This is a genomic window from Pseudonocardia lacus (genome assembly GCF_018531445.1).
In the GTDB taxonomy this organism is placed as follows: Bacteria; Actinomycetota; Actinomycetes; order Mycobacteriales; family Pseudonocardiaceae; genus Pseudonocardia; species Pseudonocardia lacus.
The window spans coordinates 1-42,346 of the sequence record NZ_JAHDTH010000044.1 but is presented as its reverse complement, the minus strand read 5'-3'; the positions used below and the strand labels follow the sequence as shown (position 1 = coordinate 42,346).

The following is a 42,346-nucleotide window of genomic DNA, read 5'->3' as shown; positions in this document are numbered from 1 at the left end:
CGCCGCCGGTCGGGCCGCGCGAGTGGCCGCGCCCGAGCGCCACGGCGTCCTCCAGCGCCGTGCCCGACCCGCGCGCCGGCCCGGGCGCCGCGGTGGACGCCGACCCCGCCACCGTGTGGACGGCCGACCCCGCCGACCCCGACCCGGTGCTCACCCTGAGCTGGGGCCGGCCGCTGACCGTCGACCACCTGCGGATCGCCCTGCCGCCGGGTACGGCCGCCGCGACCCCGACGGCCGTCACGGTCAGCGGCGGGGGCCAGCAGTGGACCGTCGGGCTGGAGCCCGACGGCACCGCCCGGTTCGCCCCGATCACCACCGACCGGCTCAGCCTGCGCTTCCCCCTCGCCGCCCCGCTGTCGTCGTTCGACCCCTACACCCGCGGCCTGGACGCGCTCGGCGTCGGCGTCGCCGAGGTGGAGGTCCCCGGTCTCGGCGCGCCCGACCCCACCGCCGCGGTCGAGGTGCCCTGCGGCAGCGGACCGACCGTGCGGATCGACGGGCGCGCCGTCCCGACCTCGGTGCGCACCACCGTGGGCGACCTGCGCGCGCTGCGCCCGGTGGCGGTGTCGCCGTGCGGCCCGAGCACGACCGGGCCGCTGGCGGCCGGCGAGCACACGTTCACCGCGACGGGCCCGCTGACCGGCGCCGCGGCGTTCACGGCGGTCTCGGCCACCCTCACCGACACGCGGGCGGCCCCGGTGGCCGCCGGCGCGCAGCATCCGGCCACACCCGTCTGGGACGTCGAGCACCGCGAGGTCGAGGTGCCCGCCCGCGAGGTCGCGACGCTGCTGACCGTGCCGGAGAACGCGAACCCGGGCTGGGTGGCCACCCTCGACGGCGCCGCGCTCCCGTCGACCACCGTCGACGGCTGGAAGCAGGGCTACGTGCTGCCCGCCGGCCCGGCCGGCACCGTCCGGCTCGACTTCACCCCCGGCCCGGCCTACCGGACGGCCCTGGTGGTCGGGGTGGTCGGCGTGCTGGTGGCGTTGGTGCTGCTGGTGGTGCCGGCGCGCGGACCGCAGCCGCCGCCGGCCCGCCCCGGACGCCGCCGCACCGGTGTCGTGCTGGCCGCGGTGGCCGCCACGGCCGTCGTCGGCGGGGTCGTCGCCCTGGCGGCCCTCGCGGTCCTGGCCTACCTGGGCGGGCTGGCGGGCGCCCGGCACCGCCGCCCGCTGCTGGGCGCCGTGGCCGCGGCCGGCGTGCTGGGCTGCGGGCTGCTGCTGGCCGCCACCGGGATGCTGCCGTTCGGGGTGGAGATGCCCGGCTGGCTCGGCGAGCCCGCCCGTCAGGTGCTGGGCGCGGTGGCGGTGGGCGCGGTGGGCGCTGCGCTGCTGCCGGTGCCGGCCGGGGCGCGGCGCCGGTCGGGCACCAGACCGCGCCAGCGGGTCATCAGCGGGCGCTCCATCAGCCGGTAGCTCGCCGCCGCGATCAGCGCCCCACCCGCCCAGCCCACCACGGCGGTCGACCAGACGTCGCCGGTGAACGTCGGCTGGTCGATCACGATGTAGTAGCTGTGCAGGACGACGAGGTGGAACAGGAAGATCCCGTAGGAGATCTCGCCCAGGTAGGCCATCGGCCGGCTGGACAGCGCCACGCGCAACCGGCCTTCGCGCTGCGGGCCGAACACCAGCGGCCAGACCACGAACGCGGCGACCCCGGCGTAGAGCAGGTTGCGCGTGACCGCTTCCGCACCCGACTGCTGGACCAGCCCGATCGCCCCGGCCACCGGCGTACAGGTGATCCAGAACAGCGCCCCGGCGATCGCCCAGCAGGTCCACGGGCTGCGGCCCAGCTCGTGGGCCACCCGCACCGGCCGCCAGGACGGCCCGGTGGCCACCAGCACCGCCATGCCCACCCCGACGCCGAACCAGCAGGCGAAGGCCGGCAGCCACAGGTTCAGCGGCCCGGTCACCCGCTCGTCGGCCTCGGCCCAGTACAGCCAGACCAGCCCGAGCAGCATCAGCGCGCCGAGCCCGGCCAGCACCCGCCGCGGGCGCCAGCGATCGCCCGACAGCCGCGCCAGGCCGGCCACCAGGAACGGCAGCACCAGGTAGAACGACACCTCGGTGGACAGGCTCCAGGTGTGGGTCAGGCCCTCGCGCAGCCAGCCCCAGCCGTAGATCTGGGCCAGCGCCACGTGGCGCAGCCAGTCGCCCGGGCTCGCCCCGTTCTCACCCGGGAACAGCAGCAGCGCCACGACCACGGTCAGCCAGTACACGGGCAGCACCCGCAGCGCGCGCCGCCACAGGTAGGCGGCGGTGCGCGGGCGCGGCTCGCCGTTCGCGACGGCGCGCAGCATCGGCAGCGCGAGCAGGAACCCCGACAGCGCGAAGAACAGCGCCACCCCGACGTCGAGCCGGGCGAAGAAGCGCCCGGCGCCGGTCTCGGCGTAGTTGCCGGTCATGAACGCCGCGTGGGTCAGGACGACGACGGTGGCCGCGATGGCGCGCAGGCCGTCGAGGCAGGGGTAGCGCCGGGCGGCCCCGGCGGCCGGCGCCCCGCCGGCGGCGACGGCGGTCACCGCAGCCCCGCCGGGACCGGCTGCGCGCTGCCGATCTCGATCTGCGGGACGCACACCGGCGCGGTGGGCGCGGCCAGCTCGACCGTCACGGTCGACACCGTGCCCGAGACCTGCACGAACACCTCGTGCAGCCCGGCCGGCATGGCCACCGGCACCCGCTGGTCGCCGGCCGCGATCCAGCCGGTGTTGTCGGTCGAGGACAGCCACACCACGCGGATCACCCAGCTCCACGGCCCGACCCCGCCGAACTGCAGCGGGACGGGAACCGGTCGGTCGAAGACGAGCCACCCGCAGTCCGGCGTGGGCCCGGGCACCGCGCTGGTGAGCGGCGGCACCCAGGCCGGGCGCACGCGGCCCTGCTCGTCGAGCATGGCGGGGGCCGGCGCGGACTCGCCGTCGTGCAGGAACCGCGCCTCCGGGGCCCCGGCCAGCAGGCTGGAGGCCAGCGCGTAGGGGCCCAGGACGTGCCACTGCACCGGGTCGGGGACGACGCCGTCGATCAGCACGGTGCCGGGGAGGCCGGCGAGGTCCGCGCGGGCCGTCTCGACGAACGGGCGGGCCGGGTTCTCGTGCCAGCGCTGCGCGTAGTTCACCGTCGACACCACCGAGCCGGTGGCCAGCAGCAGCACGACCACCCCGCCGGCCGCGACCGGCAGCAGGCGCCACCGGCGCAGTGCGGCGCCGAGCGTCCTCGCCGCGGCCGGCAGCCGCAGCGAGCGCTCCCGCAGCGCGGTCGGCGCGTCGCGGACCGGCAGGAAGGCCAGCGCCAGGCACAGCGCGCCGACCATGGCCACGTCGGTGAAGTAGCGGTACTCGCGGGCCAGCGCGAACGGCCCGATCAGCTGGGCCCGGCTGGCCGAGAGCAGCACGCACGTGCCCGCCACGTAGAGGGCGAGCAGCACCCACGCCCGCACGGCGCCGCGCCTGCGCAGCACCGACACCACCACGACGACGGCCGCGACCGCCATCGACAGCCACTCCAGCACCGCGGGCGGGTCGGCGATGGCCAGGGTCGGCGGGAAGTCCTCCCACGTCCACGGCCCGCCGACCAGCCCGGGCAGCACCGAGCGCTGCAGCGCAGGTCCGACCAGGTCGCCGATGTCGGACAGCGTCGGCGTGCCGACGATCGGCGAGGTGACGTTCAGGACGTAGTACGCCGAGTACGCGCCGCCCAGCACCCCCAGCCCGAGCCAGGCGATCCGGTGGCGGCGCAGCGTCTCGCCCAGCCGGGCGAGCGGGCCGCCGGTGGTGAACCAGAACAGGGTCAGCGCCACCAGCAGCGGCAGCGCCAGCAACGTCTTCTCGGAGAACAGCAGCCCGGCCGCGACCGCGACCGCGACGCGCACCGCGTCACGCAGGTCGTCCGAGCGCAGGTAGCGGACGTGGTAGTGCAGCGCCAGCAGCACGGCCAGCTGCATGGGCAGCTGGTTGAGCGCCGCGGCCCACCACAGGAACGCCGGCAGCGTGATGGAGCTGGTGACGTAGAGCGCGAAGGGCACCAGCACCGCCGGACGGCGCCCGAACAGCAGCACCAGCAGCCGCAGCAGCGCCACGTCGATCGCCAGCTGCTGCAGCAGGCCCAGCACGACCACCGCGGGCCAGCTCAGCGGCGCGACCCCGGTGAGCGCCTCGACCAGCGCGAACGAGCCCGGCATGACGTGACCGTTGTAGGCCTCGAAGATCCGCAGGTCGAACGGGAGCGAGACGGCCCGATCGATGAAGATGAAGTCGTCGAGCAGGTAGAACCCGCCCGCGGCGGCCCACCCCCGTAGCACGAGCTGGCCCAGCACGAGCAGCGCGGCGATGGGCAGCACCAGCGACCCCGGATCCTCGCGGAAGCCCTCGACCCGGCTCCGCAGGGGCCGTGAGGGGGCCGGTCCGGCTGCGTCATCGGTGGCGACAGCGGTCATCGGTGCTCCGTTTCGGCGGGGCGACCGGTGGAGCCTACGAAGGGAAGTTACCCATCGGTAGGTCCGTTCGGAGGCAGTCCGCCTCCGCTTGCGGGTGCCGGATCGCGTGTGATCCTGGTGCGGGGTCGGGGGGGGGGGGGGGGCCCCCCCCCCCCCCGGGGGGGGGGGGGGGGGGGGGGGGGGGCGGGGGGGGGGGGGCGCGGGGCGCCGGGCGGCGCGCCGCGCGGGCCCCCCCCCCCCCCCGCCGCCCCCCCCCCCCCCCCCCCCCCCCCCCCCCCCCCCCCCCCGGTCGGGGGTGGCGGTGTCGGACGACGCGCTGGTGGAGCTGGGGGCCGCGGGGCTGGCCGGGCGGATCGCGGCGCGGGAGGTGTCCTGCGTGGACGTCGTCGCCGCGCACCTCGACCGCATCGACGCGCTCAACCCCGCGGTCAACGCGATCGTGGCCCGCCGCGACCGCGCCGAGGTGCTGGCCGAGGCCGCCGAGCGCGACCGCGAGCTCGACCGCGGCGACCCCGCCGGACCGCTGCACGGCATCCCGATGGCGATCAAGGACCTGGCCGAGGTGGCCGGTCAGCCGTGGACCGCGGGCTCGCCGGCCTTCCGCGACCGGGTCGGCCAGGTCGACGACCCGTACGTGGCCCGCATCCGCGCGGCCGGCGCCGTGCTCGTCGGGCGGACGAACGTGCCGGAGCTGGGCCTGGGCTCGCAGAGCTACAACCCGGTGTGGGGCACCACCACCAACCCCTACGACCCCACCCGCACGGCAGGCGGCAGCAGCGGCGGCGCGGCCGCCGCGCTGGCGCTGCGGATGCTGCCGGTGGCCGACGGCAGCGACTACCTGGGCTCGCTGCGCAACCCCGCCGCGTTCTGCAACGTCCTCGGGTTCCGCCCCACCCGCGGCCGGGTGCCCCAGCGCGGGTTCGTCGCCCAGCTCTCCGAGGTCGGACCGATGGGCCGCTCGGTCGCCGACGTCGCGCTGCTGCTCTCGGTGCTCGCCGTCCCCGACCCCGCGGCGCCGCTCGGGCGCACCGACCGGCTCGACCTCACCGACCTGCGCCCGGCCGACCTGCGCGGCCGCCGGGTCGCCTGGGTCGGCGACCTGGGTGGGCGGCTGGCCACCGAGCCCGGGGTGCTGGCGCTGGGCCGCGCCGCCGCCGACGCGCTGGCCGGACTGGGCGCCGAGGTCGTCGACCTGGTCCCGGCGTTCGACCTCGACCGGCTCTGGTCGGCGCTGCTGGTCTGGCGGTGGTGGGGGATGGTCGACAAGGCCCCGCTGCTCGCCGACGGCGTCCGCGAGCTGGTCAAACCGGAGGCCCGCTGGGAGATCGAGCGGGGACTCGCGCTCACCGCGGCCGACATCACCGACGCCATGGCCGTGCGCGACCAGTGGTTCGCCGAGGTCGCGCGGCTGTTCGGCACCGTCGACGCCGTCCTCGCCCCGAGTGCCCAGGTGTTCCCGTTCCCGTCCGACGTGCACTGGCCCGCCGAGATCGACGGCCGCCCGATGGACACCTACCACCGGTGGATGGAGACCGTCGCGCCGTGGTCGATGGCCGGTGTGCCGGTGCTGGGGATGCCGGCCGGCTTCGACGCGCGCGGGTTGCCGGCGGGGGTGCAGTTGATCGGTGCGCCGGGGGCGGATCGGTGGGTGTTGGAGGTCGGCTCGGCGTACGAGGAGGCGACGGGGTGGGTGGAGCGGGTGCGGCCGCCGGGTCTTTAAGGCACTGCCGCGCGGTTCCGCTCCGCGGCGCGGCGCACCTGCGGTGGCTCGCAGAGGTGGTGGTGTCCGCGCAGCGTCAGGTGGGTTGTCGCAGCCCGCCGGCGGGCTGCGAGCACACGTCCTGGGCTGCGAGGCACGCCCAGGTCCGCCGGGCGGTCGCTCGGTCCGGGACGGGCCCGTGGGTGGACCGTGCACACCGGCCGGCGCTGTGCGCACCGTGCTCGCAGAGGAGGTGGTGTCTGTGCAGCGTCGGGTGTGTTGTCGCAGCCCGCCGGCGGGTTGCGAGACCATGTCCTGGGCTGCGAGGTGCGGCCAGGACCCGGCCCCGGGGCGTGCCGAGTGGTTGGTGACGCGCGTCCCGCGAGCCCGACCGTTGCTGCCGCGCGGCTTGCGCTCCTCGGCGCGGCGCGCCTGCGGTGGCTCGCCGAGGTGGTGGTGTCTGCGCAGCGTCGGGTGGGTTCTCGCAGCCCGCCGGCGGGCTGCGAGACCACGTCCAGGGCTGCGAGGTGCGCTCTCGGGCCGCGGGGGCGGTCACTCGGCCCGGGGCGGGCCCGTGACCGGCCGGCGCTGCGCGCACGGTGGCTCGCAGAGGTGGTGGCGGCCGCGCAGCGTCGGGTGTGTTGTCGCAGCCCGCCGGCGGGTTGCGAGACCACGTCCAGGGCTGCGAGGTGTACCCAGGACCGCCGGGTCCGGGGCGTGCCGAGTGGGTGGTGACGCGCGTCCCGCGAGCCTCGACCAGTGCTGCCGCGCCGCTTCCGCTCCTCGGCGCCGGCGCGCCTGTGGTGCGGGTCGGCTTGCCATCGAATACCCACCCCGACCAAGCACACGGTCGATTCACCGCTCCAGTTCGAGGGGAAAATAGGCAGACCGCGGGGCAGTTGCGGGCGGCGTTGGGGCGGGCGGTGATCGCTGCTGATCCGGCGGGTGCGGCGGTGCGGCAGGAGAGGGCGCGCGCCGATCGGCGGGTGGCGGTCAACCCGGAGCCGGAGGGGATGGCGTCGTTGTGGGCGTTGCTGCCGGCCCCGGATGCGATCTCGGCCTTCGAGTGGTTGACCCGGCTGGCCCGCGGGATAGGCGCGGAGGACCCGCGCGGCATGGACGCCCGACGGGCGGACCTGCTCACCGCGCTGCTGACCGGGCGGCTCACGGTGGCCGGGCCCGACGGGGCGGACGCGGGTCAGGTCCCGATGCCCGGGCCGGTGAGTCCGGGTAAGCCGTTGGTGCAGGTCGTGGTTTCGTTGGACACCCTCACCGGTGCGGCCGAGCATCCGGGTGAGTTGGTCGGGTACGGGCCGATCCCGGCCCCGTTGGCCCGAACGATCGCCGCGGACGGGGTGTGGAAACGGTTGGTCACCGATCCGCTATCGGGGGCTTTGTTGGATCACGGGCGCAGTACGTACCGGCCGCCCGCGGCGTTGGCGGATTTCGTGCGGGCCCGGGATGTGCACTGTCGCCATCCCATCTGTCGGCGCCGGGCGATCGACTCCGAGTTGGATCACACCGTGGCCTTCGCCGGCGACGGTGGTATCACCGCGGCGTCGAATCTGTATGGGGTGTGTGTGCATCACCATCACCTCAAGCACGACGCCCCGAGCTGGTCGGCGCGCCAACACGACGATGGGCGGATCACCTGGACCACCCCGACCGGGCGGTCCTATTCCAGCGATCCGCACGACTACCGCATCGAAGACAGACCGGATCTCATCGCGCACGTCGTGGCCGAGGCCGAGCGGCGGCGTGCCCGACCACCGGACCAGCCCCCGCCGGCCACGGAGACCGAGCCACCGTTCTGATCGGTGGGCCCGTCCGGGATTCCTAGCCCTCCAGGAACAGCGCGGGCAGCCTGCCGGCGCGCACTGCGGCGACCAGCGCCGCGTGGTCGGCTTCGGTCTGGTCGGCGTAGGCGAGCGCGAACGCGGCCATGGCCCGGTCGAACCGGGGGCCGTGCTCCGAGCCCGGTGCTCCGTCGCAGTAGCCGGCGAGGATGCGCGGGTCGGCCGACTGGGCGTGCGCGCGGGCCAGCACCGCTCCGACGACGCGGGCGTAGTCGTCGAGTTGGTGGGGGCGCAGCAGGACCGGGTCGATGCTGCCCTTCATGTCGCGGAACTGGCGCACCAGGAACGGGCGGCCCTCGATCGTCGTCCAGCCCAGGAAGATGTCGCTGACGGTCTGCATCCAGCGCTGGCCGTGCACGATCCGCTCGCCGTCGTGCGCGTAGGGCGTGGCCTCGGCGTAGGGGGCGAGCGCGGACGGCCCGGCCTGCTTGACCTGCAGGACCAGCGAGTCCTCCCCGTTGCCGTGCAGCAGCACGACGTAGCTGCGCCGCCCGACGCTGCCCAGGCCGACGACGCGGTGCGCGATGTCGGCGACGGCGTAGCGCGACAGGAGTTGGCGCAGCTCGTCGTTGAGGCAGCGGTGGGCGTAGTCCTCGACGCCCTCCAGCACCGCCCGCGCGGTGGCGTCGTCGATGCGGGTGAGCACGGGCGGGTCCTCGACGAACCGCCAGCCGGTGTGCTCGGCCGGCTCGGCGAACTTCTCCACGACGCGGCGGCTGGTGTTGCGCCGCGCCTTCTTGCCGATCCGCTTGAACACCGGACCGAGGTCGTCGATGTCGAAGTGCTCGACGGTCTTCTTGTCGGTGGTGAGGTAGTAGGCGTCGAGCACGGGCAGCGCGGCCAGCTCGCGCAGGGCGGCGCGGTAGGTGCGGGCGCAGTCCGCGGCGGCGGTGGCGGCCTCGTCGTCGCGGGCGCCGGCCTCGCGCGCCGCCACGACGATGCTGGCGACCAGCCGCTTGAGGTCCCACTCCCAGGGGCCGACCAGGGTCTCGTCGAAGTCGTTGACGTCCGTGACCAGGCGTCGCTCCGGCGAGGCGTACAGGCCGAAGTTGGACGCGTGCGCGTCGCCGCAGATCCAGGCCGTGACCCCGGAGGTGGGGGAGCCGGCGAGGTCTGCGGCCATCAGACCGGCGCTGCCGCGCAGGAACGCGAACGGCGAGGCGGCCATCCGCCCGACCCGCAGCGCGATGAGGTCGTCGACGCGCCCGGCGTTGGTCCGCTCGACGAACTCGACCGGGTCGGGCCGGTCGGTGCGGGGCGCGTAGGCGCTGAACGCCGCGGACGGGGTCGCCCCCCGCAGTTCGACGCCCTTGGCGCGCAGCGCGGCGGGGTCGGTGAGCGCGCCGAAGACGCGGCTGTCGAAGCGCCCGCGCGGGGTGTCCTCGGCGGGGGTGACACCGGTCGGCGGGGTGCCGTCGGGGCGGCTGCCCGCCGGGTCGAGTGGCGGCCGGTCCCGGGCGGTGGTCGCGCTGTCGCCGTCGGGCGCGGGAACCGGGGCTGCGGTCACACCGAAGATCGTACGGCCGGTGCTCAGGTGATCTGCCCGGTGAAGAAGACGGGCTCGTTGAACTCGGCGGTCACGGCGATCTGCAGCGGCCCGGTGAGGTCCTTGGGGGCCTTGAACCGGGCCGGGTACTCCAGGGCCTGCCCGGGTGCGACGTCCTGGGTGACGAGCCCGGTGCCGTCCAGCACGATCCGCTCGACGGGCCGGCTGGCCACCGTGGCGTTCACGGTCACCAGTGCCGCCGCGACGGGGTGGTCGGTGCCGTTGAAGACCTTCACGGTGACCGCGAAGGCCCGCTCGGTGTCCGGGTCGACGATGAAGCGGTTGTCGACCGCGTGCGGCACCGGCACGGACACCGACAACCCGAGCCCGGACTTGTAGCTGAACGCCTCACCCAGCGCGACCGTGCCGCCGGCGCGCTCCTCCTGGACCTTCTCGGCGCTCGCCCCGATCAGCGCGACGCAGGACCCGATCAGCACGAGCGGCAGCCCGACCAGGATCGCCAGCACCAGCGGCCACCGGCTGCGGGGTCGCGGAGCGGGCGCGACGCGGCGGGGAGGGGGCGGCCGGCGCTGCGGGTCGTCCCACTGCTGGTCCCACTGCGGCTGCGGGTGCTGCGGCTGCGGGTACGGCTGTCGCGGTGGGGGCACGGCCCCGTAGCCGCTGGGCGGCCCCGGGGGACGGCGGGGCTGCGGGGGCGGCGGCGGCCAACCCTGGTGCCCGTGGGGAGCGGGCCGGTACTGCTCGGGGTTCACCTGGCACGAGTCGCGCTCCGCGGGGAGCTCGTTAACACGGCGTTCACTTGGCCTACCTCACCTTGACCACCCGCCGCGCGTGCGCCCGGCTCACTCGGCCGGGCGCAGGTACGGCTGTGACTCGACGAGGCGGGCGGCCTGCCGGAGCTCCTCGGTGGTGAGGTGCTCCAGCCACGGCGACCGCGGGGGCCCGGCGATGTTCTGGCGGGCCTGGAACATCAGGCGCTCGCCGCTGACCGGTGGGTCGATGCGGTGGTAGGGCCGCGGGTCGGTGTCCGGGTCGGGGGTCCAGCCGCGCAGCAGGATCACCTCGCCGGGGACGGTGGTCCATTGGTCGACGACGTCGTCGGGGTCGCGGCTGGCGTGCACGGCGAACGTGGCGCTGCCCCGCAGGGTGACGATCGCGATGCAGGTGGCGTAGTAGCGCTGGTCGCGGTGGGGCGGCAGCCCGTTGCCGCCCGCCGTGTAGCGCTGGTAGCTGACCTCGTTCGGGGCGAACCCGGGCAGGCCGTGCTCGGCGGCGGCGCGGGCGAGCCAGGCGGCCGCGTCGCGCGTGGCGCCCGGCTCGTCCCGTGCGGCCAGCGCCAGCGCACCGCCCTTGCGCTGGCTCCACAGCCGGAACTCGTAGCGCTGTGCGTCGGCGACGAGCGCGTCGGCCAGCGCCGTCGGGAACCCCGTCCTGAGCACCGCGTACCCGTTCTGCACGCGTCCATCATCCCCAACCGGGCGCGGACGCGGGCTCGGCGAACCGAGGTCTGCGCCGGGTCGTGAAGCGCGGACGGCCCGGCACCGGTCGGGGTGCCGGGCCGTCGGTGCGCGACGGGTCAGACGTCGACGCCGTAGTCCTTCGCGAGCGCCGCGAGGCCACCGGAGTAGCCGTCGCCGACGGCGCGGAACTTCCAGTCGTCGCCGTTCTTGTACAGCTCGCTGAAGATCATGGCCGCGGCCGTCGAGGAGTCCTCGCTCAGGTCGTAGCGGGCGATCTCGGTGCTGTCGGCCTGGTTCACCACGCGGACGAACGCGTTGCGCACCTGACCGAAGGTCTGGCCGTTGGTCTCGCCGTCGAAGATGACCACGGCGAAGACGACCTTCTCCAGGCCGGCCGGCAGGTTGGCCAGGTCGACCTTGATCTGCTCGTCGTCGCCCTCGCCCTCACCGCTGCGGTTGTCGCCGGTGTGCTGGATGGCGCCGCCCGCCCCGACCAGCTGGTTGAAGAAGATGAAGCCGTCCTGGCCGAGGACCTTGCCGTCGGCGCCGAGGCCCAGCGCCACGGCGTCGAGGTCGAACTTGGCGCCGTCGGTGGTGCGCGCGTCCCAGCCGAGGCCGACGGTGACCGCGGTGAGCGGGGCGGCACCCGGGGTCTTGGCGACCTCCTTGGTCAGGCTGATGTTGCCGCCCTTGGTCAGGCTGACGGGCATGCGATCCCTCGTTTCCTCGTCTGCTACGGCCGTTGTGCCGGGAGCGCGACGACTCTAGCCAGCCGATCGGAGGCGTCGGGTAGCGCCCACCTGGGCTGAGTATGTGGCGTCAGGCGCAACGAAAGCCGTGATGCGCAACTGGGCATTCCCCGATGGTGGTCGGTCCGGTTACCGTGGTACAGATCACCCCGGAGCTTTGGAGCAGGCTGTGCCCTTCCCGTCCGACCTGCAGATCGCCCGCGCGGCGTCGCTGAAGCCCATCGAGGACGTCGCCGCCGCGATGGGCATCGGTGCCCACCTCGTCGAGCCGCACGGCCGCGACGTGCTCAAGATCCGGCTGGAGGCGATCGAGGAGCTCGCCGACCGGCCCAAGGCCAAGTACGTCGTCGTCTCGGCGGTGACGCCGACCCCGCTGGGCGAGGGCAAGACGACCACCACCGTCGGGCTGGGGCAGGCGATGAGCCACATCGGCCGGCGCGCCACGGTCGCGATCCGCCAGCCCTCGATGGGCCCGACCTTCGGCATCAAGGGCGGCGCGGCCGGCGGCGGCTACGCCCAGGTCGTGCCGATGGAACTGCTCAACCTGCACCTGACCGGCGACTTCCACGCGGTCACCGCGGCGCACAACATGCTCTCCGCGCTGCTGGACAACCACCTGTTCCAGGGCAACGCCGCGGGCCTGGACCCGCACGACATCACCTGGCGGCGCGTGCTGGACGTCAACGACCGGGTGCTGCGCAACGTCATCGTGGGCCTGGGTACGCGCCTGGACGGCGCCCCGCGCCAGACCGGGTTCGACATCACCGCGGCGTCCGAGGTGATGGCGATCTTCGCGTTGGCGAAGTCGATCCGCGAGATGCGCGAGCGGTTCGGGCGCGTCGTGGTCGGCTACACCGGCGACGGCAAGCCGGTCACCGCGGAGGACATCGGCGGGGCGGGCGCCATGACGGTGATCATGCGCGAGGCGCTCAAGCCGAACCTGCTGCAGACCCTGGAGAACACCCCGGTCCTGGTGCACGCCGGCCCGTTCGGCAACATCGCGCACGGCAACTCCTCGGTCGTGGCCGACCTCATCGGCATCCGCGGCGGCGACTTCCTCATCACCGAGGCGGGCTTCGGCGCGGACATGGGCGCCGAGCGCTTCTTCAACATCAAGTGCCGGGCCTCCGGGCTCACCCCGGACGCCGCGGTCGTCGTCGCCACCGTGCGGGCGCTCAAGGCCCACTCCGGGCGGTTCCGGATCGTGGCGGGCAAGCCGCTGCCCGACGACCTGCTCGCGGAGAACCCCGACGACGTGCACGCCGGTGCGGCCAACCTGCGCAAGCAGATCGAGAACATCCGGCTGCACGGCGTCTCGCCCGTCGTGGCGATCAACGCCTTCCCCGACGACCACCCCTCCGAGCACGCGGCCATCCGCGAGATCGCCGAGGCGGCGGGCGCGCGGGTGGCGGTCTGCCGGCACTTCGCAGAGGGCGGGGCGGGGGCCACCGAGCTGGCCGAGGCCGTCGCCGAGGCCGCCGACGAACCCACCGACTTCCGGTACCTCTACCCCGACTCGGCCAGCCTGCGGGAGAAGATCGAGACGGTGGCGACGCGGGTGTACGGCGCCGACGGCGTCGACTACGACCCGCGCGCGGCCCGCCAGCTCGACCGCTACGAGCGCAACGGGTTCGGCGATCTGCCGGTCTGCATCGCCAAGACCCACCTGTCGATCTCCTCGGACCCGGCGCTGAAGGGCGCGCCGACCGGCTGGCGGATGCCGGTGCGGGAGGTGCGGGCCTCGATCGGCGCCGGGTTCATCTACCCGATCTGCGGCGAGATGCGCACGATGCCGGGGCTGGGCGCCGACCCGGCCGCGCACCGGATCGACATCGACGAGAACGACGAGATCGTCGGGCTGTCCTGAGCCGTGGGCACGTTCGGCGAGAGCACGGTCGAGGACTTCCTGGCCTCGGTGGCGGCGCGCCGGTCGGCGCCCGGTGGTGGTGCGGTCTGCGCGGTCACGGTCGCCGCGGCGGCGGGCCTGGTGGCGATGAGTGCGCGCTACTCGTCCGACGGGGGAGCGCCCGCCCTGGCCGCCGAGGCCGACGCCGAGCGCGCGGCGGTGCTCGCGCTCGCCGACGCGGACGCCGCGGCCTACGGGGAGGTCCTGGCGGCCATGCGCGCGCCGACGTCCGACCCCGCTCGCGCGGACCGGCTGCGGAAGGCCCTGGAAGGGGCGGCCGAGGTTCCGCTGCGGATCGCGCAGGCGGGGGAGCGGGTCGCGCGGACCGGGGTCGCGGTCGCCGCCGGGGGCAACCCCAACCTGGCCGGCGACGTCCGGACGGCGGTGCTGCTGGCCGAGGCGGCCGCCCGCGCGGCCGCGGAGCTGGTCCGGATCAACGTGGAGAGCGGCGGCCTCGACGCCGCGGTGGACGCGGCCGCGCGGGACGCGGTCGCCGGCGCGGCCGAAGCGACCCGCCGGCTGACCCACTCACCCTGACTCCCCGCGCACCCCAACACCCCCGCTTCGCGGTCGTCGCGCACACCGCGGGATCGCCCCGCACAGGGCGGGGGTGTGCGCGGGAGTGGCCGGGTGTGCGTCGAGCCGGCGGGTGTGCGCGGCGGCGAGTGATGTGCGGCACCTCGGGCATTTGTCGCATGGCCTTCGGCGTTCGGGCGTCGGACGATTGTTTGTCGGTTACTAACTAGTGGCCGGCGCCCGGTCGCCGACGCCGGTCGTCGGCGGATCGGTGCCCGAGTGATCGAGCAGACCCGTCCCGACCCGACCCCGCACACGGCCGTCCTCCCGCCCCGCCTGATGCGCCGGATCCTGCCGATCGCCGTGCTGCTGAGCTGGATGGGACCGTTCTCGCTCGACACCTACAGCCCGGCCTTCCCGGCGATCCAGCGGGACTTCGCGACCTCGGCGGGGGCGGTGCAGGCGACGCTGGCGACGACGCTCATCGGCATGGCGCTCGGGCAGCTGCTGGTCGGCTCGATCAGCGACCGGCTGGGCCGGCGGCGCCCGCTGCTCGTCGGGCTCGCGGGGTACGCCGTGGCGTCGGTGCTGTGCGCGGCGGCCTGGTCGATCGAGCTGCTGATCGCGGCGCGGCTCGTGCAGGGCTTCGCCGCCGCCACCGGCCTGGCCATGGCCCGCGCCATCGCCCGGGACGTGCACTCGGGCCCGCAGCTGGCCCGCTTCTACTCGTTGCTCGCCGCCGCCACCGCCATCGCGCCGATGCTCGCGCCGGTGCTCGGCGCGGGTGTGCTGGAAGCGGGCCTGTCCTGGCGCTGGATCTTCGGGCTGACCCTGGCGCTGGGCGTGCTCGGGCTGGGGCTGGTCGTGTTCGCGCTGCCCGAGACCCACCCGCGCTGGATCGGCGGGGCCGCGGCCGCTCCCCGGGCCGACGCCGCCGGCGCGAGCCTGGGCGGGCTCCTGCGCAGGCGCACCGTGCTGGTCAGCGCGCTCGTGCTGGGCCTGTCCGGGGCGGCGATGATCGCCCAGCTCGCCGGGATGTCGTTCTACCTGCAGACCGAGCGGGGCTTCGGCCCCGCCGCCTACAGCGCGGTCTTCGCCGCCAACGCCGCCGGCATGATCGCCGCCAACAACGTCAACCGGCTGCTCATGCGACGGTTCGCGCCGCACCGGGTGCTGGCGGTGGCGCTGCCGGTCATGACCGTCGCTGCGGCCGGCTTCGCCGCGGCGCTCGGGGCGGGCGCCCCGCTCGGGGTCGCGCTCGGCGCGCTGTTCGTGGTCATCAGCTGCTGGGGATTCGTGATGCCGAACGCGGTCGCGGTCGGGATGTCGGTCGAGCGCACCGCGGCCGGGCGCGCCGCGGCGATCCTGGGCACCGCGCAGTTCGGGTTCGGCGCGGTCAGCGCCCCGCTGGTGGGGGCGGTCCCGGTGGTCGCCGGGGTCCCGTCCGTGGCGGTCGTGGTCCTGGTCTGCCTGCTCGGCGCCCTGCTGGCGCAGCTGATCGGGCGGTTGCGGGTGGTCGAGGAGGTCCCCGCGGAGGTCGGGGGCGCTGTGTGCCGGGCCGCGGGATGACCCGGATCGGGCCTCGCTGGGGCATAGTCGGACGGTGCTGAGCGCGAGGATGCGATGAGCCCGGTGGACACGGTCGACCTCGGGGCGCTGACCGGCTGGTTGCGCGCCGAGGGCATCGGCGAGGAGGTCGGCGCGGTCACGGCGCTGGCCGGCGGCACGCAGAACGTCGTGCTGCGGATCGAGCTCGACGACCGGCCCGTGGTGCTGCGCCGCCCGCCGGAGCACCCCCGCCCGACCAGCGACCGCACCATCGCCCGCGAGATCACCGTGCTCGGCGGGCTCGCCGGCACCGACGTGCCGCACCCCGGGCTGATCGCCGGCTGCACCGACACCTCGGTGCTCGGTGTCGTGTTCTACCTGATGGAGCTGGTCGACGGCGTCAACCCGGGCGAGGAGGTCACCCCGGCGCAGCGCGAGGAGCCGGCGCTGCGCCACGGGCAGGGCCTGGCGATGGCGCGGGCGCTGGCCCGGCTCGGCGCGCTGGACCCGGCCGAGCGCGGGCTCGACGTGCTGCGCAAGCCGGGCAGCTTCCTGGCCAAGCAGGTGCCGCAGTGGCTGCGCCACCTCGAGGGGTACCGGGAGTTCCCGGACTGGGAGCCCGGCGGGCTGCCCGACGTCGAGCTGGTGGCGGGGTGGCTGGAGGACGACCGGCCCGCCGACGCCCCGCCCGGGGTGATGCACGGCGACTTCCACCTCAACAACGTCATGCTCGCCCGGACCACGCCGGAGGTGGCCGCGATCGTCGACTGGGAGATGTGCACCGTCGGCGACCCGCTGCTCGACCTGGGCTGGCTGATGGTCACCTGGCCGGAGGAGCCGAGGTCGATGGACGTCGGCGGCCCGCTGGCCCGCCTCGGCGGCCTGCCCACCCGGGCCGAGCTGGTCGAGGCCTACGCCGCGGCCGGCGGCCGGGAGCCCGCGCACGTCGACTGGTACACCGCGCTGGCGGGGTTCAAGCTCGGCATCGTGCTGGAGGGAACCTGGGCGCGCGCTTCCGCGGGCAAGGCCCCGCCCGAGATCGGTCGGCGCCTGCACGACCACGCCGTCGGCCTGCTGACCCTCGCGGGCCGGATCGCGCGCGGCCAGTGGTCGGTCCTGGACTGACGATGGTCGTCGAGCTGGCGGGTGCGGGCGGGGCGCGGGAGTACGCGCGCCCGGCCGACTGGCCCGGCGTCGCGCTCGTCGACACCGACGTGCACATCACGCCCCGCTCGATCGACGCGCTGGCGGCGCACCTGCCCGCGCGGTGGCGCGACTACGTCCGCGAGAGCGGCGTGCGGAGCCTGGAGTCCGACCTCTACCCGCCGCGCTCACCGCTGAGCGCCATCCCCGGCACCCGCCCCGACACCGGCCCGCCCGGCTCCGACCTCGACCTGCTGCGCGCGCAGCTGCTCGACCCGTGGCGCACCCGGGTCGCGCTCACCCACTGCGTCTACGGCGTCGACGGCATCCACAACCCGGACTGGGCCACCGCCATGGCCCGGGCGGTCAACGACTGGCAGCGCGCCGAGTGGCTCGCCGCCGAGCCGCGGCTGCGCGGCTCGGTCGTGGTGGCCGCCCAGGACCCGGCGCGCGCGGCCGAGGAGATCGACCGGGTCGGCCCGCTGCCGGAGTTCGTCCAGGTCCTGATGCCCGTGCGGGCCAGGGTGCCGCTGGGCTCGCGCACCTACTGGCCCATCTACGAGGCCGCGCAGCGCCACGGGCTGGCCCTGGCGGTGTACGCGGGCGGCTCGGCCGGCAACCCGGTCACCCCGGTCGGGGCGCCCAGCTACTACCTGGAGGAGTACGTCGGGCTGACCCACGCGTTCCAGGCGCAGGTGGTCAGCCTGGTGTGCGAGGGCGTGCCGGTGCGCTTCCCGGGGCTGCCGATCGTGCTCGTCGAGTCCGGGTTCACCTGGCTGCCGGCGCTGATGTGGCGGCTGGACAAGAACTGGAAGGGCCTGCGGCGCGAGGTGCCGTGGGTCGACCGGCTGCCCTCGGAGGTGATCCGCGAGTCGGTGCGGCTCACGGCGCAGCCCATCGACGCGCCCGACGACCCGGCCCTGCTGCGCGCCGTCCTGGATCGGTTGGGCAGCGACCGCATGCTCATGTTCGCCACCGACTACCCGCACCACCAGTTCGACGACCCGGCGCAGGCGGCGCCCGCGGGACTGCCCGCCGAATCGATGGCCCGATTCCTGGGCGGCAACGCGTCGGACACCTACCGCCTGGAGGGATGAGCCCATGGCCCGGTCGCGCCCGCCGCTGGTCGACTGCGACATCCACAACGAGCTCTGGCCCGGCGCGCTGCGCCCGCACCTGCCGCAGCGCTGGCGCGACCACGACGACACCTACGGCGGCCGGGCCGACGGCGGGACCTCCTACCCCAAGGGTTCGCCGCGCGCCGCCCGCGCCGACGCGTGGCCGCCGTCGGGACGACCGCCCGGCGGCGACCTGGAGTTCATGCGCGCCCAGCACCTGGACCACTACGACATCCGCTACGGCGTGCTGAACTGCCTGACCACGGCCTGCCGCGAGCAGAACCCGGACTACGCGGCCGCGCTGTGCCGGGCGGTCAACGAGTGGCAGGTCGCGGAGTGGCTGGAGAAGGAGCCGCGGCTGCGCGCGGGCATCGTCGTGCCCTACGAGGACCCCGCGCTCGCCGCGGCCGAGATCGACCGGGCCGCCCAGCACCCCGGGTTCGTCCAGGTGCTGCTGCTGGTGCGCACCGACGAGCCGCTGGGCAGGCGCCGCTACCACCCGATCTTCGAGGCGGCCGTGCGCAACGGCCTGCCGGTGGGCATCCACTTCGGCGGCGGCCGGGGGCGCAACCCGCTGACCGCGTCCGGGTGGCCCTCGTTCTACATCGAGGACCACACCGCGATGGCCCAGGCCTTCCAGGCCCAGGTGGTCAGCATGGTCGTCGAGGGCCTGTTCGAGTTCTTCCCGGCGCTGCGGGTGGTGCTGGTCGAGGGCGGGTTCGGCTGGCTGCCGCCGCTGATGTGGCGGATGGACAAGCACTGGGCGCGACTGCGCGGGGAGGTCCCGCACCTGACCCGGCCGCCGTCGGAGTACGTGCGCGAGCACCTGTGGGTGACCACTCAGCCGATCGAGGAGCCCCCCGACCCGCGCGACCTGCTCGCGGTCTTCGACGAGATGGGCGGGGTCGAGCGCGTCATGTTCTCCACCGACTACCCGCACTGGGACTTCGACGACCCCGACCGGGCCTTCCGGGCCCGGCTGGACCCCGACGCGCGGGCGCGGATCCTCAGCGGCAACGCCGTGGCCCTCTACGGGCTCGACTGATGGCGGGGCACTGAGGTGGCCGCTCACGTCGTCGCGACCACCGACGAGATCGCACCGGGCGAACGCAAGATCGTCGAGGTCGACGGGCGGTCGATCGGGGTGTTCAACGTGGCGGGCCGCTACTACGCGCTGCGCAACACGTGCCCGCACGCGGGCGCCCGGCTGTGCGAGGGGACGCTGTCCGGGCTGGTCACGTCCCGCGCGCCGGGCGAGTACAGCTACGAGCGCGACGGCGAGATCCTGCGCTGCCCGTGGCACGGGTGGGAGTTCGACGTCACCACCGGGCGCTCGTGGTTCGACCCCGCCGGCACCCGGGTGCGGGCCTACGAAACCTCGGTCGAGGCCGGGACGGGGCACGTGCCCGGCCCCTACGTCGCCGAGCGCTACGACGTGGAGGTCCGGCGCCGGTACGTCGTGGTCCACGTCTGAAGGGCGGACACGCGACGAGCGGTGGTCACGCTCCGCGTTGCTCCCAATGGGTATGGTTGCACCTGTCGGGTCGAACCGCCCGGAGTGCAGTCCCTCGCTACGCCGAGTAGTCAGCCGGAGGACGTCGATGGCTCAGCCGCCCACTGGGCTCCCGGAGGTGGACGCGAGCCGGCCGCACCCGGTGCGGGTGCACAACTACTGGCTGGGCGGCAAGGACAACTACGCCGCCGACCGCGAGGTCGCCGACGCGATGACCGCCGAGCTGCCCGACCTGGCGATGATCGCCCGGGAGCACCGCCGGTTCATGGAGCGCGCGGTGCGCCACCTGGTGGCCGAGGTGGGCCTGGCGCAGTTCGTGCTGCTCGGGGCCGGGCTGCCCACCTCCTACAACCTGCACCAGGTCGTGCAGGAGGTCGAGCCGCTGGCCGGCGTCGTCTACGCCGACCGCGACCCGGTGGTCGCCGCGCACTGCCGCGCCCTGCTGATCAGCCACCCGAAGGGCGCGGTCGGGTTCGTGCAGGGCGACGTCGCCGATCCGGACGCGCTGCTCGACGACCCGACCCTCACCGCGACCGTCGACCTCGGCGCGCCCGTCGCCGTGGCGCTGTCGTCGACCCTGATGCGGCACACCGACGCCGAGGCCCGCGCCATCCTGGACGCGCTGATCGCCCGGCTCGCGCCAGGCAGCCACATCGTCCTGTCGCACCCCACCGCCGACTTCGACCCCGACGGCGTCGCCCGCGCGATGCACGCCGGGAGCGCGGCCGGGCTCGGGCGCTCCACCCGGACGCTGGCCCAGGTCCAGGGGCTCTTCGCCGGGTTGGAGCTGCTCGATCCGGGCGTCGTGCCGATCATGCAGTGGCGGCCGGCCGAGGCCGGGCCGCGGCGCGACGCGCACCGGGTGCACCTGCTCGGCGGTGTCGGCCGCAAGCCCTGACGGCCCCGTCGAGAACGACGTTGTCGTCAGATTGGACCGGTCCAACGCACCGCGACGTCGTTCTCGACGGAGGCGCCCGGGCACGCGGCGACTGACGCTTTCCAGTGCGGCGCCCGCGATGCGATAGTGGTCGAACGATCGTTAAGGAGATCGGGGCCACACCCGCGGCTCGGCCGCCGGCCCGCATCACCCGGACACCGACCCCATCTGCCCATGGCGCCAGACCAGGAGGAGGTCCCGTGAGCCTGTCCCGCTCCGCCCGCAGCCGGTGGGCCATCGCCCTGCTCATGCTGTTCGTCGCGATCAACTTCGCGGACAAGTCGATCATCGGGCTGGCGGCCGCGCCGATGATGGCCGAACTGGGCATCAGCACCACCCAGTACGGCGTCCTGTCCAGCTCGTTCTACCTGCTGTTCAGCATCTCCGCGATCGCCTTCGGCTTCCTGGGCAACCGGGTGCCGGGCAAGTGGCTGCTCATCGGGCTGGCCGTGACCTGGTCGGTCGCCCAGCTGCCGATCGCCGTCCCGGCCGCCGGGTTCGGCGTGCTGCTGGCCACCCGGATCCTGCTCGGCGCGGGGGAGGGGCCGGGAATCCCGCTCGGCATGCACGTCGCGTTCACCTGGGTCGAGGAGCACAAGCGGGCCTTCACCGCGGCGCTGCTCACCGTCGGCTCCGGCCTCGGCGTCATCATCGGCGCCCCGCTGCTGAACATGCTGATCGCCTCGGCCGGCTGGCGCTCGCCGTTCCTGCTGCTCGGCGTCCTGGGCCTGATCTGGGCCGTGGCCTGGTACCTCGTCGGCGGCGACGGCCCGCACGCGGTGACCACGGCCAAGCCCGACGCCGACCCGGAGGTCCGGGTGGTCGAGGAGCCGCGCATCCCGTACCGGCGCCTGCTCACCACCGGCACCTGGTTGGGCACCCTGTTCTCCGGCTTCACCGTCTACTGGGGCCTGGCCCTGGGCATCTCGTTCCTGCCGCTCTACCTCGGCGAGATCGCCGGCTACGACCGCGCGTCGCTCGGCTTCGTGGCCAGCCTGCCCGCCTACGTCAGCATCGTGTTCATGCTGCTGGGCGGCGCGCTGTCGCAGCGGCTGCTGCGCCGTGGCGTGTCCCGGCGGATCGGCCAGGGCGTCATCGGAGGGGCGTTCGCGCTGGTCGCCGGGCTGGCGATGATCCTCATGACCCGGGCCGGGGCGTCGGCGTGGGCGCTGCCGCTGGTGGCGATCGCGTTCGGCATCGGCAACTCGCAGACCCCGCTCTCGCAAGCCGCCGTGGCCGACACCGTGCCGGCCCGCCAGCGCGGCGCCGCCCTCGGCGTCTGGTACGCGGTCGTCTCGGTCGCCAGCATCGTCTCCCCGACGCTGACCGGCGCGATCGTCGACGGCGCGGCCACTCCGGCGGCCGGCTACGGGCTCGCCTTCGACGTGGCAGGTGGGCTGATGGTGCTCGGCGGGCTGACCGCGATGCTCGTCGTGCGGCCCGACCAGGACGCCGCGCGGCTGGGCCTGCGCCGCCCGACCATGGACGCCGAGGCCGGCGGTGCGGACGGGTCGAAGCAGCTGACGCCCAGCTGACCGTCGGGCCGGCCCCGCGCCGGGTGGCGCGGGGTCAGCCCCGGTGGTCGACGATCCGCAGGGCGATCGCGGTGTAGTGCTCGACGAGCTCGGGCAGGGTGGTGCCCCCGCCCGGCTCGTACCACTGGGCGATCGCGTTGCAGGCGGCGATGATCGAGCGGCGGGCGTCGTCGGGGTGGGCGCAGCGGAACGCGCCGGTCGCGACGCCGTCGGCCACGATGTCGGCCCACAGCTGGGTGGCCGCGTGGCGCAGCCCGTCGAGCCGCTCGCGGTTCTCCGGTTCCAGGTTGCGCCACTCCAGGTTCGAGATGTTGCTCTCCACCCTGCGGCTCACCCGGTACTCGACGGTCGCGCGCACGAGCGCGCGCAGCTTCTCGACGGGGTCGTCGGCCACCTTGCGCAGCGCCCGGTCGCAGCGCGTGAAGTAGTCGTGGGTGCCGTCCTCGATCAGCGCCGCGAGCAGGTGCTGCTTGCTGGGGTGCCAGTAGTACAGCGCCGACAGGCTCAGCCCGGCGCGCTTGGCGATGTCGCGGATCGACGTGCCGTGGTAGCCCCGCTCGCTGAGGATCTCCCGGGCGGCCTCGGTGATGGCCTCCCGGCCCCCGCCGCGCGGGATGGTCGGCGCGCCTCGGCCATCGGTCATCGGGTCAGCATATGGGCGAGCCCCGGTGTGGGCTTCGCTGCGTTGTCGCCTTAACGAGTGTTCGGTAAGTTCGGGTGCGATCCGCCCCGCCGACGTGGAGGAGTCCGATGACGGACGACGTCCTGCTGACCAGCCGCGACAGCGGAGTCCTCACGCTGACGCTCAACCGCCCGCACCGCAAGAACGCGCTCAACGGCGAGCTCTGGGACGCGCTGCGCGAGCAGTTCACCGTCGCCCGCGACGACGACGAGGTGCGCGCCCTGGTGATCGCCGGAGCGGGCGGCGCGTTCTGCGCCGGCGCCGACCTGTCCGGCGGGGTCGCCACCGGGCACCCGCTCGACCGCATGCGCAAGGTGAACGAGATCGCCCTGCTGCTGCACGAGCTGCCGATCCCGGTGGTGGCCAAGGTCGACGGCGTCGCCGTCGGCGCCGGCTGGAACCTGGCCCTGGGCTGCGACATGGTGGTCGCGACGCCGGGCTCGCGGTTCTCCCAGATCTTCGCCAAGCGCGGGCTGTCGCTGGACTTCGGCGGGTCGTGGCTGCTGCCCAAGCTGGTCGGGCTGCAGCAGGCCAAGCGCCTGGCGCTGCTCGCCGAGATGATCGACGCCACCGAGGCGCACCGGCTCGGCCTGGTCACCTGGGTGGTGGAGGCCGAGGAGATCGACGGCTTCGTCGCCGACCTGGGCAAGCGGCTCGCCGCGGCCGCCCCGGTCGCGATCCGCCAGTCGAAGGCGCTGCTGAACGAGGGCGCCGACAGCACCCTGCCGGCCGCGCTGGCCGGTGAGGCGCGGGCGCAGTCGGTCAACTTCGCCACCGCCGACACCCGGGCGGCGTTCGCGGCGTTCAACGAGAAGCGCGAGCCGGAGTTCACCGGCGAGTGGGCGCTCGGCTGACGGCGTCGCCGGGTCGACCCCCGATTGCCGTGGGGTCAGCTCGGCCTTACTCCCCCTAAGCCACCACCCGAAGTACCGGCGCTTTCCCCGATGCCGCAGCGTGGCGGTGGTCCTACCGTCGGTGCGGTTCCGGGTGCGGCCCGGACCGACGGGGGGAGGCCCGCATGGAGCGCGACCGGCTGTTCATCGAAGACCTGGCCGACACGGTGGGCGGACTGCGCCCGCCGCCGGTCGCGGCGTCGCAGAGCGACGTCACGACGCAGGCCCTTGGTGAGGAGGGTGACCAGGGCGACGACGACGTGGTCACGACGCAGGCCCTTGGTGAGGAGGGTGACCAGGGCGACGACGTGGTCACCACTCAGGCCCTTGGTGAGGAGGGTGACCAGGGCGACGACGTGGTCACCACTCAGGCCCTCGGTGAGGAGGGTGACCAGATCGAGGACTACGAGGACGTCGACATCGAGGACATCGAGGACCCCGAAGACGCCGAGGACCTCGATGGCGTGGTCACCACCGACGCACTGGGCGAGGAGGGCGACCAGCCGGAGGACGCGCCGGGCGACGTCCCGATCGATCCCGGCTGGGGGACCGGTGAGCCCGTGGTCACCAGCGACGCCATCGGGGAGGAGGGCGACCAGCCCGACGACCAGCCGATCGACTTCCCCGTCGACTCCGGGCCCGGCGACGGCGCGCTCGACCGCATCCTCGACGACGAGTCCTTCGACGAGGAGCCCGAGGCGTTCGCCGACGACTTCGCCGACGAGTTCTCCGAGGACCCGGTCGACGGTCTGGACGCCGGGACCGCGGTCTGACCCCGCGGGCGGCGAGGAGCGCGTGATGGTCGGGATCATCGGCCCGCCCGGCGACCCGCAGGTGGCCTGTGTGGCGTCCGCCCTGCGCCGGCGGGGTGCGACGCCGGCGGTGCTCGACCTCGGCCGGTTTCCCCGGGCCCTGCGGCTGAGCCTGCGTGACGGGTCGCCGGTCGCTGACGGCGTCGACCTGGGTGCCGTCCGGACGTGGTACGTCCGCAGCCTCCCGCTCCCGCTGCCGTTCCGCGTGGTGCAGCCCGACCCGGCGCTGGCGCGGCGCGACTACGCCGCGGGACGCGAGCGCCGCTCGTTCCTGGCCGGCTTCACCGCCGCGCTCGCCGCGGGCGGGGCCGCGCTGGTCAACCCGCCCGAGCGGATGGCGCAGCACTTCCGCAAGCCCGAGCAGCTCGACGCGTTGCGCGCGGCCGGCGTGCCGGTCCCGTCGACGCTGGCCACGAACGACCCGGACGCCGTCGCCGCGTTCGCCGCCGAGGTGGGGGCGGTCGTCTACAAGCCGCTGGCCGGCGGCGGGCGCTGCCGCCGGCTCGCCGCGGCCGACCTCGCGCCCGAGCGCCTGTCGAGCCTGGCGGCGGCGCCGGTGCTGTTCCAGGCCGAGGTGCCGGGCCGCAACATCCGCGTCTACGTCGTCGGCGACGCCGTCGTCGCGGCCTACGAGATCGAGTCCGACGAGCTGGACTACCGCGGAGCCGAGTCCGACGTGCGGCGCACGGACCTGACCGACGCCGAGGACGCGGCGTGCCGGCGGGCCGCCGCCGCGTGCGGGATGCCGTTCACCGGGATCGACCTGCGCCGCCGGCCCGACGGCGGGTTCGCGGTGCTGGAGTGCAACCCGTCGCCGATGTTCGCGGGCATCCAGCACCGCACGGGGGCCGAGCCGGTGTCCGACGCCCTCGCCGAGTTCCTGCTCGCCGGGGCCGGCCGGGCCCTGCCGGCGGTGGTCACGACGTCGTGAAACCTTCCGGCCTGATAGGCCGGCTACCGTTGCTCCGTGCGTCCGGCCGGGGTCCGCCAGCGCTTCGCCGAACTCCGCGAGGAACGGGCGCGGCGCTCCCGGCGCCACCCCGAGCGTCGACCGCGGGCGAGGCCGGCGACGTTCATCGGCCTGTGCGGGCGGCGCTGGTACGACGACCACCCCGTGTCGCGCACCCTGGACGCCTACCACGACGTCCTCCTCGAACTCGACGATCCCGCGCAGCTGCGCACGCACACCGATTTCGAGCGGCGCTGCGTCACCTGCGTCGAGCGGTTGCGGCCCGAGATCGCCGATCTCGCGGAGGTCGCGGGCGGCCTCACCCCCGATGAGGAGGACGCGGCCGGCGGATCGCTGTTGCGGATTCCTCCGATGGCGCTGCTGGGTGAGGTCGACGAGGCGTGCTACTTCCACCTGATCTGCTGGAACGACGCGAACTGCGTCGCCGAAGGGGTGGTGGAGCCGTACCGGGCGGCGCGGGGCATCGCCAACACCGGGCTTCTTCCGACCCCGACGACCGCTTCTCGGGCGGGAGCGCCGTTGTGCCGGGCGCTCACGACACGGGGCTCGCCAGCCCGCGGTACGCCGCGCGGGGGAGGTTGTAGGCGAGGTCGACGGCGGTCTCCAGCGCCTCGTCCTCGTCCAGGCGGTGCTCGGCGACCAGGGTCGCCAGGTAGCCGGCGTCGATGCGGCGGGCCAGGTCGTGGCGGGCGGGGATGGAGACGAACGCGCGGGTGTCGTCGACGAAGCCGGTGGTGTTGTAGAACCCGGCGGTCTCGGTGACGGCCTCGCGGAAGCGGCGCATCCCGTGCGGGCTGTCCAGGAACCACCACGGCGCCCCCAGCCGCATCGCCGGGTAGGCGCCGGCCAGCGGGGCGAGCTCGCGGGAGTAGACCGTCTCGTCGACGGTGAACACGACCAGCCGGAACCGGGGGTCGTGGCCGAAGGCGGTGAGCAGCGGGCGCAGTGCGCGGGTGAACTCGGCGGCCACCGGGACGTCGAAGCCCATGTCGGGGCCGAAGCGGGCGTGCACGTCGGGGTCGTGGTCGCGCAGCACGCCCGGGTGCAGCTGCATGACCAGGCCGTCGTCGCGGCTCATCCGGGCCATCTCGAAGAGCATGTGCCCGGCGAAGGCGTCGGCGTCGCGGTCGTCGGCGCGCCCGGCCAGCGCGTCGGCGTACACGCGGGCGGCGTCGGCGGGCGGGAGCGGGGTGGTGTCGGTGCCGAGGTGGCCGTGGTCGGTGGCCATCGCCCCGGCCGCGACGAACGCCCGCCTGCGTTCGCGCAGCGCCTCCAGGAAGCCGTCGTAGGCGGCGCAGTCGACGTCGGCGAGCGCGGCGAGCCGGTCGACGTCCGCGCGCCAGCCGGGGCGCCGCACGTGCAGCAGCGCGTCGGGGCGGAACGTCGGCACGACCTTCTCGCCCCAGCCCTGCTCGCGCAGGACGGCGTGGTCGGGCAGCGCGGACAGCGGTGAGTCGGTGGTGGCCAGCACCTCGATGCCGAAGCGGTCGAACAGGGCGCGGGGCCGGAAGCCCGGCCGGGCCAGCTGCTCGGCGATCCGGTCGTAGATCGCGTCGGCGGTGTCGGGCCCGGGCCGCACGTCGATGCCGAAGACCTCGACGAGCTCGTGCTCGAGCCAGAACCGGGTAGGGGTGGCGCGGAAGAGGTGCCAGCCGGCGCAGAAGCGCCGCCAGATCTCGCGCGGGTCGGTCACCACCGGCCCGCCCCCGACCGTGCGCACCCCGAGCTCGGCCAGCTGGGCGCCCTGCGAGACCAGCATCCGCAGCAGGTAGTGGTCGGGCACGACGAGCAGGCTCGCCGGGTCGGCGAAGGGCCGGTCGGCGGCCAGCACGGCGGCGTCGACGTGGCCGTGCATGCAGACCAGGGGCAGGTCGCGCACGCGCGCGTAGATCTGGCGGGCGACGGCGCGGGTCGCCGGGTCCGCGGGCAGCGCGCGGTCCTCGTCGAGGAGCAGCGGACGCATTCGACCTCCCGGCATCGGTTGCTGCAAAGGATTGCAAGAGTGACACCGCCAGGGCAAGTCGCATCTCGCTGCGCGCATCCGGACCAGCGGGTTGCGCGGGAAATTGGGGATTGACCGCGACCGCAAACGGTTTCAGACTCTCCCCACGCCGCACCCGGAGCACCGACGGAGGTCACCGTGGCCGTCACGATCAAGGACGTCGCCGCGGCGGCCGGCGTCTCGCAGTCCACGGTGTCGCGGGCGCTGTCGATGCCGGAGCTGGTCAGCCCGGTCACCCGGGCCCGCGTGCAGGCGGCCGCCCGGCGGCTGGGCTACGAGCCCAACCGGGCCGCCCGCGGGCTGATCACCGGGCGCACCGCCAACCTCGGGCTGGTCGTCCCGGACCTGGCCAACCCGCTGTTCGCGGCCGTGGTGAAGGGCGTGCAGGCCGCGGCCCGCGCCGCCGACTACTCGGTCTTCATCGCCGACACCGACGAGGACGCGAGCGCCGAGCCCGGCCTGCTGCGCGCCCTGGCCAAGCAGGTCGACGGCATCGTGCTCTGCTCCCCGCGCTCCCCGGACGCCGAGCTCACCGAGGCGGGCACCGACACCCCGGTCGTGCTGATGAACCGGCAGGTCGCCGGCTACCCGGCCGTCACCGTCGACAACGCCGACGGGATGCGCCAGGCGGTCGAGCACCTGGCCGCGCTCGGCCACCGGCGGGTCTGCTACGTCGCGGGCCCGCGCTCGTCGTGGTCGAACGGGCAGCGCGAGCAGGGGCTGCGCGCCACCGCCGAGGCCGTCGGCGTCGACCTGGTCCACCTGGGCCACTTCCCGCCCCGCTTCGACGGCGGCGTCGCCGCCGCCGACCTGGCCCTCGCCTCCGGGGCCAGCGCGGTCGTGGCCTACAACGACATCGTCGCGCTGGGGCTGCTGAGCCGCCTGGGCGCGCGCGGCGTGGCCGTACCCGACCGGATCAGCGTGCTGGGCTGCGACGACATCCCGATGTCGGCGATGACCCACCCGGCGCTCACCACCGTCGCGGTGCCGCAGCACGAGGCCGGCCGGGCGGCCGTGGCGATGCTGCTGGCCCTGCTCAGCGACGCCGGTCCGACCGCGCCCCAACGCGAGCTGGCCACCCAGCTCGTCGTCCGCGCCACCACGGGTGTCGCCCCCGACCCCGCGGCGCTGACCGACCGCAGAGCCGATCGATCCCGATGAAGGGAACACCACGATGACCGTGCAATGGCGCAAGGCGCTCGCCGCAGGCGGGATCTCGGCACTGCTGGTACTCAGCGCGTGCGGTGCCCCCACCGCGGGCCCCGCGGCCCCGGTGCCGGCCGGGCAGGTGCCCGACCGGCCGTCCGAGCCGGTCACCCTCAACATCCTCGACGTCGCCGGCAACCTGCAGCTGACCCAGCCGATGATCGACGACTTCGTGGCCAAGAACCCCGACATCGTCTCCCGGGTGACCACCGAGAAGGCGACCGCGCCGGAGATGGCCGGCAAGGTCAAGGCCCAGCAGGACGCCGGCCGCCTCGGCATCGACCTGGTCCTCACCGGCACCGACGGCCTGTCCGCCGGCTCCGAGCAGGGGCTGTTCACCCCGCTGCTGCCCGACTTCGCCGAGCGCCTCGGCGGCATGGACGCCTACCTCGAACCGGCCGCGGCGATGCAGGAGCTGGCCGCCGACCAGGGCGTGGTCGTGACCTACTACCCGTCCGGGCCGCTGATCGAGTACGCCCCCGACCGCGTGCCGACCCCGCCCACGACGGCCGAGGAGCTGTTGGCCTACGCCCAGGCCAACCCGGGCAAGGTCGGCTACGCCCGGCCGGCGAACTCCGGGCCGGGGCGCACGTTCCTGATGGGGCTGCCCTACATCCTGGGCGACTCCGACCCGAAGGACCCGGTCAACGGCTGGGAGAAGACCTGGGCCTACCTCGCCGAGCTGGACAAGACGATCCAGTCCTACCCGTCGGGCACCACCGACACGATGAAGAACCTGGCCAACGGCACCTACGACATCGTGGTGACCACCACCGGCTGGGACATCAACCCGCGCGCGCTGGGCACCGTGCCCGCCGACTACAAGGTCGGCACCCTGGAGGGCTTCACCTGGGTCACCGACGCGCACTACGCGGCCGTCCCCAAGGGCGTCTCGCCCGACAAGCAGGCCGCGCTGCTGGCCCTGATCGAGTTCATGCTGACCCCCGAGCAGCAGGCCAAGGCCTACGACTCGGGCTACTTCTACCCCGGCCCGGCGATCAAGGACGTCACGCTGGAGATGGCCCCGCCGGAGAGCCAGCAGGTCATCGCCCAGTTCGGCCGCCCGGAGTACGACGCGCTGATCGCCGAGCACCCGACCGCGACCCCGCTGGCCACCAAGGACATCGTGGCCGCGTTCGACAGGTGGGACCGCGAGATCGGCGGCGGGTCGTGAGCTCGGCCGGAGCGGCCCCACCCGGGCGGTTCGGCGAGCTGCGCCTCGACGGCGTCGGGCGCCGCTTCGCCGGCAAGGACGCGCTGGTCGAGCTGGACCTGACCATCCGCGCCGGGGAGTTCATCGCGCTGCTCGGGCCGTCCGGGTGCGGGAAGTCGACCGCGCTGAACTGCCTGGCCGGGCTGCTGCCGCTGACCACGGGCAGCATCTGGCAGGACGAGCGCCGCATCGACACCCTGCCCGCGGAGAAGCGCGGGTTCGGGATGGTGTTCCAGAGCTACGCGCTGTTCCCGCACATGTCCGTGCGCCGCAACATCGCCTTCGGGCTGCAGATGCGCAAGCTGCCGCGGGCCGAGGTGCGCAGGCGCACCGAGGAGGGGGTGCGGCTGGTGCAGCTGGAGGAGCACGCCGACAAGCTGCCCGGCCAGCTCTCCGGCGGCCAGCAGCAGCGCGTCGCGATCGCCCGGGCCGTCGTCCTGGAGCCCTCGCTGGTGCTGATGGACGAGCCGCTGAGCAACCTCGACGCGAAGCTGCGCCTGGAGATGCGCACCGAGATCCGCCGGCTGCACCAGTCGCTGGGGCTGACCACCGTCTACGTCACCCACGACCAGGAGGAGGCGCTGTCGCTGGCCGACCGGCTGGTCGTGCTGCGCCACGGGCGGGTGCAGCAGGTCGGCACGCCCGAGCAGCTGCACGCGCGGCCGGTGAACTGGCATGTCGCCGACTTCATGGGCTTCCGGAACCTGATGGAGCTGGAGGCCGCGCACGTCTCCGGCACCGGGGTCGACGCCGAGGTCGCCGTCCGCGGCGAAGGGCTGACCCTGCTGGGCACGGCCACCGCGGCGGTGTCGGCGGGCGACCGGGTGGTCGCCGCGGTCCGCCCGGAGGACGTCCTGGTCGTGGAGGACGCCGGCGGCGACAACCGGATCGCGGCCACCGTCGAGGTCGTCGAGTACCAGGGCCGGGAGCTGGCCGTCGAGGTCCGCACCGCCGCCGGGCGGGCGCTGCACCTGCGCACCGAGCGCAGGCTGGCCCCGGGCGACGAGGTCGCCCTGACCGTCGAGCGCGAGCGGCTGCTGGTCTACCCGCTGGCCCCCGGCGAGCAGGCCCCGGCCCCGCTGGTCGACGCGGTGACGACATGAGGGCGACGACATGAGGACGACGACATGAGCCTCACCGTCGAGCGGACCGACCCGACACCCACCGGCCCGCGGGACCCGGGGCTGAGCCACCGGCTGGCCGAGCGCGGGATCGACCGGACACTGCTGCTGCTCCTGCCGGCCGTGCTGTTCGTGGCGCTGCTGTTCGTCTACCCGTTCGGCTACGGGCTGCAGCTGTCCTTCGCCCCGGCCGAGGGTGGCCCGCTGGCCAGCTACGCGGCGTTCTTCTCCGACCCCTACCAGCGCAACACCATCTGGATCACGCTCGGGCTGGCCCTTCCGGCGGCCCTGCTGAACGTGCTGGCCTCGGTGCCGATCGCCTACAAGATGCGCGGGCGGTTCCGCGGCAAGCGGCTGCTGACGATCGTCCTGGTGGTGCCGATCACGCTGGGCACCGTGCTCACCGCGCAGGGCCTGCTGAACTTCCTCGGCCCGGCCGGCTGGTTCAACAAGGCCGTCGTCGGGCTCGGGCTGGCCGACGCGCCGGTGCAGCTGGTCAACAACTACTGGGGCGTGTTCTTCTCGCTGGTCATCACCGGCTTCCCGTTCGCGTTCCTGCTGATCCTGTCCTACCTGTCCGGGATCGACCCGACCCTGGAGCAGGCCGCGGCGACCCTGGGCGCGGACTGGACGCAGCGCTTCCGCCGGATCACCCTGCCGCTGCTGGCCCCCGGCCTGGCCACCACGTTCTGCCTGGCGTTCGTGCTGGCCTTCAGCGTGTTCCCGTCGGCGGTGCTGGTCGGCAACCCGGCGGGGGAGACGCGGGTGCTCGCCCTGGCCGCCTACCAGGCCGCCTACGAGCAGTACGACTACTCGCTGGCCTCGGCGATCGCGATGGTGATGGGCGCGGTGGAGCTGCTGGTCATCGCGGTGGTGCTGCTGTGGCGCTCCCGGCTCTACGCCGGCAGCACGGGAGGGAAGGGCTGATGGCCACCGTGGTGAGCAGGCCGGCGAAGCGCCGGATCGTGGGCACCCCGAGCAGCTGGCTGGTCTGGGGCGTCGTGGCGTTCTTCCTGGTCAACCTGGCCGGGGTGGTCGGCTCGGTGCTGGTGAGCTCGTTCGGCACCCGGTGGTTCGGCACCTGGCTGCCCGAGGGCTTCACCGGCTCCTGGTACGCCTCGGCCTGGCAGGAGTTCGGGCTCTTCGACGTCGTGTGGGTGACGCTGCAGGTGTCGCTGCTGGTCGTGCTGATCTCGGTGCTGATCGGGGTGCCGGCGTCCTACGTGCTGGCCCGCCGCGACTTCCCCGGCAAGAAGATCGTCTACTTCGCGTTCCTGCTGCCGATCCTGATGCCGCCGATCACCTACGGCATCCCGCTGGCCACCGTGCTCTACAAGTACGGCTTCGCCGGCAACGCCTCCGGCGTGGTGCTGGCCAACCTGGTGCCCTCGGTGCCGTTCGTCATCCTGACCATGACCCCGTTCATCGAGCAGATCAACCCGAGCATCGAGTCGGCCGCGCGGATGTGTGGCGCCGGCGTGCGCGCGATGTTCCTGCGGGTGCTCGGGCCGCTGCTGGTGCCGGGCATCCTGGCCGCGGCGATCCTGGTGCTGGTGCGCACGGTCGGGATGTTCGAGCTGACGTTCCTCACCGCCGGGCCCGACTCGCAGACACTGGTCGTGTCGCTCTACTACGCCATGTCGGCGGCCGGGATCAGGGCGCAGCAATCGGTGGACGCGATGGCCGTCATCTACACCTCGACGATGCTGGTGCTGCTGGTGGTCGCGTTGCGCTACGTCAACCCGACGCAGCTGGTCGCCCGGGTGAAGGAGACGCCGGCACCGTGATCATCACCGACGCGCGCGTCATCGTGACCAGCCCCGGGCGCAACTTCACCACGTTGAAGATCGTCACCGACGAGGGGCTGACCGGGGTCGGCGACGCCACCCTCAACGGCCGCGAGCTGGCCGTGGCCGCCTACCTCACCGAGCACGTCGTGCCGCTGCTCATCGGGCGCGACGCCGGCCGCATCGAGGACACCTGGCAGTACCTCTACAAGGGCGCCTACTGGCGCCGCGGCCCGGTCACCATGACCGCGATCAGCGCCGTGGACACCGCGCTGTGGGACATCAAGGGCAAGCAGGCCGGGCTGCCGGTGCACCAGTTGCTCGGCGGGCGCAGCCGCGACGGCGTCACCGTGTACGGGCACGCCAACGGCACCGACACCGACTCCCTGCTGACCGAGGTCGACCGGCTGATCCGCGAGGGCTACCGCGCCGTGCGGGTGCAGAGCGGTGTGCCCGGCCTGGAGAAGGTCTACGGGGTCAGCGACCGCGACGTCTACGAGCCGGCCGACTCGGCCGTGCCCACCGAGACCGTCTGGTCGACCGAGGCCTACCTCGACCACCTGCCCGGCGTGGTCGCCCGGGTGCGCGAGGAGTTCGGGCCCGGCGTCAAGCTGCTGCACGACGTGCACCACCGGCTCACCCCGATCGAGGCCGCCCGGCTCGGCAAGGCGCTCGAACCGTACGCGCTGACCTGGCTGGAGGACCCGGTCCCGGCCGAGCTGCAGTCCGGCTACCGGATCATCCGCCGGCACACCACCACGCCCATCGCGGTGGGCGAGGTCTTCAACACGATCTGGGACTGCGCCGACCTGATCCGCGAGCAGCTGATCGACTACATCCGCTGCAGCGTGGTGCACGCCGGCGGCATCAGCCACCTGCGCCGCATCCACGACCTGGCCGCCCTGCACCACGTGCGCACCGGCGCGCACGGCGCCACCGACATGTCGCCGGTGTGCATGGCCGCGTCACTGCAGCTGGGCATCAGCGCGCCCAACTTCGGGCTGCAGGAGCACATGCCCCACACCGCCGAGACCGACGCCGTCTTCCCGCACGCCTACCGCTACGCCGACGGCTACCTGCACCCTGGTGACGAGCCGGGCCTCGGCGTCGACATCGACGAGGATCTCGCCGCGCGGTACCCGTACAAGGCGGCGTCGCTGCCGGTGAACCGGCTGGCCGACGGCACGCTGCATTCCTGGTGACACCGCGTTCCCGGTGACACCGTGGTGAGAGGACAGCCATGACGACCACCACCGACCTGCTCACGCTGCACCCCGACGACGACGTCGCCGTCGTGCTCACCGACGGGCACGCCGGCGTCCCGGCCGGGCACAAAGTGGCCCGCCGCGCCCTGCCGGCCGGCGCGCTCGTGCACAAGTACGGGCAGGTGATCGGGGTGACCACCGCCGCGGTGCGCGAGGGCGAGCACGTCCACACGCACAACCTGGCGATGCCCGGCGAGCGGCTGCGGGCGGCCGCCCCGCCGGCGCCGCCGGTCCGGGCGACCGGGTCGGTGGACCGCACGTTCCGGGGCTACCTGCGCCCCGACGGGCGGGTCGGCACCCGCAACTTCATCGGGGTGCTGACCTCGGTCAACTGCTCGGCCACGGTGGCCCGCCACATCGCCCGCCGCTTCGAGTTCGAGCAGCTGCCCGGCGTCGACGGCGTCGTCGCGCTCACCCACGGCAGCGGCTGCGGCATGGCCGACCGGGGCCCGGGCTGGGAGGTGCTGCGCCGCACCCTGTCCGGCTACGCCCGCCACCCCAACATCGGCGGGATCGTCGTGGTGGGGCTGGGCTGCGAGGTCAACGACCTGTCGAGCCTGGTCGCCGGGCTCGGCGTGGGCGAGCACGTGCCGGTCTCGTCGTACTCCATCCAGGACGTCGGGGGCACCGCGGCCGCGATCGCCGAGGGCGACCGCCGGGTCCGCGAGATCGCCGAGCGGCTGGCCCGCGACACCCGCACCGAGGTCGGGATGGAGCACCTCGTGCTGGGCCTGCAGTGCGGCGGCTCCGACGGCTGGTCGGGGCTGACCGCCAACCCTGCCCTGGGCGTCGCCTCCGACGCTGTGGTCGCCGCGGGCGGCACGTCGATGCTCGGCGAGACCCCGGAGATCTACGGCGCCGAGCACCTGCTGGCCGCGCGCGCCGTCGACGACGGGGTGGCCGGCGTGCTGCTCGACCGGATCGCCTGGTGGGAGCGCTACACCGCCGACCAGGGCACCACACTGGACGGCAATCCGTCGCCGGGCAACAAGGCCGGCGGCATCACCACGATCCTGGAGAAGTCGCTCGGCGCGGTGGCCAAGGGCGGGCGCGCCCCGCTGGTCGAGGTGGTCGACTACGCCGTCACCCCGACCCGCCGCGGGCTGGTCTTCATGGACACCCCCGGCTACGACCCGGTCTCGGCGACCGGGATGGTCGCCGGCGGGGCCACCCTCATCGCGTTCACCACCGGGCGCGGTTCGGTCTTCGGCAGCCGCCCGGCCCCGACGGTCAAGCTGGCCAGCAACTCGGCGATGGCCGCCCACATGGCCGACGACATCGACGTCGACTGCGGGCCCGTCGTGACCGGCGGCGTCGAGCTCGCCGAGATGGGCGAGCGCGTGCTGGACACGCTGCTGGAGGTGGCCTCCGGGCGGCCCAGCGCCAGCGAGGCGCTCGGCGTGGGCGGCGAGGAGATGGTGCCCTGGCAGCTCGGGGCGGTCCTGTGACCGGTCCCGCGCTGCCCCGGTTGACCGCCGGGACGCTCGACCGGTTGCGGCCGGGCGTGGCCGCGCACCCGCGGCACCCGGACGCCCGGATCGGGATCGTGCACCTGGGTATCGGCGCGTTCCACCGCGCCCACCAGGCCGTCTACACCGAGGACGCGATGGCGGCCGAGGGCGGCGGCGGGTGGGCGGTCCTCGGGGTCACCCAGCGCTCGCGGGCGGTGGTGGAGCAGATGCGCCCCCAGGACGGCTACTACGGCGTGCTCGAAGTGGACGAGGGCGTCGAGTCGGCCCGGGTCGTCGGCGCCGTCGCGGAGGTGGCGTCGGCGCCCGACGAGCCCGAACGCGTCCGCGCCGCGATCGCCGACCCGGCCGTCGGCGTGGTGAGCCTGACCGTCACCGAGAAGGGCTACCGCCGCGGCGGCGACGGCCGGCTCGACCTGACCGACCCCGCGGTCCGCGCCGACCTGCAGCGCCCCGACGCGCCCTCGACGGCGATCGGCCAGTTGGTGCGCGGACTGCAGCGCCGCGCGCGCGATGGCGCTCCGCTCACCGTCGTGTCCTGCGACAACCTCGTCGGCAACGGCGCCGTGCTCGCCGGGCTGGTCGCCGACTTCTGCGCCGCGCTGCCGCCCGCGGAGGGCGGCCCGTTGGCGGAGTGGGTCGCGGCCGCGGTGCGCTTCCCGTCGACCATGGTCGACCGGATCGTGCCGGCCACCACCGCCGACGACCGCGAGCGCGCCGCCCGGCTGTTCGGCGTGCGCGACGAGGCGCTGGTCGTGGCCGAGCCGTTCCGCCAGTGGGTGATCGAGGAGTCGTTCGCCGGCCCGGTGCCGGCCTGGGAGCGCGCCGGCGCCACCCTGACCGCGGACGTGGCGCCCTACGAGGCCGTCAAGCTCCGCCTGCTCAACGCCACCCACTCCCTGCTCGCCTACACGGGCGCGCTCGCCGGCTACCCGACCATCGCCGAGGCCGTCCGCGACGACCGGCTGGCCGCGGCCGCCACGGCGTTCATGGACTCCGACGCCCTGCCCACGCTCGTCGCGCCCGACGGCATCGACCTGGCCGACTACCGCCGCACGGTGCTGCACCGCTTCGCCAACCCCGCCCTGCGCCACCGCACCACCCAGGTCGCCATGGACGGCTCGCTGAAGCTGCCGGTGCGGCTGCTGCCGATCCTGCGCGCGCGGCTGCGCGCCGGGGCGCAACCGCGCTGGGCCGCGCTCGCGCTGGCGGCGTGGATGGCGTACGTGGCCCGTGGTCGCGATGTCCAGGGCCGCCCACTGCCCCTGGACGACCCCCTGGCCGACCGGCTCCGGGAGGCGGCGGCGGGCTCGCGGCGGGGGTTGGCCGAGCGGATGCTCGGGCTCCCGGAGGTGTTCGACGACGAGTTGCGGGACTCGGTGGAGCTGCGCGATCTGCTCGACGAGCACCTGGACGAGCTGCTGGGCGAGGTGCGGCCGAGCGCGAGCGGTCCCTGAGAGCCCGCCTGGCGACGCACACGATCTTCTGGAGGGTTGGCCAGGTGTCTCCGGCGGCGCCTCCGCGTCGGGACTCGCGCCGCGGTCGTTGACCCCGTCGAGAACGAAGTTGTCGTGATCAACAGGGCCTGTGGATCACGACAACCTCGTTCTCGACGGAGTCAGGCGGGGGCGTCGAAGACCTCGTCGCGGGCGGTGGCCACCGCTACGTGGATCGCTCCGGTCAGCACCGCCTCGCCGGCCACCTCCGTGGGTCGTACCGCGGGGTGCACGGGGGCGATGCGGGGGACCGCTCGTTGGATCCGCCCGGCCAGCGCCGCGCCGCCCGCCCGTCCGACGTCGCCGGCCAGCACCACCAGGCTCGGGTCGAGCACCACGCAGATGGCGGCGACGCCGACGGCGAGGCGTTCGCCCAGCTCGTCGAGCAGGGGGTGGTCGGGGAGCGCGGCGGCGGCGGCCACGGCGGCGGCGGGGTCGGTGTCGTCGAGGCCGTGGCGGGCGGCGAGGGCGCAGACGGCGTGCCCGCCGACCAGCGACTGGAACGCGGCCGCCCGCGGGTCGCTGACCACCCTCGGCAGGGACGTGCCCGGCACCGGGAGGTAGCCGACCTCGCCGGCGCCGCCGCTGGCGCCGCGGTGCAGGCGGCCGCCGAGCACGATCCCGATGCCCAGGCCGCGGCTGACCCAGAGCAGGACGAAGTCGTCGGTGCCGGCGGCGCCGCCGTGGGCCTGCTCGGCGAGCGCGGCCAGGTTGACGTCGTTCTCGACGCTCACCCGGCAGCGCAGCCGCGCGCGCAGGGCGGCGGGCAGCTCGGGGCTCCACGCCGGGACGTCGATCGCGAGGTCGACGGCGTCGGTCGCCGGGTCGACGACGCCGGGGGTGCCGATGACCACGGCCTGCAGGCCGTCCTCGGGGACGCCGGCCTCGGCGGTGGCCGCGGACAGCGCCTTGTGCAGGCCGTCGACCAGGTCGTCGGAGCCACCGGGGACGGCGCCGCGCCCGCGCACCGCCCCGGTGATGTCGGCGACGGCGACCGTGATGCCGTCGGGGCCGACGTCGACGCCGGCCGCGTAGCCGACGGTCGGGACGACGCAGTAGAGGGCGGCGTTGGGCCCGCGGCTGCCGGCCTGTGAGCCGACGACCTCGACCAGGCCGCGCGCCTCCAGCCGGGACAGCAGCTGGGAGACCGTCACCTTCGACAGCCCGGTGCGCCCGCCCAGGTCGGTGCGGGTCAGCGGGCCCTCGGAGATCAGCAGGTCCAGGACGGCGCGGTCGTTCATGGCCCGCAGCAGGCTGGGCGTGCCCGGTCGTGACACTCGCGGCTCCTCGGTGGGGCTGGCTGGCGCGTCCGGCCGCGTGGGACGTCCGGATGTGAAGAGTATGCGCCGATCATGGCTGGTGTCTTGCTGTTAGGAAAGTTTCCTATTAGTTTGCCCCCAACTCGCCCGAAGTCCACCGGACGAGACCCACACCACCCGAGCAGTTCCCCCTGGCGAACGGGAGGGCCATGCACATCCGGCACCTGGTGACCGCGCTGTCCGCAGTCACCGTCGTGATCCTGGCGGGATGCGGCGCGCCCGCATCCGAGACACCCGAAGCGGCCGCGCCGTCGACGCTCACGGTCTGGTACATGACCGGATCGCTGCCCGACGACGTGGCCGCCTCGCTCAAGAAGGACTTCGAGGGCTCCCACCCCGGGGTCACCGTCGAGTACCAGGTCCAGCAGTGGGACGGCATCGGCGAGAAGCTGACCACGGCGCTGGCCGGCGACCAGCCGCCGGACGTGCTGGAGATCGGCAACACGCAGGTCGCGCAGTACGCCGCGGCCGGCGGCCTGACCGACCTCTCCGACGCCGTCGGGACCTTCGAGAACAGCGACTCCTGGCTGCCGGGCCTGGCCGAGCCGGGCAAGTGGGAGGGCAAGACCTACGGCGTGCCGTTCTACGCCGGCACCCGCACGGTCATCTACCGCACCGACCTGTTCGAGCAGGCCGGCGTGGCGGTGCCGACGACCTGGGACGAGCTGCTCGCGCTCGGCGAGCCGCTGCGCGCCGCGTTCGGGGCGGGCAACCCCCAGTTCATGCCGCTCTACCTGCCCGGCCAGCAGTGGTACACGCTGGCCAGCCTGGTCTGGGACGAGGGCGGCGAGCTGGCCGTCCCGGCCGGTGAGGGCTGGAAGGGCGCGCTGGCCACGCCGCAGGGCCAGGCCGGCATCGCCCGCTACCAGCAGCTGTACTCGGCGCTGTCGACCGCACCCGCCGACACCGACGAGGCCACGCCGCAGCAGTACGAGATCCTGTCCCAGAGCGGCGCGGCCATGATGATCGGGCTGCCCTGGGAGCTGGCCAGCGCGGTCGAGGCCGCCCCGGAGCTGGACGGCAAGCTCGGCGTGTTCGCGCTGCCGAGCAAGACGGCCGGCAAGCTCGCCCCGCCGTTCGTGGGCGGTTCGGACCTGGCGGTCCCGCTCGGCAGCGACGCGCCCGACCTGGCGAAGGAGTTCATCGGGCTGGTCGCCGGCACCGACACCCAGACCGCGCTCGCCGAGGCGGGGGCGATCCCCAACTCCAGCGCGCTGGCCGGGGTCGCGGCCGACAACGAGGTCCTGCAGACCGGCATCGAGGCGGCCGCCGTCGGTCGCGCCACGCCGGTCGACCCGACGTGGGCGTCGGTGGAGACCGCACCCAACCCGCTGAAGGACATGCTGACCCAGGTGCTGCAGGGCGTCCCGGTGCAGCAGGCCGCCGCGGCGGCGGACGACCTGATCACCGAGCGGATGAGCTCCTGACCGTGCAGCCCGTCACCACCTCGTCACCGGCGGCGCCGCGGCGGCTGGCTGCCCTACGCGCTCGTCGCGCCCAGCGTCCTGGCGCTGCTGGTGCTGCTGGGCTGGCCGGTGGTGCGCGACGTCGCCATCTCCTTCCAGCGCCTGGGCCTGGCCGAGCTGGTCCAGCGCCGCACGGTGTGGATCGGCCTGGAGAACTACCGCGAGGTGCTGGCGGACCCGTTCTTCTGGACCGTCGTCCTGCGCACCGTGGTGTTCACGCTGGTCAACGTGGCGCTGACGATGGTGCTCGGGCTGGCCGTCGCGCTGCTGCTGGCGGCGGTCTCGCGGGCGGTGCAGATCGCGCTGTCGGTGGCGCTGGTGCTGGCCTGGGCGGTGCCGCCGATCTCCGCGACGGTGATCTTCCAGTGGCTGTTCGACACCCAGTTCGGGATCGTCAACCAGGCGCTGACCGGGCTCGGTCTCGACTTCGCCGACCACTCCTGGTTCGCCACCGGGATCTCGACCTTCGGCGTCATCACCGCGCTGGTGGTCTGGCAGGCGATCCCGCTGGTGGCGCTCAGCCTGTTCGCCTCGACGACCGCGGTGGGCCCCGAGCAGTACGAGGCGGCGGCCATGGACGGCGCCGGGCCGTGGCGCCGGTTCACCGCGGTGACCTGGCCGGCGATCCGGCCGATGGTGCTGGTGCTGACGTTCCTGTCGGTGATCTGGGACTTCAAGGTCTTCACCCAGGTCTACGGCATCCGCCAGGGCGGTCCCAACCGGGAGACGGTCACCATGGCGCTCTACGCCTACCAGCAGGGCATCGGCAGCCGGGAGTTCGGCACGGCCGCGGCCATCTCGGTGATCATGATGCTGATGCTGACGGCCGGTCTGGCCTGGTACGCGCGGCTGATGGTGCGCAGCGCGGAGGACGAGCAGTGATCCGCAGGCGCGGCAGCCGCACCCTGGTCAACCTGGTCGGTGTGGCCGTGGCGCTGGTCATGGCCTTCCCCGTCTACTGGATGGCCGCCACGGCGCTCAAGCCCAGCGGCGACATCCTGTCCAGCACCCCGCACGTGCTGCCGTGGCCGGTGACGTTCGAGCACTTCCAGACGGCGGTCACCCGGCCGTTCTTCGTCGACTACCTGCGCAACAGCCTGGTCGTGGTGCTGGCCGCGGTGGTCCTGTCCATCCTGACCGCGGCGCTGGCCGCGCTGGCCGTCGCGCGCCTGCGCTGGCGGGGCAGGCGGGCCTACCTGCTGCTGATCATCCTGGCGCAGACCGCGCCGCTGGAGGCGCTGCTGATCCCGGCGTTCCTGGTGCTGCGCGACGCCGGGCTGCTCAACCGGCTGCCCGCGCTGGTGCTCACCTACTTCATGGTCACCCTGCCGTTCACGGTGTGGACCCTGCGCGGGTTCGTGGCGGCCATCCCCGTCGAGCTGGAGGAGGCCGCGATGACCGACGGCTGCACCCGGCTGGGCGCCTTCCGGCGGGTCGTGTTCCCGCTGCTGGCCCCCGGCCTCGTCGCGACGAGCGTGTTCGCGTTCATCACCGCGTGGAACGAGTTCATGTTCGCCCTGGTGATCATGCAGGAGCAGGACAAGCTGACGCTGCCGGTGTGGCTGGCCACGTTCCGCACCGCGTTCGGCACCGACTGGGGCGGCACGATGGCCGCCTCCACGCTGTTCACCCTGCCGGTGCTGGTGTTCTTCCTGCTGGTGCAGCGCAGGCTGGTGTCGGGGATGTCGGCCGGGGCGGTCAAGGGATGACCCGCGCCCCCGCACCGGAGCCGATGGCCGCGGTCGTGGCCGACGACGAGCTGGCCCGGGCCGCGGCCGGGGTCGTGCTGGCCTCGTTCACCGGCCCGACCGCGCCGCCGTGGGTGCTGCGCGGGCTGGCCGACGGGCTGGCCGGCGTCGTGCTGTTCGGCAGCAACGTCGTCGACCCCGAGCAGCTGGCCCGGCTCTCGGCGACGCTGCGCGCCGAGGGCGACGATCCCGTCATCGCGATCGACGAGGAGGGCGGCGACGTCACCCGCCTCGCGCACGCCACCGGCAGCCCCTACCCGGGCAACGCCGCGCTGGGCGCCGCCGACGACGTCGTGCTGACCCGGCAGGTCTACCGCGCGCTCGGCGCGGAGCTCGCCGCCGTGGGGGTGACCCTCGACCTCGCGCCGAGCGTGGACGTCAACACCGCGGCCGACAACCCGATCATCGGCACCCGGGCGTTCTCCGACGACCCGCAGCGCGTTGCCCGGCACGGGGTGGCCGCGATCGCCGGTCTGCACGACGCCGGCGTCGCGGCCTGCGTCAAGCATTTCCCCGGCCACGGCGCCACCCGCGAGGACTCCCACCTCGCGCTGCCCACCGTCGACGTGGCGCTGGACGTGCTGCGCGAGCGGGAGCTGGTGCCGTTCCGGGCCGCGATCGACGCCGGCGCGCCGTGCGTGATGACCGCGCACATCCGGGTCCCGGAGCTGACCGGGGAGCTGCCCGCGACCCTGTCGGCCGCGGCCCTGCACGGGCTGCTGCGCGTCGAGCTCGGGTTCGACGGCGTCGTCGTCACCGACGCACTGGACATGCACGCGGCCAGCGCGCGGGCCGGGATCGCGGCGGCCGCCGCGGACGCCTTCGTCGCCGGTGCCGACCTGCTGTGCCTGGGCGCCGAGCCCGGACCGGACGGCGTCGCCGCGGCGGTGGCGGCGGTCGCCGAGGCGGTGCGGGAGGGGCGCGCCCCGAGGGAGCGGCTCGACCGGGCCCGGGAGCGGATCGCCGCGCTGCGCCGGGC

The 42,346-nt window shown here is 74.4% G+C and carries 35 protein-coding genes and 1 pseudogene; 27 read left to right on the top strand and 9 right to left on the bottom strand.

Annotated elements, in window-relative coordinates; genetic code table 11:
- Window positions 1-59: 59 nt before the first annotated feature.
- Window positions 60-371: pseudogene (locus tag KIK08_RS42350) on the top strand (hypothetical protein); the annotation flags it as partial.
- 914 nt (window positions 372-1,285) lie between these two features.
- On the opposite strand, the gene KIK08_RS12395 reads toward KIK08_RS42350, so the two are convergent.
- Entirely contained in the window at window positions 1,286-2,521 is a 1,236-nt protein-coding gene (locus KIK08_RS12395; RefSeq protein WP_214403230.1) for an acyltransferase family protein, read from the bottom strand.
- On the bottom strand, window positions 2,518-4,431 hold the full coding sequence (locus KIK08_RS12390; protein WP_214403229.1) for a hypothetical protein: 1,914 nt from the start codon (window positions 4,429-4,431) through the stop codon (window positions 2,518-2,520). Before KIK08_RS12390 ends, KIK08_RS12395 begins: the two co-directional genes overlap by 4 nt.
- 295 nt (window positions 4,432-4,726) lie before the next feature.
- On the opposite strand from KIK08_RS12390, the gene KIK08_RS12385 reads away from it, so the two are divergent.
- Together KIK08_RS12385 and KIK08_RS12380 are read left to right on the top strand one after the other, a co-directional pair.
- Entirely contained in the window at window positions 4,727-6,151 is a 1,425-nt protein-coding gene (locus tag KIK08_RS12385) for an amidase (RefSeq protein WP_214403228.1), read from the top strand.
- Between the two features lie 578 nt (window positions 6,152-6,729).
- Complete coding sequence (locus KIK08_RS12380) at window positions 6,730-7,944, top strand: HNH endonuclease (protein WP_308257603.1); 1,215 nt, start codon at window positions 6,730-6,732, stop codon at window positions 7,942-7,944.
- Window positions 7,945-7,966: 22 nt separating this feature from the next.
- Here KIK08_RS12380 and KIK08_RS12375 read toward each other — a convergent pair whose 3' ends face one another.
- The 4 genes from KIK08_RS12375 to KIK08_RS12360 form a co-directional block, all read right to left on the bottom strand.
- Window positions 7,967-9,493 carry a DUF2252 domain-containing protein gene (locus tag KIK08_RS12375; protein ID WP_308257602.1) on the bottom strand — a complete coding sequence of 509 codons (1,527 nt, stop codon included), beginning with the start codon at window positions 9,491-9,493 and terminating at the stop codon, window positions 7,967-7,969.
- A 23-nt stretch (window positions 9,494-9,516) separates the two neighbouring features.
- Entirely contained in the window at window positions 9,517-10,140 is a 624-nt protein-coding gene (locus KIK08_RS12370; RefSeq protein ID WP_214403226.1) for a hypothetical protein, read from the bottom strand.
- Window positions 10,141-10,335: 195 nt separating this feature from the next.
- A complete protein-coding gene (locus tag KIK08_RS12365) occupies window positions 10,336-10,950 on the bottom strand; it encodes a hypothetical protein (protein ID WP_214403225.1) in 615 nt (204 codons plus the stop codon).
- 119 nt (window positions 10,951-11,069) lie between these two features.
- Complete coding sequence (locus KIK08_RS12360) at window positions 11,070-11,663, bottom strand: TerD family protein (protein ID WP_214403224.1); 594 nt, start codon at window positions 11,661-11,663, stop codon at window positions 11,070-11,072.
- A 208-nt stretch (window positions 11,664-11,871) separates the two neighbouring features.
- Here KIK08_RS12360 and KIK08_RS12355 point away from each other — a divergent pair, with 208 nt between their 5' ends.
- The 9 genes from KIK08_RS12355 to KIK08_RS12315 all read left to right on the top strand — a co-directional run bounded on the left by KIK08_RS12355 (window position 11,872) and on the right by KIK08_RS12315 (window position 21,918).
- The gene (locus KIK08_RS12355) at window positions 11,872-13,569 is read left to right on the top strand and encodes a formate--tetrahydrofolate ligase (protein WP_214403223.1); all 1,698 of its coding nucleotides are present in this window, start codon (window positions 11,872-11,874) and stop codon (window positions 13,567-13,569) included.
- Window positions 13,570-13,572: 3 nt separating this feature from the next.
- Window positions 13,573-14,145, top strand: coding sequence for a cyclodeaminase/cyclohydrolase family protein (locus KIK08_RS12350; protein ID WP_214403222.1), 573 nt, complete (start codon window positions 13,573-13,575; stop codon window positions 14,143-14,145).
- Between the two features lie 258 nt (window positions 14,146-14,403).
- Window positions 14,404-15,693 (top strand): Bcr/CflA family efflux MFS transporter, encoded by a 1,290-nt coding sequence (locus tag KIK08_RS12345; protein WP_214403221.1) that lies wholly within the window; start codon window positions 14,404-14,406, stop codon window positions 15,691-15,693.
- A 54-nt stretch (window positions 15,694-15,747) separates the two neighbouring features.
- Entirely contained in the window at window positions 15,748-16,797 is a 1,050-nt protein-coding gene (locus KIK08_RS12340) for a phosphotransferase family protein (RefSeq protein ID WP_214403220.1), read from the top strand.
- Between the two features lie 2 nt (window positions 16,798-16,799).
- The gene (locus tag KIK08_RS12335) at window positions 16,800-17,912 is read left to right on the top strand and encodes an amidohydrolase family protein (RefSeq protein WP_214403219.1); all 1,113 of its coding nucleotides are present in this window, start codon (window positions 16,800-16,802) and stop codon (window positions 17,910-17,912) included.
- A 4-nt stretch (window positions 17,913-17,916) separates the two neighbouring features.
- Window positions 17,917-18,978: an amidohydrolase family protein gene (locus tag KIK08_RS12330; protein WP_214403218.1), complete on the top strand. Its 1,062-nt coding sequence runs from the start codon at window positions 17,917-17,919 to the stop codon at window positions 18,976-18,978.
- A gap of 15 nt (window positions 18,979-18,993) precedes the next feature.
- Window positions 18,994-19,407, top strand: a complete 414-nt coding sequence (locus KIK08_RS12325) for a Rieske (2Fe-2S) protein (RefSeq protein ID WP_214403217.1) — start codon at window positions 18,994-18,996, stop codon at window positions 19,405-19,407.
- Between the two features lie 157 nt (window positions 19,408-19,564).
- Window positions 19,565-20,344 carry an SAM-dependent methyltransferase gene (locus tag KIK08_RS12320; protein WP_214403216.1) on the top strand — a complete coding sequence of 260 codons (780 nt, stop codon included), beginning with the start codon at window positions 19,565-19,567 and terminating at the stop codon, window positions 20,342-20,344.
- Between the two features lie 239 nt (window positions 20,345-20,583).
- Window positions 20,584-21,918, top strand: a complete 1,335-nt coding sequence (locus KIK08_RS12315) for an MFS transporter (RefSeq protein ID WP_214403215.1) — start codon at window positions 20,584-20,586, stop codon at window positions 21,916-21,918.
- Between the two features lie 34 nt (window positions 21,919-21,952).
- On the opposite strand, the gene KIK08_RS12310 is transcribed toward KIK08_RS12315, so the two are convergent.
- Window positions 21,953-22,561: a TetR/AcrR family transcriptional regulator gene (locus KIK08_RS12310; RefSeq protein ID WP_214403214.1), complete on the bottom strand. Its 609-nt coding sequence runs from the start codon at window positions 22,559-22,561 to the stop codon at window positions 21,953-21,955.
- A 107-nt stretch (window positions 22,562-22,668) separates the two neighbouring features.
- Here KIK08_RS12310 and KIK08_RS12305 point away from each other — a divergent pair, with 107 nt between their 5' ends.
- The 3 genes from KIK08_RS12305 to KIK08_RS12295 all read left to right on the top strand — a co-directional run bounded on the left by KIK08_RS12305 (window position 22,669) and on the right by KIK08_RS12295 (window position 25,236).
- On the top strand, window positions 22,669-23,454 hold the full coding sequence (locus KIK08_RS12305; RefSeq protein ID WP_214403213.1) for an enoyl-CoA hydratase/isomerase family protein: 786 nt from the start codon (window positions 22,669-22,671) through the stop codon (window positions 23,452-23,454).
- Window positions 23,455-23,618: 164 nt separating this feature from the next.
- Window positions 23,619-24,266: a hypothetical protein gene (locus KIK08_RS12300; protein ID WP_214403212.1), complete on the top strand. Its 648-nt coding sequence runs from the start codon at window positions 23,619-23,621 to the stop codon at window positions 24,264-24,266.
- A gap of 25 nt (window positions 24,267-24,291) precedes the next feature.
- Window positions 24,292-25,236, top strand: coding sequence for an MvdC/MvdD family ATP grasp protein (locus KIK08_RS12295; protein ID WP_214403211.1), 945 nt, complete (start codon window positions 24,292-24,294; stop codon window positions 25,234-25,236).
- A gap of 571 nt (window positions 25,237-25,807) precedes the next feature.
- On the opposite strand, the gene uxaC is transcribed toward KIK08_RS12295, so the two are convergent.
- Window positions 25,808-27,238 carry a glucuronate isomerase gene (gene uxaC, locus KIK08_RS12290; protein WP_214403210.1) on the bottom strand — a complete coding sequence of 477 codons (1,431 nt, stop codon included), beginning with the start codon at window positions 27,236-27,238 and terminating at the stop codon, window positions 25,808-25,810.
- A gap of 177 nt (window positions 27,239-27,415) precedes the next feature.
- Between uxaC and KIK08_RS12285 the strand changes: the two genes are divergently transcribed.
- From KIK08_RS12285 to KIK08_RS12250, 8 genes are read left to right on the top strand one after another with little or no spacing between them, the layout of a single operon-like run.
- Window positions 27,416-28,438, top strand: a complete 1,023-nt coding sequence (locus KIK08_RS12285; protein WP_214403209.1) for a LacI family DNA-binding transcriptional regulator — start codon at window positions 27,416-27,418, stop codon at window positions 28,436-28,438.
- Window positions 28,439-28,451: 13 nt separating this feature from the next.
- A complete protein-coding gene (locus tag KIK08_RS12280; RefSeq protein WP_214403208.1) occupies window positions 28,452-29,657 on the top strand; it encodes an extracellular solute-binding protein in 1,206 nt (401 codons plus the stop codon).
- On the top strand, window positions 29,654-30,799 hold the full coding sequence (locus KIK08_RS12275) for an ABC transporter ATP-binding protein (RefSeq protein ID WP_214403207.1): 1,146 nt from the start codon (window positions 29,654-29,656) through the stop codon (window positions 30,797-30,799). The genes KIK08_RS12280 and KIK08_RS12275 overlap by 4 nt, the downstream gene beginning before the upstream one ends.
- 24 nt (window positions 30,800-30,823) lie before the next feature.
- Window positions 30,824-31,744 carry an ABC transporter permease gene (locus tag KIK08_RS12270; protein WP_214403206.1) on the top strand — a complete coding sequence of 307 codons (921 nt, stop codon included), beginning with the start codon at window positions 30,824-30,826 and terminating at the stop codon, window positions 31,742-31,744.
- Window positions 31,744-32,604: an ABC transporter permease gene (locus tag KIK08_RS12265; RefSeq protein WP_214403205.1), complete on the top strand. Its 861-nt coding sequence runs from the start codon at window positions 31,744-31,746 to the stop codon at window positions 32,602-32,604. Before KIK08_RS12270 ends, KIK08_RS12265 begins: the two co-directional genes overlap by 1 nt.
- A complete protein-coding gene (gene manD / locus KIK08_RS12260) occupies window positions 32,601-33,806 on the top strand; it encodes a D-mannonate dehydratase ManD (protein WP_214403204.1) in 1,206 nt (401 codons plus the stop codon). The genes KIK08_RS12265 and manD overlap by 4 nt, the downstream gene beginning before the upstream one ends.
- Window positions 33,807-33,844: 38 nt before the next feature.
- A complete protein-coding gene (locus KIK08_RS12255; RefSeq protein WP_214403203.1) occupies window positions 33,845-35,317 on the top strand; it encodes a UxaA family hydrolase in 1,473 nt (490 codons plus the stop codon).
- Window positions 35,314-36,795 (top strand): mannitol dehydrogenase family protein, encoded by a 1,482-nt coding sequence (locus tag KIK08_RS12250; RefSeq protein WP_308257601.1) that lies wholly within the window; start codon window positions 35,314-35,316, stop codon window positions 36,793-36,795. Before KIK08_RS12255 ends, KIK08_RS12250 begins: the two co-directional genes overlap by 4 nt.
- Window positions 36,796-36,956: 161 nt before the next feature.
- Here KIK08_RS12250 and KIK08_RS12245 read toward each other — a convergent pair whose 3' ends face one another.
- Window positions 36,957-38,111 carry an ROK family transcriptional regulator gene (locus KIK08_RS12245; protein ID WP_214403202.1) on the bottom strand — a complete coding sequence of 385 codons (1,155 nt, stop codon included), beginning with the start codon at window positions 38,109-38,111 and terminating at the stop codon, window positions 36,957-36,959.
- Between the two features lie 314 nt (window positions 38,112-38,425).
- Here KIK08_RS12245 and KIK08_RS12240 point away from each other — a divergent pair, with 314 nt between their 5' ends.
- The 4 genes from KIK08_RS12240 to KIK08_RS12225 form a co-directional block, all read left to right on the top strand.
- A complete protein-coding gene (locus tag KIK08_RS12240) occupies window positions 38,426-39,580 on the top strand; it encodes an extracellular solute-binding protein (RefSeq protein WP_250556860.1) in 1,155 nt (384 codons plus the stop codon).
- 90 nt (window positions 39,581-39,670) lie between these two features.
- Window positions 39,671-40,501 carry a carbohydrate ABC transporter permease gene (locus tag KIK08_RS12235; RefSeq protein ID WP_214403200.1) on the top strand — a complete coding sequence of 277 codons (831 nt, stop codon included), beginning with the start codon at window positions 39,671-39,673 and terminating at the stop codon, window positions 40,499-40,501.
- The gene (locus tag KIK08_RS12230; RefSeq protein WP_408004667.1) at window positions 40,498-41,328 is read left to right on the top strand and encodes a carbohydrate ABC transporter permease; all 831 of its coding nucleotides are present in this window, start codon (window positions 40,498-40,500) and stop codon (window positions 41,326-41,328) included. The genes KIK08_RS12235 and KIK08_RS12230 overlap by 4 nt, the downstream gene beginning before the upstream one ends.
- Window positions 41,325-42,346: glycoside hydrolase family 3 N-terminal domain-containing protein (locus KIK08_RS12225; RefSeq protein ID WP_214403199.1), on the top strand; the 1,022-nt coding region annotated here is incomplete at its 3' end. The genes KIK08_RS12230 and KIK08_RS12225, both read left to right, overlap by 4 nt.

Coding starts and splice junctions, on each gene's coding strand:
- KIK08_RS12335 (WP_214403219.1), top strand. CDS start 16,800: ATGGTCGTCGAGCTGGCGGGTGCGGGCGGGGCGCGGGAGTACGCGCGC.
- KIK08_RS12270 (WP_214403206.1), top strand. CDS start 30,824: ATGAGCCTCACCGTCGAGCGGACCGACCCGACACCCACCGGCCCGCGG.
- KIK08_RS12310 (WP_214403214.1), bottom strand. CDS start 22,561: ATGACCGATGGCCGAGGCGCGCCGACCATCCCGCGCGGCGGGGGCCGG.
- KIK08_RS12305 (WP_214403213.1), top strand. CDS start 22,669: ATGACGGACGACGTCCTGCTGACCAGCCGCGACAGCGGAGTCCTCACG.
- KIK08_RS12360 (WP_214403224.1), bottom strand. CDS start 11,663: ATGCCCGTCAGCCTGACCAAGGGCGGCAACATCAGCCTGACCAAGGAG.
- KIK08_RS12295 (WP_214403211.1), top strand. CDS start 24,292: ATGGTCGGGATCATCGGCCCGCCCGGCGACCCGCAGGTGGCCTGTGTG.
- uxaC (WP_214403210.1), bottom strand. CDS start 27,238: ATGCGTCCGCTGCTCCTCGACGAGGACCGCGCGCTGCCCGCGGACCCG.
- KIK08_RS12340 (WP_214403220.1), top strand. CDS start 15,748: ATGAGCCCGGTGGACACGGTCGACCTCGGGGCGCTGACCGGCTGGTTG.
- KIK08_RS12255 (WP_214403203.1), top strand. CDS start 33,845: ATGACGACCACCACCGACCTGCTCACGCTGCACCCCGACGACGACGTC.
- KIK08_RS12330 (WP_214403218.1), top strand. CDS start 17,917: ATGGCCCGGTCGCGCCCGCCGCTGGTCGACTGCGACATCCACAACGAG.
- KIK08_RS12300 (WP_214403212.1), top strand. CDS start 23,619: ATGGAGCGCGACCGGCTGTTCATCGAAGACCTGGCCGACACGGTGGGC.
- KIK08_RS12280 (WP_214403208.1), top strand. CDS start 28,452: ATGACCGTGCAATGGCGCAAGGCGCTCGCCGCAGGCGGGATCTCGGCA.
- KIK08_RS12265 (WP_214403205.1), top strand. CDS start 31,744: ATGGCCACCGTGGTGAGCAGGCCGGCGAAGCGCCGGATCGTGGGCACC.
- KIK08_RS12390 (WP_214403229.1), bottom strand. CDS start 4,431: ATGACCGCTGTCGCCACCGATGACGCAGCCGGACCGGCCCCCTCACGG.
- KIK08_RS12240 (WP_250556860.1), top strand. CDS start 38,426: ATGACCGGATCGCTGCCCGACGACGTGGCCGCCTCGCTCAAGAAGGAC.